Raw genomic sequence first — 55,414 nt, forward strand, 5'->3', positions numbered from 1 at the left:
CACCATGAGCTCGATTCCCGCCGTTACCGAAAATTCGGGAAGCGTGGGCAACCCAAGACTTACCGCTTCGTGAGTCATGCGATTCGCTTGCATAAGCAGCGGAGTCAAAAGCTCACGGTTTCTGCCACTTTCGTAGGTCTGGATCAGGCTCTTGAGCGACTCCAAATCCACGTCAAGCCGTCGGTGCGCCTCTTCTGCAAGCACCTGTCGAACAGTCCGTTCGACCGCCACAACGAATTGCTTGACAAGCTGCGCAAAGTCTGGATGCGATGAGTTGCCGAACAAAATGCCAACAGCAATCTCACCTGCGATCCCGCCGGCGACTCCTTCAGCGACATTCAGGGCGAGCCAAGACCACGTGTATGGCTCGACGACCACGGTTCGAAGACCTTTCTCGGTTTCGAATGTGAAGACGCGATCGGCGCTAAATGCAGAGGCCGCACTCTTATTCGCTTGGCTAGCAAGCTGTACTTCGCTGAATTTCACCGCGCTCACTCCTAGATAAAGACGTATTGGGCCAGTGTAAGCGACCTTTCAGCAACGGCGATGAATTTTGATTGGCAGCTCCGTGCCTGCACTTGTGTGGCGCAGGCCGGGCTTATCCTTGTACGCTGCTCGGTGGAAGCGATCTCCCGGAAACGCGGGCTAACCGATCTGCGTGACTGCGGCTCGTCTGGCGAGGTAACGCCTCGAACTGACAAGGACTTGAGGCGTCGCAATGGCGTGGGCGATCTCGCTCGCCGCGATCGAAATCCCGCGCTTTCCGCGGATCGTCTCCACAAAGACAGTCCTCCGCCTGGGGCGCGTCACAACACGCGGGCGGCGCGGGCCTCCTCCAGCGTGTACTCCTGCCCGACGGTGGTGAAGGGGCCTGTCTTCTGAATGAGCCACGCGCGGGAGCCCGGCGGCATGTAGAAGTCCTCCTCGAAGGGTGACAGCCCCAGGTGGCGCAGGTAGTCCTTAAGCATCTCAAAGGTAAACCGGTCCCTCACCCGGCGCGCTTGGTATCGCTCCACCTGCTCAAAGGGGAAGGGCTCACCTTCCTGGTCAAAGACCCAGCGGCCTCCATCATTGGAAGCGCCCAGGGCGCGCACATAGTTGTGGATCTTCCCCGGCTGCTCCGGGCCGAACACATCCAGCATCACCGCGCCATAGCGGACGCCTTGGTTCTTGCGCAGCGTGTGGGGCACGGCGACCACCCGCAGGCACCGGATGCTCAGCTTCCGGGCCATGACGCTCATGGGACTGGCGGCATCCGTCCCGGTCCACCCGCTCTCGACGTAGGCGGTCCAGGCGCTGCGCGTCGGGATGAAGAGGTACCGTCGCTGCCCCTCCCCACTGGTCAGGGGCAGCAGGCTGGAGAGGACTTGCTCCAGAGTGCCCGTAACGGGGAGCACCTCCACGGTGAGGCCACGAGATATCATCAGTCCTCTGTGCCACGTGGCAAAGGCTTGCGCCGCCTGCTCCGCCCCCAGCTCCAGAAAACCCATGGTCGAGGTGACAGGCGCCCAGCGGTCCTCCAGCAGCAGTCCCTTCATCTCTTGCGTCATTCTGGCTCGCCTCATTCCACAGGGATGATGATCAGGATGACGTCGGCTTCCGGATCGTTGGCGGTGAGGCGCGACTGATGGCCAGGGCCACGGCCCGAAGTAGGCGAGTCGTACTCCACATGGTAGCGGCGGTCATTGTAGTCGAATTGCAGGTCCGGTCGATTGATTCCCACGCGCGCCTTGTTCTCCAGGTTGAGCTGCTGCTGGTTCACCCGAATGTTCCTGGCGCCTAGCTCCTTCAGGTACTCAATGTCCCTCTGGAGTTGCGCATTCTGCTTGGCGCTGGGGCTGATGGGACGTGTCGTCGGGCGTAGGTCAGGCACGTCCGGCTTGACAGTGAGGTCCTGGCGCAGGCGTAGGCCTGCGGGCACCTGCGGCGGTGGGTTCTTGCCCGTGAGGGCTTGGACCAGTTCCGGAGAGGGCGCGAGGGTGCCCGGCGCTGGAGGGGGCGGTGCTGGCCTCGGAGCGGGTTCTGGAGCAGGTGCCGTGACTCTCGGCGCAGCAGTCGGAGCAGGTTCTGGAGCAGGCGCCGTCGCTCTCGGCGGAGTAGGCGGAGCCTCCACCCTGCCAGGGCGCACCGGCTCCACCGACTCCGGGACACCCCACCCGGGCACCGGCCGCGTGGCGGTCATCAACTTCCCAGTGGCCACTCCCACCGCCAGCGCCGTGAAGAACTCCTGGGCCGCGCCGAGCTGGGACACCTCCCGTTCGGTGAACATCTCCTGGCCACTGCCCATCTGCCACCCGCGCTCCAGCGCGAAGTGCAGCGGGTTGACATCCCTGACCAACCCATACAGCCCCAGCGAGAGCTGAAGGGTGGCTGGGTGCGTCCACACGTAGTGGTTGACGATGCGCCGTCGGTTCTCCCAGTGCGCATACCCCTCGGCGGCGGCGGCGCCTGTGCCCAGCCGCCGCTCCATGTCCTCAGTCTGCTCCGGGGTGAGGCGCTCCGGCGTCACCAGCGGCCACATGCGGAGGGGCTCGGGCACCGTCTCCGCGCTCATGTCCACGGCGTATTTGAGTTCCCACTCGGACAGCGGGTGGCTCCAGTGCTGTATGTCCTCCCCGGGGCCCGCCTCCCACCAGAGCGCGACGTCCCTGGGGAATCGCAAGAGCAGAATCTGCTGAATCACATCCCGCTCGCCGGAGGGCAGGTGTACCCCCTCAAAAGGAGCGGGCGAGAGCCTGGCCGTCCTCACCTCTGCTGCGGACGAGGAGCCCGGGCCCTGCGGCTGGAAGGCGCCTGCTGGACTCAGGGCGGACTGCTGCGCCCATGGGCGCTGAGGCGGGGCGAGGGCAGGCGCACGGGATGGGGGGCCGAAGCCGAAGAGGATACCCACCCCGAGGGAGACCACCCCTTCGCCTTGCGCGAGCCTGGAGGGCGGGAACGCATACACGCCAGCAAAGCCCACCTCCAGCCCAATGCTCCCCCGGATGGCGTGCACCCCGAGTTCGCCGCCCGCGCGCAGCCGGGGAGGCCCCCACCAAGGGCGGGGGGTGACGGCCACTCCACCGAGAACCTTGAAGTACAGCGGCCCCTCGCCCGTGAAGCGCGCTACCGCGTCCGTGGACAGCTCCCACGCTCCGGCGGAGGGGGACGGGGGCAGCAACGTCAACCGCGCCCCGAGCCCCTGGCCTGATTCACCCAGGCCCCACAGGCTCACGCTGTACGAGGTGCGCGGCGCCCAGGGGCTGCCCAGCGCGGTGCCCTGAGAGACTCCCGCCCCCATAACGGCCCGCATCTGGCTTGCCTCATCAGAGGCGTGCGCCCCGGGCGCGACGAGGACCGCCAGAAGCAAGAGGCTGACAGCCGCATGGAACCGAGAGGACTGGCTCGCTCCCAGGCTCCTCATAGGGCAAGCCCTTCGAGGGCCGCTCCTCCGGCGCTGGCGACGAGCAACCCGGGGAAGAGTGCTTCGGTCTTCCACAGAAGACGCCACAGGTTCATGTGCCACCCCTTTTGGCGAGGAGGGGATCAGGTTAGAGAGCTGCTACGGGGAAGGGGAGGAGCCGCCGGGTGGCGCCCGTGCTTCACCTCCGGTCCCCCTGCGGGGGCGGCCTCGCGCCCGACGCTGACGCCTGGACGATCGCCACGTCCCTGCTCCCCCCAGGTAGCGCCGCGCCGCTGCCACTGTCCTGCCTGCTGGGTCGCTCGCCTGGACGCTCACCACGAGCCCCAGCACGCACCGCGAGCCGACCGTCCGACGTGACCGGCCTGGAGGTGCTCCACGAGCCCAGCGCGCACCACGAGGCCCGCGTCGACGTGGCCCACGTCCCGGCCCGCAGCTTCTGGTGGGCCGCTAGACCTCCTCGAATCTCGTGCCCGTGGCGCCCATCTGCTCCAAAGCGGCCTTGATCTCGTCGGAGATGATCAGGGCGACCTCCCACCCGTCAGGACGGAACACCTTGGCGTCGCCCACCTTGGTCTTGTCTATGCGCAAGCGATCAACGCCCATGTATTGCCCGACCTTCCCTGATTCCCGCCTCGGTGAAGTCGAGCGGCCTGCCCGCAATCTCGACGGGGATCCTCAACCTTCCTTCCACGTGCACGGGTGATCCTCGCTTGAAGTCCCAGTCGTGCACCCTCTGGCCCGAGCCGTCGATAGGCGTATCTAGATGCCAGCGGTGGGGGATATAGACATCATCAGCAAGATCAAAAAAGCGCTGAGCCATGGGATGTTCTAATTAGGAACCCACGGGCTCTGCGGGCAGGTGGCTCCCCTGCTTCTCCCGACATGACCGCGCGCAGCACGGCCCAGGCCCGCGGCCCGAACCGTGCACACTGCTCGGCTGTCCCCAGGCAATGTCCACCCGGTTCTCCTCGAGCGCTGGTGAGAGGGCCTCGTAGGTTAGGGGCTGTACACCTCCGCGGAAGCCTGGTTGGTGTTGCTGATGCCTCCCACGACGAGCACCCTGCCGTCAGGTAGCGGCGTGGCTGTGTGGAAGTAGCGGTCGACGTTCATGCTGTACGTCTCGTGCCACGTGCCCGTGGTCGGCTCGTACACCTCCGAGGACGTGAGGATGCCGGTGAATTCGTGAAAGCCTCCCGTCACCAACACCTGACCTGAGCGCAAGCGCGTGGCGGTATGGTAGCGGCGCGGGTGTGACAGGCTGCCTGCCGCACTCCACGTGCCCAGGGCCGGATCAAATGCCTCCGCTGAGGCACTGCTGGCCTGGTCTGCACCTCCTCCTCCCACGACGAGCACCTTGCCGTCCGGCAGCAGGGTGGCCGAGTGGTAGGCCCGCGCGATGCTCATCCCCTCCACCGGGCTCCAGGCATCGGTCACCGGATCATAGAGTTCGGCCGTGCGCTGAAGCGCGCCGCCCGCGTCCGTGCCGCCCGTCACCAGCACCCGGCCATCCTGCAGCAGGGCCGCAGTGTGATTTCTGCGGGCCGCTCCCATGGCAGCGGTGAGGGTCCAGTTCCCCGTGGCGGGATCATAGACTTCGGCCGTTGCCAGCACGGTGCCGCCATACTCGGCGGTGGCTCCGCCCGTCACCAGCACGCGCCCGTCTTGCAGCAAGGTCGCGGTGTGGAAGAAGCGCGGTGTCAGGAGGCTGCCGGTCGCCGCCCAGGTGCCCGTGGCCGTGTCATACAACTCCGCGGAGATACCGCTGTCCCGCGGACCCTGTCAGTCGTGGGCCGCCAGGCTGAAGATCTGTTCCTCGGCCCCTCTGTACCCCTCCCCCTCCCTTTCAACAGGGCCCCCATCCCTTCGTTCCGGGCGTGGCGATTTCATGACTGACGCAGCCGCGCGGTCCTCGCTTTCGTCAATTTGGACGCGCGTTCGTCATTCTTGACGCGCTTCCTCCAGGCCTGGACTAGACCTCCTCGAACTTCGTGCCTGTGGCGTCCATGCTCTCTAAGGCGTCATGGATCTCCTCGGAGACAATCAGCGGGCCCGTCCACCCCTCAAGACGGAAGACCTTGGCGTTTCCCACCTTGGACTTGTCGATGCGTAGATCCCGCACGGAGAAATACTGACCGACCTTGTCGGGCACCCCGTCCTCGTGCGTCCAGAGTTCGATCCGGGACTCCTGTTCGTCGATGCAGCGGATGAGACGTGTGGCAACGAGAATGAGGTACTGATCCGGTTGGCCCTCTACGTCCACGGGGAGCAGTTGCACATCGTCCGGGGCCAGCTCCGCGAACATGGACGCGACCCGGACATGGACCACCGGGATGCGGATGCCCGCTTCCGTGAAGTCGAGCGGCTTGCCCGCGATCTCGACGGGGACCCTCAAGCGTTCCTGGATGTGGACGGGTGCCCCGATCCTGAACTGCCCGTCATACACTTTGAGGCCCTGACTATCCCTGGGCATCGCCAAGTGCCAGCGGTGCGGGAAGTTCACAGCGTCCACGAGCTTGAAGAAACGCTTGGGCATGAGCTCCATCTAGCGCGGTTGCTGTCGGGTGACGAGTTGGTTCAGCTCTGTTCCGGGGGTGGCGATCTGCTTGGTCAGTCTCTGGAGTGCGCCGGCCAACGCCTTCCTGCACGCGACAACGCTGCGACAGGTTGCCGTTGCGGTCTCCACTGCCTCGAAGACGATCTCGTGATACCGCTCGGGGTCACCCTCAGGGTGGCTCCGTCCACCCAATCCAAGACAAGGAACGGATGGGGCGGGCCTGCTGGCGGCTGCCAAGCCCCTCGGTCCCACACCAGCCGGCACACGTCAGGGAGAGTTCCTCACCTCCCGGGGCTCTCAGCGGGGAACAGGTTGGTGGGAGCAAAGCGCGCGTGAGAGAACGCGGTGTCCGCAGCCTGTAGGCGCCAGCGCTCCAGCGCCTTCAGCTGCATCTCCGTGCGAGCCACGAGCGCCTCGAAGTCGAAGCGGGCGAGGTGCGGCTCCGTCCGCGCCAGCCGCCGCAGCGCGCGCCACATGGAGCGCCGCCCCTGGGTCCCCAGGCACAGCCCCTCCAGCTCCACGAACCGGCTCAGCGGCGAGTAGTGCATGAGCCGGCCGTTGAGCTTCAGCCGTCCCAACTTCTCCAGCACCCAGGCGGCGCTCTGCTTGAGCGTGTCGCGCGGCACCCTCAGCGAGCGCAGCACCTGCAGAAGCATGGCCCGATCCTGCTCCAGCTCGGGGATGAGCGAGGCGAGGTAGTCCCCCAGGGGGTTGCCTCGGTTCTCCCGCTCGGCCCGCCGGGCCACATCCAGCCCCACCTGCGAGCCAGCGAGGTGATCATTCAGGTAGATGCCCAGCAGCTTGACGTCCATGGCATGCCTCCCTCGCGAGCGCTACCTCGCCAGAGTCAGCACGCCGGGCATTCCATGCAGCGCGGCGCGCTTGCGAGCCAGGGAACCAGGCAAGGAGGCACGGCGGCCCACGGTTCAGGTCCCACCGTTCAGACGCGCCGGTCCCCCATGTGGACCATGCGCCCGGACAGCAGCCGGGAGGTGCGCTGCATCCGCTCGGAGCCCAGGTGCTCCAGCTGCTGGCGCAGCGTCGGGTGCTGAACGAAGAGCTGCTCCAGCGAGCCCCGTGAGCAACGCATGTCCTGAAGGGAAGCCAGGAGCAGGCGCGCAGCCTGGCCTCAGCCCTCCCGAGGCTCGTCCGGGTAGGTGAACGTCACGGGCAGCTTCAGGTCCGGATGGAGGCTGCGGGCCACGGGGCACCCCTTCGCCACCTCCTCCAACCGGGCCCGGTGCGCGCCGGTCAGGCCCGAGGGCATCAGGATCTGCAGCACCAGCTCACCAATGCGGCGCGGAGGCGGAGTCATCCGCTTCTCCACCGAGGCTGTGGCTCCACCGAAGGGAATGCCCTCGCGCGAGGCGGCCAGCGCCATGGTGGTGAGCGCGCAGGAGGCGAGCGCCGCGCCCACCATATCCGTCGGCGAGAACGAGGCTCCCGTGCCACCGTTGTCCTTCGGCGCCTCGGTCGTGATGACCGAGCCCGAGGGCTGGTGCGCGATCTGCGTCTTGAAAGCTGGGGCGGTGGCGGCGGTCATCACCACGCCGGTGGGCTGCTGCGAAGGCTGGCTCATGGAGGTGCTCCTGTGTTCGGGGGTTTAACGGACGTAGGCCTCGTGCTCCTTGGCATCTTCTTCCTGGGAGGGCTCTGCCTCCTGGATGCTCCAGTCCAGCGTCTTCATCAACGCCTTGCTGCGCTTCTTCACGTCCGCGTCCAGGAAGCCAATGGCCTCCTGCATCTTGTCCATCAGCCGCATGGGCTTGCGCTTGTTCTTCGGCTCGGACAGCAGCGCGTGGGTGAGCCACGGGAACACGGCCGTCACGTCGCAGTGCACGTACATGGAGCCTGTCTCCACCGCCTCGACGGACACCTTGCCCCAGGTGTGGCCCTCGCCGGCCGGGCAGCTCGACAGCGCGCCGTTGTCCACCGGGTCCACGCAGAACTGCACGTCGATGTCGAAGCCCGTGGTGGGCACGTTGAGGATCTGATCCAGCAGCGGCTCGCCCTGGAGCGTGTAGTTCTTGGGCACGCCGCCGCCGAGGATCCAGATCGCCAGCTTGTTCGAGCCGTGGTGGCGGCAGTAGTGCTGCATCGCCGCCATCGAGTACACGTCGTCGTTGATGTCGAGCTCGAACTTGAACTCGGGGCCGAGCAGCCGCTTGAGCTTGACGACGTTGAGGAAGATGGAGCCGTCCTGCACCGCGCCCACCCAGATGGGCACCGCGTGCTTGTAGCAGGTGGACAGCAGCGAGGGCTGCTTCACGCCCAGCTGCTTCTCAATCCCGTGCACCGCCTTGCCCAGCAGGTAGTGGAACTCGGGCGTGGTCATCTTCCGCTGGAACTCGGGGCCGCGGATGATGGCCGAGAAGAGCCGGTCCGTGTCCAGCAGGGCCTCCTCCCAGAAGCCCAAGTCGTAGATGCGGATGATGCGCGCCAGCCGGTACTGGAGATCTCCCGCGTTGGGGTTCACCTCGCGGATGGCGTGGCCGATGATGCGGTGGGCGTCGTGGTAGAGGTTGGCGCCGGTGGTGGTGAGCGCGGAGATGACGCCCTTCTCGATCAGCGGGATGAGGCAGCTCTGGTGCAGGCCCGCCGGCGTCATGGCGCCCGAGAGCGTGAGGAAGATGGAGGCATCCTGCTCGAGGGACTTCGTCATCAGCTCGAAGGCGGTGCGCTCCTGGCGGCCCACGTAGGCGCTGAAGGCATGGGCGAGCAGCTCGGCCGGCTTCTCCTTGCCGGTGATGGGGCGGGGATCCGCCTTGCGGGCGCCGGCATACGCCGAGCGCAGGGACTTCTTGGGGTTCGAGGTCTTGGCCATGGCGCGCGGCTATAGCACCGGCGGCGCGTCGTGGGGAGCACGCTCAGCGGCGTCCGCCGCCCCGGGCCTTGGGAGCCGGCTCCGGCTCGGGCGCGCCCAGGACGCGCTCGCGGACCTGCTCGGGGGAGAGGTGCTGAGTGTCGGCGACGACACAGGAGACATAGGCCAGCTCCGCCAGCGCCCGCCGGGCCCGCTCGCGCCCGGCGGCGTCCTCGGAGCCCAGCAGCTCGGAGGCCGCCGCCACATAGCTGCTGGCGAGCGACTCGAAGAGGTAGACGCGGTTCTCGATGGTGTCGTCCGTCTTGGCCATAGGTGTCGAGCAATCTACGCGCAGGCGCCCGGCAGCGGCGAGGGGCCCGGAGTCCTCCGTTCAGTCATGGCCAGTCCGCACAGAGGCATGGGTCCCGGGCCGGGCATCGGCTATGAGAGGGAGCGGAGCCCTCCACCCGAGCCCCGGAGCCTGCCGTGATCGATCTCCACTCGCACACCACCGCCAGCGATGGCCAACACCCGCCGGAGGAGCTGCTGGCCCTGGCGTCCGCGGCGGGAGTGACGGTGCTGGCGGTGACGGACCATGACACGGTGGCGGGGCTGGGAGCGGCGACGGAGGCGGCGCGAGCCCGGGGCATGGAGCTGGTGCCGGGCATCGAGCTGTCGGCCTTCGTGCTGGGGCGGGAGTGCCACATCCTGGGCCACTTCCTGCGGCCGGACGATCCGGACATCAGCCAGTTCGCGGACAAGCTGCGCACCGAGCGCGAGCAGCGGATGGAGCAGATGGTGGAGAAGATGCGCAAGCTCGGCTTCCCGGTGCGCATGGAGGACGTGTACGCAATCGCGGAGAAGGGCCACCTGGGCCGGCCGCACCTGGCGCGGGCGCTGGTGGAGAAGGGCTGGTGCGTGGACACGAAGGAGGCGTTCGATCGATTCCTCGGGGACGGGCGCCCGGCGTGGGTGGACCGCTACCGGCTGGACGGAGCGGATGCCATCCAACTCATCCGCAACGCGGGAGGCACGGCCACCCTCGCCCACCCAGGCACCTCGAAGATGAACCGGATGGAGATCCAGACGTTGGCGAAGGCAGGGCTCAACGGGCTGGAGGTACACCACTCGGATCACAACCCAAGCGTGCGGGAGAAGTACCTGGCGCTGGCGAAGGAGTTCGATCTGGTGCCCACCTCCGGCAGCGACTTCCACGGAGAGAAGGTGGCACCCGGGCGGCACCTGGGCACGGCCTCCATGGCCCCGGAGCTGTTCGCGAAGCTGCGGGCGCGGGCTACAGCTCGAACTCTCTAGTTGCCCAGTGAACCAATAGCAAGGTCAGGAGTGTTCTTGAAAAACTACGACCTGATTATCCTCTTCAACTGGAATATGTTTTGGATCACCCCTATGGCTTAAATCTGCGAAATGAGGTCGCGCATGGGATCATTCCTCCAGGCGCAAGCGCCCAAAATGGAGCGTGGATTGCTCTTTTAGTATTGCTGAGCCTGGCGGCATTGCGGTTACCCCAGGCCAAGGGCGTACCGTCCCAGTCCGCAGAAGAACCGGCAAGCAACCCAGTTTCTAAATGAGCTTGATATTGGCCAGAAACCACGAGGATCAGCCCTCTGCCTGGGCGTAGCGGGAGGGCGTGGGAAGTGCTCGCGGGAGACTTCTTCGAGCAGGCTGCTCATGGGCCTGGGCATCGTCACTCGTCCGAGTAGGGCAGATCAGGCCCCACCGTATTCCACGGAGCGCCCCCCGCGTAACAGATCGGGTACTGCTCATTGAAGATGCTGTGAATCGAGGATGGCGCGGGCAGGATGTTGTTTGGGTCCAGCGGATCCCCTCCATGTTGGAGATCCCGGATGTGATGCCCCGGCCAGTTCTTGTCGCCCTCCGTAGGCCAGTTCCCGAACCTCTCGGACCATTTCTTTCGAAACGCCTCCCTCTGTAGGGACGATCTGCCCCTTCCAGTCCAGCTTCATGTCGGCCAGCCACATGCAGCCCTGGAGCACGTGCCCCGCCTCCGCGCACTCCGCCTGGCAGGAGTCCATCCACCGCTGGCTGCACCTCCACGGGCCGTAGAAGAAGGCCGCCTTCCACTGCCCGCCCGGCACGGCCACCCAAGGCCCTTCCCACTTCGCGGCAGCAGGCGGTGCCGCCGAGGGCGGTGTCGCATACGGCCCACCCGTTGCCCCGCATCCCGCCAGGACCACCAGGGACAGCGCCTTCCACCGTGGATTCATGGAGCCCTCCAGCACTCAGGAGCATACCCGCGCCCCTGCTCCTGAGCTTCGGAGGTCGCCTTTCGTACAGACGCCTGCCCTTTTGCCCACCAGCCAACAGCCGCGTGAGGGCACAGCAAGATTCGTGCATGTGGAAGCGCTCTCGGGGATTCCGCTTCCGCCCTACGGTTCGCACTGTTCCTGCGGCAAGAACTGTGAACGCTCCTGGACATACGGGTGAGCGGCCCGCTCCCAAGGCCACCATCCTCAACGTCAACGACCATCCCGCCACCCTCTACATGGTCTCCCACATGCTGCGCATGGCTGGGTACCAGGTGCTGGAGGCCTCCACCGGGCGGCAGGCCCTCACCATCGCGGCCGGGCGGCCGGATCTCATCCTGCTCGACGTCCACCTGCCCGACATCGACGGCTACGAGGTGTGCCGGCGCCTGCGCGCCAACGAAGAGACGCAGGATCTCCTCATCGCCCACCTCTCCGCCGTCTCCGTCCAGCGAGAGGATCGCATCCGCGGGCTCGCCCACGGCGCGGACGCCTACTGGACCACTCCCATGGAGGAGGAAGAGCTGCTGGCCAACATCGAAGCCCTCCTGCGGCTCCAGGGGCGCGCCCAGAACGCCGTCCGCGCCCGGGATGAGTTCCTCTCCGTCGCCGCCCACGAGCTGAAGACACCCCTCACCGCGCTCCGGCTCAACCTCGAGCGCGCCCTCTACCTCACCACCCGCGCCCCCTCGGACTCGGTCCCCAAGCCCGCCGTCGAGAAGAGCCTCTCGCCCGCAATGCGCCAGATCGAACGGCTGCAGCTGCTCCTGGATGCGTTGCTGGACGTCTCCCGCGTCACCAGCCACCGGCTCCGGCTGGACGTGAGCGCCATGGATCTCGTGGAGTTCGTCGGAGAGATGGCGCTGCGGCTCGAGGCCCAGGCCCGCTCCGTGGGCGTGACGCTGGAGTTCGAGCTGCCTCACGAGCCCATCATCCTCTTCGGAGATCGCCTGCGGCTGGAGCAGGTGCTCACCAACCTGGTCACCAACGCCATCAAGTATGGGGCCGGCCGCCCGGTGCGGATCCGCGTGGAGGAGCGCCCCGAGTGGGCCGCGATCCTGGTGCGCGATCAAGGCATCGGCATCGCCCCGGAGGATCAGGCCCGCATCTTCGGCCGCTTCGAGCGCGCCACCAACAGCCACCAGTCCCAGAGCCTGGGGCTGGGCCTCTACATCACCCGCGAGATCGTCACGGCGCACGGGGGAACCATCTCGGTCACGAGCACCCTCGGCCAGGGCTCCACCTTCCAGGTGCTCCTGCCCCTGCGCCGGACGGAGCGGTATTGAGCACAAGGAGAGCGTGTGTCGTCGAACGATTCAGCGGCAGGTCACGGCCAGAAGGACCGCAAGAGCAGCCAGGAGCGGTTGGTCACCGGAGTGCCGCGGCTCGACTTCATCACCAAGGGCGGCCTGCTGAAGGGGTCCTCCTATACGATCCTGGGCCCGCCCGGCTCGGGCAAGACGGTGCTGGCCAACCAGATGGCCTTCCACCACATCTCCCAGGGCGGCCGCGCCCTCTACGTGACGCTCCTGTCCGAGTCTCACGCGCGCATGATCGACAACCTCGAGGAGATGGCCTTCTTCGATCGGAGCGTCATCCCCGACAAGATCCACTACGTCAGCGGCTACTCCGAGCTGGAGAAGGAGGGGCTCAAGGGCCTGCTGGACATGGTGCGGCGCGCCGCGCAGCGCCACCAGGCCACCCTGCTCATCATCGACGGCATGGACACGGCCAAGGAGTTCGCCCGCTCGGATCTGAGCTTCAAGCGCTTCCTGCAGGATCTCCAGGCGTTCACGAGCATCCTGGGCTGCACCACCCTGCTGCTGTCTCCCCACCATGAGGGAGAGCTCCACCCGGAGAACACCGCGGTGGATGGTGTCTTCGAGCTGTCGCTGTGGCTGTCCGGGCCGCGCGCCGTGCGCGAGCTGGTGGCGCTGAAGTTCCGGGGCAGCGACTCGCTGCTGGGCCGCCACGAGGTGGAGATCTCCGAGAAGGGCATTGTCATCCACCCGCGGACCGAGGTGCAGTTCGCCAACCCGCCGGAGCACGGCCGCGAGGATCGCATCCGCATGCCCTTTGGCATTCCCCGCCTGGATGATTCGCTCCGGGGCGGGCTGCTGTCCGGCTCCACGACCATGCTCCTGGGCGCTCCCGGCACGGGGAAGACACTGCTGGGGCTCCACTTCCTGCTCGAGGGGGCCCGCGCGGGCCAGCCCGGCGTCTACTTCGGCTTCTACGAGACGCCTCCCCGACTCATGGAGAAGGCCGCGGGCGTGGGGATGAAGGACTTCAAGAAGTACGTGGACAAGGGCCTGATCGAGATCCAGTGGCAGCCCCCGCTGGAGCACAACATGGACTCGCTGGCCGAGCGGCTCCTGGAGCGCCTCCACGAGCGCAACGTGAAGCGGCTGCGGCTCTTCATCGACGGTGTGTCGGGCTTCCGCACGGCGGCGGTCTACCCGGACCGCATGGGGCGCTTCTTCTCGGCGCTCTCGCACCAGCTGCGCATGCTGGACGCCACCACGCTCTACTCCGAGGAGACGCCGCTGCTCAGCTCCGGGGTGGAGGCCCCGCTGCCGGATGCCGCGGCGTACGTGGAGAACATCATCCTGCTGCGCTACGTGGAGCTGCGCTCGCAGCTCTACCGGCTCATCTCCATCATGAAGATGCGCGAGAGCCAGTACGACAGCGGCATCCGCGAGTTCTCCATCACCGAGCAGGGCATCAACGTCGCGGATACGTTCGAGAGCGCGGAGTCCATCCTCACCGGCCACGCCCGCATCCGCGAGGACAAGAGGGCCGAGGATCTCTCCCCGCCCATGGGCGGTGCGGGGCTGAAGAAGAAGGCGAAGAACGCCAAGCGGGGCGGCTTCCTGCGGCGGAGGAAGTCATGAAGACGGTCCTCATCGTCGATGACGAGCTCGACATCGTGGAGGCGCTGAAGGCCATCCTCGAGGAGGAGCGCTACAAGGTCATCACCTGCGGCAACGGCCGCGACGCGCTCAAGTGCCTGGAGGAGAGCCGCCCGGATCTGGCCATCGTGGACATCATGATGCCGGTGATGAACGGCTACGAGACGATCAAGGCCATCCGCCAGCGGTCCGACTCCCAGGAGCTCCCCATCCTGCTCATGAGCGCCATCGTGCCCACGGTGAAGGCCAAGGAGTACACGTGGGCGGGCTTCCTCAAGAAGCCCTTCTCCCTGCGCGAGCTGCTCAAGCACGTGCACGAGCTGGCGCCCAAGGATCCGGATCAGGAGCTGAGCTCGTAGCGGCGCCCGCTCCGCCGCGAGCGGCGTGGCTCAGTCGCGAGCGACCTTGAACCGGCTGGTGACGGCGGTGAGCCCCTCGGCCACCGCCTGGAGATCCTGGGCGATGCGGGTGGTGCGGCCCGTGGCGTCCACGCCCTGCTTCACCAGCTCGGCCACGTTGCGCGCGCCCTGCACGGCCTGCTCGCTGGACTGGCGCTGCTGCCGCGTGGCGATGGTGATCTGCCGCGCCGCCTCGCTGGTGCCGCGCGCCAGCTCCACAATGCGCTCGAACACGGACGAGGCCTGCTCGGCCACCTCCACGCCGCGATCCGAGGTGGCCATGCCCACGCGCGCCTTGGTGGCCGCCTCCTCGCCCGAGTCCTGCACCTTCTCCACAATCCGGGCGATGTCCCGCGCCGAGCCCGACACGTTCTCGGCCAGCTTGCGCATCTCCGCGGCCACCAGCGAGAAGCCCCGGCCCACCTCGCCCGCCTTGGTGCCCTCCAGCGCCGCGTTGAGCGCCAGCAGGTCCGAGCGCTCCGCCACCTGGTTGATCACCTGGGCGATCTTCGACACCTGCTGCAGGTCCTGGTTCAACCCGACGATGGCGTCCGCCACGCCCTTGGACTCGATCCGGATGTCGTTGATGCCGGCCACCACCTGCGCCACCACGGCCATGGCCTCGGCCACCGCCTCGTGCGTGCGGCGGGCGGAGGACTCCACCACCTCGGTGGAGCTGGAGATCTGCTCGGCGGTGCGGCTCAGCTCCTCGAACGTGGCGGCGATCTGCTGCGCGTACGCGGCCTGCTGGCTGATGACGTGCTCCTGATCCGCCGAGGCGCCCGTCAGCCCGCGCGAGGCGCTGGAGAGCTGCTCGGTGCGCGACACCAGCTCCGCCACCGTGCCGCGCAGCGTGCCCAGCATCTCGCTGAAGGACTGCGCCATCAGCTTCACCTCGCCCGCCGCCTGCGTCACATCCAGCTGGCTGCGGGACACGTCCCCCTTGCTCACCTCCTGCGCCGCCTTCGTCATCCGCGCCACGGGCTCGATGATGGCCCGGCCGATGAAGAAGGCCAGCAGCAGGCCCACCAGGGTCGAGCCCACGAAGACGAGCGCCCCCGGCAGCCGGAAGGGCTTCAACTCCTCGCCCACCACGGGGGTCGCCATGCCCAGCAGGTAGCTGCGCCCCCCCTCCAGCGGGCAGCGCACCACCAGGGTCTCATCCCGGGACACGTCCTTACAGCCCTCCGAGAGGCGGACCGCGCTGAGCTCCTTGGGCAGCTTCCCGCGCGAGAGCAGCGCGTTGCCGTCAGGCTCGAGCACCGCCTGCACGGACACGTTGCCGCCCTTCTCCACCTGCTCGAAGAGGTGATTGAGCTGATCGGAGCGCTCCGCCTCGGGCCCGGCCAGGATGGAGGCCGTCTGATCCTGCGCCAGCAGCGCCACCGCCCGGGCCCGCTCCCTCAGCCGCGCCTGCCCCAGCTCCATCTGGAGCTTCGGGAAGGCCAGGCTGCTGAGGACGGAGATGACAATGGCGGGCACCAGCACCGCCAGCGCCACCTGCCACCGAAGACTGAGCCGACCCCACATGCTTCTTCTCCCGGACTTCGAAGCGAGACAGCCGGGACGCTAGGCCCCAGCGCCCAAGAGCGTCAAACGCGCAGTGCACGCCCGGCCGCCCCCTCTGCCGCCGGCTGGCTTTTCGCTGTCATCTCAAAGGGTTACACCCCGTGGAGGCCGGACTTTCTCTTTGACAGGGCGCGCCCGGTGTTCCTATGGTCCGCCGCCGATGAGCACTCCCCTCGCTCCCTATCTTCCGCTGGCCGTGGTGCTGCTGCTGTCCGGCATCCTCGCCATGGTGATTCCCCTGCTCGCCGGCATGCTGGGCCCCCGGCGGCCGAGCGCCATCAAGTCCACCACCTTCGAGGCGGGCTCCGAGTCCAGCGGCATGGCGCGCCAGCGCTTCGCGGTGAAGTTCTACGTGGTGGCGCTGCTGTTCATCGTGTTCGACGTGGAGGCCGTGTTCTTGTACCCCTGGGCGGTGAACTTCCAGGCGCTCGGCTGGTTCGGCTACACCGAGATGGTGGTTTTCGCTGCAACCCTGGTGGTCGGCCTTATCTACGTATGGAAGAAGGGCGCTCTCGAGTGGGAGCACTGAGGAAACATGGCATCTGAGATCGACAACGCTCCCGTCATCGCCACCCGCCGCGACGAGGCCATGGGCTTCCTGCAGCGCGTGGTGTCCAAGGGCCTGGGCTGGGCTCGCAAGTACTCGCTGTTCACCTACCCGTTCGCCACCGCGTGCTGCGGCATGGAGTTCATGTCCGTGGCGGCCAGCCGCTATGACATCGCCCGCTTCGGCGCCGAGTTCCCCCGGTTCTCGCCGCGCCAGGCGGACCTGCTCATGGTGGTGGGCACCATCAACCTGAAGCAGGCCCCCATCCTCAAGCGCGTCTACGAGCAGATGACGGAGCCCAAGTGGGTGGTGGCCTTCGGCGTGTGCGCCTCGTCGGGCGGCTTCTACGACAACTACGCGGTGCTGCAGGGCATTGATCGCATCATCCCCGTGGACGTCTACATCCCCGGCTGCCCGCCGCGCCCCGAGCAGGTGCTCGACGGCCTCATGCTGCTGCAGGAGAAGATCGGCCGGCAGGTGCACCGCATCGCCGACAAGGGCGAGCCCAACGCCACGGCGGCCCAGTTCAAGCTGCCCGTCCACACGGGCAAGTAGCCACCCCAGCGGTGTGCAGTTGCCAGGGCCCCGCGTGCCTCTCTTCCGAGGAGGCGCCGGGGCCCTCGCCTTTGCGGGCCTTCGTTCGTCCGCACGCCTGGGAGACATCCGTCCCAAGGGCTTGGAGTGTCGTCCTTTGTGCAACAATACAAAGGCCTCGCTCCCATGAAGCCCGCCCCGCCCCCACGTTTGTCGCTCGCCCGCGCCACGCTCTTCAAGATGGGCGCGCGCATCGCGGTGATCATCGCCCTGACCACCCTCTTCAGCTATCTCCACATGCTGCGCACCTTGCGCGCGCAGGCCGTCGAGCAGCTGGGGCAGCACGTCTCGGAGCGCAGCCAGCGGGAGCAGGCCATCTTCCTGTTGGCGGAGGACAACCACGCCGTCCTCAAGAAGGCCCTGGAGGAGCGCATCCAAGCCCTGCGCCTGGAGGACCCGAACGCCCGCTTCGACCGCCTGTTCGTGACGATGCCTGGCGGCGCGCTCTGCAACCGCCCCGAAGGTTTCGACGGGACCCGGCAGGTGGGCCTCTTCGTTCCACGAGGCGTGGCCCTCGATGACGAGGTTCGCCGCCGGATCCTGGCCGCGTATGACGTGCTCAGCCAATACGGGCCTGCCTTCCACACGCGCTTCACGGACACCTTCATCACGCTGCCCGAGGGGCCGCTGGTCATCTACTGGCCCGACAACCCCGCCTATTGCGAGAACGCGCCGCCGACGGAGCGGGTCACGGAGATGGAGTACTTCACCATCAGCCTGCCGGAGAAGGATCCGACTCGGCAGACAGTGTGGTCCGGCGTCTACGCGGGGCCGATCAGTAAGAACTGGATGGCCACGGCCTCCACGCCGCTGGACATGAACGGGCGTCATGTCGCGACGATCAGCCATGACGTCTTCCTCAAGGAGATGGTGACTCGCACCCTCGATGATCACTTGCCTGGCGCGTACAACATGCTCGTCCGCGACGATGGCCACGTGATCGTCCACCCGGAGCTGAAGATGGACGGGGCCGCCGGGCCCTACAACATCCTCACCGGTGCCGAGCAGACGGACGTGTGGGCCACCCAGGCCAACTTCCAGCGGCAACAGGACCACTTGAAGGCGCTCTTCACGCGGATGAAGAGCCGCGCCCCCAACGAGTTCGTGCAGGAGCTCTCAGAGCACGGCGAGTACATCGCAACGGCGCGCCTGCAGGGCCCCGGCTGGAACTTCGTCACCGTGTTGCCCGAGAGCGTGGTGTCCGCCCCGGCCGTCCGGGCCGCGCGCTATGTGTTGCTGCTCGGCCTGCTGTCGCTGCTGCTGGAGCTGGCCATCATGTCCTGGGTGCTCCGCCAGCAGATCACCCGCCCCCTGTGGGCCTTCGTCCAGGCCAGCGATCGGGTGGCCTCCGGCGACTTCAAGGTCGAGCTGGAGACCTCACGCACCGACGAGCTGGGGCAGGTGGCCAACGCCTTCCAGCACATGACCGAGGAAGTCCAGCGCCGCGAGGAGCAGCTGCGCCGCGCCAACGAGGGGCTGGAGCAGCGCGTGGAGGAGCGCACCCGCGAGCTCAAGGACGTCCACCAGCAGCTGGTGCAGACGGCTCGCCAGGCCGGCATGGCGGAGATCGCCACCAACGTGCTGCACAACGTGGGCAACGTGCTCAACAGCGTCTACACCTCCGCGCAAGTGGCCAAGGAGCGCACGGCCGAGCTGCGCCTGGAGAACCTCTCCCGCGTGGCCGCCATGCTCGAGGAGCACGAGCAGGATCTGCCCGTCTTCCTCACCCAGGATGAGCGCGGCCGCCACGTGCGTCCCTTCTTGAGCCACCTGGGGAAGAACCTGCTCGAGGAGCGCCAGCAGATCCTCAGCCTGCTGGAGGACGTGGGCCGCTACACCGAGCACATTGGCGACATCGTCAAGCTGCAGCAGAACTACGCCCGGCTGCCCCGGCTGCGGGAGCAGGTGCACGTGGCGGATCTGCTGGAGGACGCGCTGCGCATCAACGAGGCCGGGCTGGGCCGCCACGGGGTCCAGGTGGAGCGGGACATCGCCCCGCTGCCTCCCCTGCTGGCCGACAAGCACAAGGTGCTGATGATCCTCACCAACCTCATCAGCAACGCCAAGTACGCCGTGGACGGGGCCTCCACTCAGCAGCTCATCCGCCTGAAGCTGTACCTGGCCTCGCCCGAGCGCCTGCGCATCGAGGTGAGTGACACCGGGGTGGGCATCGCGCCGGAGCTGCTCACGCGCATCTTCCAGTACGGCTTCACCACCCGGAAGGAGGGCCATGGCTTCGGCCTGCACTCCTGCGCCCTGGCGGCCCAGGAGCTGGGCGGCACCCTCACCGCCCATAGCGATGGGCCCGGGCGCGGCGCCACCTTCACGCTGGAGCTTCCCTTCGTACGGGCCGAGGAGACGACATGAGCGCTCAGCAGGACAAGCAGCGAATCTTGGTCATTGATGACTCCGAGCCCATCCACAACGACTTCCGCCGGATCCTCTGCCCGGCGCGCCCCGAGAAGCGCGTGGATCTCGAGCTGTTGGAGGAGGCGCTCTTCGGCGAGCCCGTGAGCAAGAGCCCGCCTTCGGACAAGCCGGTGTTCGAGGTGGACTCGGCCTTCCAGGGGCAGGAGGGGCTGGCCAAGGTGCAAGAGGCCCTGGCCCAGGGCCGTCCCTACGCGCTGGCCTTCCTGGACTACCGCATGCCGCCGGGTTGGAACGGCGTCCAGACGCTGCGGCACCTGCGCAAGGTGGCGCCCTCGCTGCAGGTGGTGCTCTGCTCGGCCTACTCCGACTACTCGTGGGAGGAGGTCTTCCAGGAGTTCAGCGCTCCCCCAGCGCTGGTGGAGCTGAGAAAGCCCTTCAACAGCCAGGAGATCCGCCAGCTGGCGCAGCGCCTCACCGAGCCGCGGGCCGCCGCCCCTGGGCCCTGAGCTCCGGGCCCCAGGGCTACCAGCGGTGGTAGGCGGGGTGGCCCGGCTTCACCGCCACGAAGGTGCCGCGGCAGGTGGCCGTCACCTTGCCGCCCGCGGTGAGCGTGCCTTCAATCACGGCGCGGTCCTCCTTCAGCTCCACGGGCCGGGCCTCCAGCCGCACCGGGCCCATGGGCGTGGGGCGCTTGAGCTGGATGCTGTACTCGGCCGTCACCGTGCACGGCGGCGTCTCCTGGCCGCTCTGCTTCATCAGGTGGTAGGTCGCCGTCCAGTTGCAGTGGCAGTCCAGCAGCGAGCCGATGATCCCCCCGTTGAGCACCCCGGGGAAGGCCTGGTGGTGCTCGGAGGGCGTCCACTCGGCGACCACGAGCTCGCCCTCGGCCATGCTGCGGATGCGCAGGCCCTTGGGGTTGGCGGGGCCACAGCCGAAGCAGGCGTTGTTGGGGGCGTAGCGCTCCTGGAGGCTCGGTTCGTTCGGTGTCGACATGGGGCCGCACCCTACCCCAGCCCGCGTTAGGGGGCGCGGCTCAGCACCGTGTCCAGCCAGGAAGACAACACGGCACTGTCCGCGCAGTCCCCCGAGCACGAGCGCTGCATGCTGCCATCGGCTCGGGGGCGATCCACCAACCACCGCTGCCCGTCGAAGGCGCCGCGATCCTTCTCGCGCACCATGGCGTCATGCGCGGAGCCCTCCACCTCCACCACGCCGTCCTGGCGGATGCGGTAGGTGTCGAAGCTCCGAGGCGCGCCGGGCCAGTGCCCCGGATCGAAGATCTCCGGGCTCACGTGGGTGAAGCCCGTCTCCGCGTAGAGCGGCGAGGGCTCGAAGGGCTCTCCGCGCAGCAGCGGCGCCAGGGACACGCCATCCACGGCGCTCGGCAGCGCGGGCAGGTGGGACAGCTCCAGGAGCGTGGGCCCCACGTCCACGAGCCGCACCAGCGTCTCCACCCGAGCCGGCGCGCTCACGCCCCGAGGGAGCTTCACCGCGAGCAGCACGCGGTTCTCCTCCTCCGAGAGCCGAGCGCCGTGCACCGAGGTGGCTCCCGCCAGGTCCGGCCTGTCCGCGTAGAAGCTCTCGCCGTGGTCCGAGAGCACGAGGATGAGCGCATCGTCGTAGCGCCCGGCGCGCTTGAGCGCCTCGAAGAGCTGGCCCACCTGGGAGTCCGCCTGGGCGAGCAGCTCGTCATAGAGCCCCTCGGCGCCGGCGCGGTTCCAGCTCCCGGCGTCTCCGGCGGCGCCGGGAACCACCGGGGAGAAGTGCATGCGCAGCCGGCGATCGAGCGGCTCGGAGGCAGCGACGAAGCGCCGGTAGAAGGGATAGGAGGGATCGCCCGGGAAGTGCGCCGCGGTGGCGTGGAAGGCGAACAGCGTGGGGCCCTGGCTGGCCTCGGAGACGAGCCGCGCCGCGAGCCGGTCCGCGTAGCCCACCGGATCATAGATGCCGGCGAGGGCGCGGTTGTCGACGAACTCGGGGACCCACGCGGCTCCGAGCCGGTGATCGGCGAAGAGGCCCACGGCCCGGTAGCGCAGCTTCTCCAGCAGGAAGTTCACCGCGCCCCGAGGCGGCTGGAGGCGCGTGCCGAAGCCGGAGTCCGGCCCCTCGGAGTGGAAGCGCGAGCAGTCCGTGGCGAACACGGTGCGCCAGCCGGCCTCCGAGAAGCGCCCGGGGAAGGTGGGAGCCTGGATCCAACGGGACTCGGCAGTGAGCGAGTAGCGCACGCCGGTGCGGTGCGGCCAGCGCGCGGTGAGCAGGGAGCGCCAGGCGGGCTCGGTCTGCGCGATGGGCGTGTACGCGCGGGTGAAGAGCGTGGCGCCCTCCTCGATGAAGCGATCGATGTGAGGAGCCACCGCGCCCGTCCCGCCGAGCGCCCGGAGCCGATCCGGACGGAACGCGTCCACGCCGATGACGACGACGAGCGGATGCTTCCCACCTCCTCCGGAAGGCCGAGCCACCCAGGCACCGAGCAGCCCCACCGCGGCGGCGGCCCCCACGGCCACCCCCAGGGCGCGCCGATGTTCGCGCGAACGCCAGGCGAACAGCCCCAGATGCAGCGCGAGCCACGAGCCAGCGGCGGCGCGCGGGTGCCAGGGCTCTCCATGGTCCACGAGCCAGCCCAGCACGGGATGCAGCGTGGGCAGATCATCGAAGAGAGCAGGCCGGGCGATGGCGCGATCCCACGCCAGCAGCGCCAGGAGCACGAGCCAGTGCGGCACCACCCACCACAGAGCAGTGCGCCGCCACGCGCGAGCAAAGCCTCCGGCGACGAGCGCGAGCACAGCCCCCGCCACGGCGTACACGACCGCGACACGAGCCACCAACCCCGGAAGCAACGGACGGATGGCGTTCATCAGCGCGGCGTAGGGGCCCTCCACGTCGATGCCGACGCCGACGACGCCGGTGCTCAGCAACCGCTCCGTCTCGAGGGCGAACAACGCGAGCCCGAGCCCGGCGCCCACGAGGGCGACGAGGAGCAACCAACGGAGCACACCGGGAGCAGCACGGACGGACATGGCGTCGAGCGGGCCTCTACCTGAAAAACCCCCGCCCTACCATGCCCCCCACCACCAGTTCACGGCGCCCCCGAAGAGCCCCCATCCGGGTTCACCCCTCCGTCAAACACGGCAGAGGTTCCAAAGCCGGCTGGGACTGCGTGATGGCCGGCATCTGGAGTGTCCCGGCGCTCCGATTGCATCGGTTGGCCATCTACGACACGCCGAAGAATCCGGCCATCCGTACTGATCGCGTACTTTGCACCTGAGTCCGCTGCCGCGTAGGCAACACCACACGCGGAGAGATCCTCTTCGAGAGAGATGAAGATGATCTCCCCCTGGCGAAGGACTCGGTATTTCAGCGCCTGCCCGCTCCGACAGGGCGGCCGATGGTCGTCCTCAGGAAGGAAATCGTTGGTCGCAACCATCAGCGCCCGCAGCATCGCCCCATCGAGCTCATAAGGTCTCTCGTCCGCGCCAATCTGGACGGCCTCCTGCTCGAAGAACTGCGGAAACACGATGCTCCTGTCGTCTCCTCTTGGCACGGGAGACGGACAGGGGCTGCGCCAACAGGCGGATAGGACGGACGCCAGCAGCAGGCAGAGACCTCGCAACGCCCTGGAACACACACGCTCGAAAGAATCTTGGAAGGGGCTCATTGCGATTCCTGTTGGATCGAGAAGCTCGTGCTGCCGTGCCAGACAACGATGCCCATCTTCTCGCGGTTCCACACGCCTCCTGCCTTGATCCATCGCAGCAACTCGCGCGTGGCGGGGATGTACTGATACGCGCCGTGCTCGGGCGTCCCACCTGAGCCCACCCACCCGGTCACCTCCGCGGAGCTTCCCAACCTGGCAGGCAAGCCTGAACGGCCTACCCGTAACGTGCACCCGCTCCCAAGCCGTGCCAAAGTGTGCACCCGCGTTACACCGAAAGCGTGAGGGCAACCCGGCGCATGAGGGAAGTCGCGGCACAGAACACGCAAGAGAGTCTGACGCGAGCGCTCGATGCCGAGCGGGTGCGCAACGCCGTGCGCCTGTCCTGGGTGCGCTTCCTGGCCGTCTCCGCCATCTTCGCTGTCACCCTCTACCTGGGCTACCTGCGCGGGCTGGCGGACTGGGCCGTCTACGCCACACCCTTCGCTGCTTACTGGCTCGTCACCGCCCTGGCCCTCGGCAGCGTCTACCGCTCCACGACACTGGTTCAATGGGCGGGGCTCACCCTGGCCGTGGTGGATGTGCCGGCCATCTTCTGGCTCCAGACGCTGTCCATGCCCCTGTCCCCCTCCCCGGGCGGAGTGGCCGGCTTCACGCTCGGCATCTACGTCACCCTGGTGCTCCTGTCCGCGCTCACGCTGCGCCGGCTGGTCACCGTGGCAGTCACCGTGATGGCGGCGCTGGCGGAGGTGGGGCTGCAACGCCAGGCCGGCATCTCCCTCGGGGCACAGGTCACCGCGGCGGTGGTGCTGGCGGCGAGCGCGGCGGGGGCCTCGCACCTGCTCTTGCGCATCCGCGCCCTGCTGACGGCGGTGACGCGCGAGGAGCTCAAGCGCGCCCGGCTCGGCCGCTACTTCTCTCCGGCCGTGGCCGAGCGGCTGCAAGACTTGGCCATCTCGAAGACGGTGGGGGAGCTGCGCGAGGTGACGGTGCTCTTCGCGGACATCCGCGACTTCACCGCGCTGAGCGAGCGCCTCCCGCCTCAGCAGGTGGTGGCCATCCTCAACGAGTACTACGGCCGCATGGTGGAGGTGGTGTTCCGCCACGGCGGCACGCTGGACAAGTTCATCGGGGACGCGCTGATGGTGTACTTCGGCGCGCCCATCCCGGATGCGGACCATGCGCGCCAGGGCGTGCAGTGCGCCCTGGACATGGTGCGCGAGTTGGAGGCCGTCAACGCCGAGCGCGAGGCCCGCGGCGAGCCCGGCCTGCGCATGGGCGTGGGCGTGCACACCGGCCCGGTGGTGCTGGGCAACATCGGCTCCTACTCGCGGCGCCTGGAGTACACGGCCATTGGCGACACGGTGAACCTGGCCAGCCGCATTGAGCGTGTCACCAAGACGGCGGGCACGCCCGTGCTTGCCTCCCGTGTCACCCGCGAGCAGGCGGGAGACACCTTCCTCTGGCGCGAGGCCCCTGCCGCCATGGTGCCGGGCAAGAGCCAGCCCGTGGCGCTCTTCATCCCCGAGCCTCGCGACGCGGCCGTGCCCGGCGATACCTCCGCCGCCGCCTGAGCGGCAGCGGAGGTGGGAAGCGCGGTGCTTACACCAGGCTGGTGGCCGGCTTCGGGAGCTTCTCCAAGGGACCGGGGTTCTTGGCCTTGGTCTCGTTGGTGTTGTCCTTCTGGCTCCAGATCTTCTGCACGGCGTAGCCATCCATCCGGCCGAACATGGTGGACAGCGGGGTGCCCGGGGGCGCGTCGTTGACCTCGATGTCGCCGTTCTCGCCGTTCTGCATGTCCATCCAGCCCAGCTCGCCGTTGTTGTTGTGGTCGATGGCGTCCTGCACGTGAGGATCGGTGACGGCCTCGCTGATCTCGTGCGACTCGGTGATGGAGATGTTGTCCTGGGCGTTGCCGTTGGTGAAGTCGATGCCGTTGCGGCCCTTGGAGTAGGCAATGGCCGAGTAGAAGACCTCCTGGCCGTCCGGGGTGTGGATGCTGCTGTGGAAGCCGCCCAGGCCCTGCTTGGAGCTGGAGCCGTCATCCATCTTCAGCGTGGCGCCAGGGGGCAGCACGAAGTTGTAGATGGACTGGGCGCCCGGCTTCACGGTGCCGTCGGCGACGGCCTTCTGCAGCATCGTCTCGATCTGCTTCTGGGTGATGGTGGCGTTGGCGCTGAACTTGCCGCCCAGCACGTGCGAGTCCTGAGTGGTGCCGGCGTCCACGCCGTACTGGTGCCAGATGCCAACGGTGTCCTTGTTCTGGACGTAGTCCTTCATGAAGGCGTCATTGTGAGCCACGTCCTTCTGGCCCTGCGCCGTCTTGAAGTAGTCGCCCACGTACATGTTGCTGACCACCGGCTTGTCCAGCACGCCACCGCCGAAGTACTGCAGGTTGATGTTGGTGCTGGCGGGCACGCCCGCGCCGGCCACCTTGCCGTTCTTGCTCTTGATCACGAACCCGTCATTGTCGATGTGGCCGTGCTCCTGCTCGCGGCTCGGGGAGGCGCGCTTCGAGGAGGCCCGCTCAAAGCCGTCCTGGCGGAACAGGGGCGTGGCGCCCTTCACCTCGTTGCCAGCGCGGCTGCGCGTCGGCGCCGCCACGGGCTGGCCCTGCTTGGTGGTGGTGGGGACAACGAAAGAGTTGGTGATCTTGGTGGCCATGACTTCCTGCCTTTCGGACGCGGGTGCGGAGGAGCACTGCTTTGAAAGGATTGTCGTCAGGCGTGTGGAAGAGTTGCCTACATTAACCCCTATTAATCCACATTAGATCACTCTAACCTATACAGCCTTACTTTCTCCTCCCTTGAGACATTTTAGGCCCCTATGAGTGGAGCCTTTCCTTCCATCTCCTGGAATACTAGCCTTCCAAGGAACTCTGGAACCCGGAACCGCATGACGTTGCTCGAGTTGCTCCGCCTCTCCAGCCGGACCTTCGCCCTGGGCATCGAGCAACTCCCGAGCGCGCTGCGAGGCCCCGTGATGGTGGCCTACCTGCTGCTGCGGGTGTCGGACTACCTGGAAGACAACGAGGAGATGCCGCCCGAGCAGAAGGTGCCCCTGCTCCGGCTGTGGGACGAGGTGTTGGCGGGCCGCGCGGGAGCCCCGGAGCTGGTGGCCCGGCTGCCGGGAACCACCCAGGGCAGCGACAACCCGGATGCGCGGGTGATGATGCACACGGTGCAGGTCTTCGAGGCGCTCCAGGCCCTGCCGGCTCCGGCGCGCGAGGCCGTCACCCGCCACGTGCGAGACAGCACCCAGGGCATGGCGCGCTGGGTGGAGCGAGGCCCGCGCGTGTCCGAGGAGACGGATCTCGACGACTACATGCACGAGGTCGCCGGCCGGGTGGGCTACCTGCTGACGGACTTGTTCGCCTGGCACTCGGGCACCATCCGGCGGCGCAGGGACTACCTGATGCCGCTGGCGCGGGAGTTCGGGCTGGCGCTCCAGACGGTGAACATCATCCGAGGCATGCGGGAGGACCGGCTCCGGGGGTGGATCTTCATCCCCGAGACGTTCTGCCAGCAGGTGGGCGTCACGCGCGAGCAGGTCTTCCAGCCGGAGTACCGGGCCCAGGCCCTGCAGGTGCTGGACATGCTGGCGGAGAAGGCCCAGCGGCACCTGGAGGCGGCCAAGCGCTACATCTCGGCGCTGCCGGCCTGGCAGCACCGGGTGCGGCTGTTCTGCCTGTTCCCGCTGATGTTCGCCGAGCGCACCCTGGCCCTCAGCCGCCGCAACCACCAGGTCTTCGAGGACGAGGCGAAGATCAGCCGGGACGAGGTGCGCCGGATCATCCGGGACACCACGCTCTGGGGCTGGCGCAACGGGTGGATCCAGCGCTACGCCCAGCAGCTGGCCCGGAGCTGAGCCCCCACCCTCCGTGCGCTCCCCCTGCCTCGGAACGTGCGCTTCTAGCCCGCGTAAGTGCCCTACATGGTTGGGGGTTTTACGTTGACGCCCCGGGCCGCCCTCCCTATAAAGCCGCGGATTCTTCTGCCATTGGGGCCTCCTTGAGCACATTCGCGTTGGACAGGGTCTCCGCCCACCTCCCGGAGGCGGTCGCGGAGCGCTACGTCGACCGGGCCGGTGGCGCCTGGTCCGTCATCCATGCCCAGCACCTGCCGAAGGTGGTGGCGTACCTGAAGAGCGACCCGGAGCTGAACTTCAAGCTCTTCGTCTCCATCGACGCGGTGGACCGGCTGCACCTGGCCGAGAACGATCCCCGCTTCGAGGTCGTCTACTTCCTCTACTCGCTCACCCGCAACGAGCACGTGCGCCTCAAGGTGCGCGTCACCGAGGCCAACCCCGAGGTGCCCTCGCTGGTTCCCCTCTACAAGGGCGCCAACTGGTGGGAGCGCCTCACCTTCGACTTCTACGGCATCCGCTTCGTGGGCCACCCGGATCTGCGCCGGATCCTCATGTATGACGAGTTCCAGGGCCACCCGCTGCGCAAGGACTACGCCATGCGTGACAGGCAGCCGCTGATCCCCGAGCGCCCCATCAAGGACATCTTCCGCGGCCCCGGCACCAGCGGCCTCTCCTGACGCCCCGGCCCCCGCACGCCTTTCGAGGACTTCATGTCGGACCCCTCCAAGCACCCGCAGCCCGCAGCGCCCAACCCGGACACCGACGCCTACGCCCATGAGTCCGAGCTGGAGTCCCACCTCCAGACCAAGCGGATGTACATCAACATGGGCCCCTCCCACCCCGCCATGCACGGCACCGTGCGCATGAAGGTGGAGCTGGAGGGCGAGACGATCGTCAAGGCGGACCCGGAGATCGGCTTCCTCCACCGCGGCTTTCAGAAGAGCTGCGAGAACGTCACGTGGACGCAGTGCCTGCCGTACACGGACCGGCTCAACTACAACTCGGCGATGATGAACAACTTCGGGTTCATCAGCGCCGTGGAGAAGCTCATCGGCCTGGAGATCCCCGAGCGCGCCCAGTACATCCGCGTCATCGGCTCCGAGCTGCACCGCATGCACGATCACCTCACGTGCGTGGGCGCCACGGCGCTGGAGCTGGGCGGCTTCGCCCCGTTCCTCTACGCCATCGAGGGCCGTGAGCTGCTCATGGACCGCGTCACCGAGCTGACCGGCGCGCGGCTCACCACCAGCTACGGGCGCGTGGGCGGCCTCAACCGCGATCTGCCCGAGGGCTGGATCCCCAAGACGATCAAGTCGCTGGACAAGATCAAGGAGCTCCTCGTGGAGGTCGAGGGGCTCTTGATGAAGAACCGCATCTTCGTGGACCGCATGAAGGGCACCGGCATCCTCAGCGCCGAGGACGCGCTGGACTTCGGCTACACCGGCCCCTGCCTGCGCGCCGCCGGCGTGGACTACGACGTGCGCAAGGCCAGGCCGTACTGGGTCTACGACAAGCTGGACTTCGACGTGCCGGTGGGCGAGCACGGCGACAACTACGATCGCTACATCATGCGGCTGGAGGAGCTGAAGCAGTCCGACCGCATCATCCGCCAGGCGCTCCAGCAGCTGCCCGCCGGCCCCATCATCGTGGACGACTGGCGCATCGCCCTGCCGCCCAAGCCCGAGGTGTACGGCACCATCGAAGGTGTCATGTCGCACTTCAAGCTGGTGATGGAGGGCATCCCCGTGCCGCCGGGCGAGGTGTACGACTGCACCGAGGCCGCCAACGGCGAGCTGGGCTGGTACCTGGTGAGCGACGGGCGCGGCCGGCCGTACAAGGTCCACGTCCGCGCGCCGGGCTTCCCCATCCTCTCCGCCATCCCCCACATCATCGAGGGGAAGATGCTGGCGGACCTCATTCCCACCTTTGACATGATCAACATGATCGGCGGCGAGGTCGAGCAGTGAGCACGAACGACACCAAGAAGCCGACCGGTGACGCGCAGCCGCCCCCGAAGGGCGCGCCCACGGACACCCCCGCGGCGAAGATTGGCCCGGAGCCCTCCAACCCGCCCGCGGGCGCCAAGGCGGACAACCCGCCCGCGGCCCACAGCAGCACCACGCCCCCCAAGCCCCCGGCGCCCGCCGGCGGCCCGCCCAAGCCCCCTCCGCCGAAGAACCCGGGCTTCGTCACCTGCACCGTGGATGGGCGCGAGGTGGTGGTGAAGCCGGGGACGAACATGATCGACGCGGCCAAGAGCGTCGGCGTGGACATCCCCTTCTACTGCTACCACCCGCGGCTCTCGATCGCGGCCAACTGCCGCATCTGCCTCATCGAGGCCTCCAACGCTCCCAAGCTGGTGCCCGCCTGCCAGACGCCGCTCGCCGAGGGCCAGGCCATCAAGACCACCACGCCCAAGGTGAAGGAGCAGCAGCGCGCGGTGATGGAGTTCCTGCTGCTCAACCACCCGGTGGACTGCTCCATCTGTGACCAGGCCGGTGAGTGCAAGCTGCAGGACTACTATATGAAGTACGACTACCGCCCCTCGCGGCTCGAGGGCGGCAAGGTCCTGAAGAGCAAGCGCAAGGTGCTGGGGCCCCAGGTGGTGCTGGATCAGGAGCGCTGCATCCTGTGCACCCGCTGCGTGCGCTTCATGAACGAGATCCCCAAGGAGCCGCAGCTGGGCGTGTTCGGCCGCGGCAGCCACGAGCGGATCGACGTGTTCCCCGGCAGCGAGCTCAACAGCAACTACTCGCTCAACACCGTGGACGTGTGCCCGGTGGGCGCGCTGCTCAGCCGCGACTTCCGCTTCCGCGCCCGCGCGTGGTTCCTGTCCGCCACCCCGTCCGTGTGCACCGGCTGCTCGCGCGGCTGCAACATCTACACGGACTGGATGTCCCAGGACACCTACCGCTACCGCCCGCGCGAGAACGAGCAGATCAACAAGAGCTGGATGTGCGATCAGGGCCGGCTCTCGTACAAGCCCCTCAACCTCAACCGCGTGCTGAGCGCCGCCGTGGGCCGGCAGGCCACCCTGGCCAAGGGCACGGCCCGGCCGGAGCTCACCCGCGTGGAGGCCACCAAGGCCGCCGCCCAGCAGCTCCAGCCGCTGGCCAACTCGGCGCAGCTGGCGGTGCTGGCCTCGCCGGTGTGCTCCAACGAGGATCTGCTGGCGGGCCTGTCGTTCGCCAAGAACTCGCTGGGCGTCAAGCAGGTGTACGTGGGCGGCCGGCCGCAGGGCGCCGCGGACCACTACCTGATGACGGCGGACAAGAACCCCAACCGCAAGGGCCTGGAGCTCATCGCCAAGGGGCTGGGCCTGACGCTCAAGCCCTTCGAGGAGCTGGCGCCCGCGCTGCACTCCGGCAAGGTGAAGGCGCTGTACGCCATCGGCACCGAGGTGCCGGGCGACGCGGAGGCCTTCGCGCAGGCGGTGGCCCAGACCGAGGTCTTCGTGGCGCAGGCGATGAACGAGTCGCCCGTCACCGCGCAGGCCACGGTGCTGCTGCCGGCCTCGGCCCATGTCGAGGACGAGGGCTCCTTCGTGCAGTTCGAGGGTGTCGTTCAGCGCTTCCGCAAGGCGTACCCCTCCAAGGGAGACGCGGTGCCGCACTGGCGCTGGGCGGCGGAGCTCAGCAAGGCCCTGGGCAACACGGTGGCCTGGAGCTCCGCGCGTGAGGTGTTCCGCGAGCTGGCCGCGCAGGTGGCCGAGCTTGCTTCGTTCAACTGGGAGCAGGCCTCCCCGCCGGATCGCGAGAAGCCGGGCATCAACCCGCTGCCCACTGGCGCTGACGGCCGTCCCCCGGGTTACCGCGAGTTCGGTACGCCCCGCGTGCGAGGAATCTAAATGAAGCGCGTCCTCACCATCCTCTTCGCCATCGGCTTCATCGTCGCCCTGCTCGCGGCCGTGGTGCTCGGCGCCTACGCCGTGGGCGCGCTCGCGGAGCAGCATCTGTTCGTCGGCGCCAGCCGGCTGACGAACATCATCTTCCTGATGCTCATCTTCGTGATGATCATCGCCACGCTGCTCACGCTGGCCGAGCGCAAGTGGAGCGCGCTGATGCAGGACCGCATCGGCCCCAACCGCGCGCGCATCGCCCTGCCGGGCCTGAAGAACATGTCCCTGGCGGGCCTGCCCTTCGTGGCGGCGGACTCCTTGAAGATGCTGACCAAGGAGGCCTTCCACCCGGAGCACGCCAACCGGTTCCTCTTCAACCTGGGGCCCATGCTGGCCTTCGCGCCGGTGTTCGCCCTGTTCGCCATTGTCCCCGCGGGCCCTTCGGTGGACCTGTGGAACACGCGCGTGGACATGGTGGTGGCCACCCCGGACTTCGGCCTGCTCTACCTGTTCGCCATCGCCTCGCTGGCGGTGTACGGCACGGCGCTGGCGGGCTGGGCCTCCAACAACAAGTTCGCCCTGCTGGGCGGCGTGCGCGCCTCCTCGCAGATGATCTCCTATGAGGTGGCGCTCGGCCTGTCGCTGGTGGGCATCATGCTGGCGTTCTCCTCCGTGCAGCTGCCGGCCATCGTCGGCAACATGGCCGGGGAGTTCGGCGGCAACGCCACCGGCCAGGCGCACTACCTGTGGCAGTGGACGGGCAGCCCGGGCCACGGCTTCGACATCGGCCTGCCCACGTGGGGCATCTTCCTGCAGCCGCTGGGCTTCATCGGCTTCTTCGCGGCGGCCTTCGCCGAGACCAAGCGCGCTCCGTTCGACGTGCCCGAGGGCGAGTCCGAGATCATCGGCTACTTCGTGGAGTACTCGGGCATGCAGTTCGGCCTCTTCATGATCTCCGAGTTCGTGGAGGTGGTGGTGCTCTCGGGCGTCACCGCGGCGCTCTTCTTCGGCGGCTACCACCTGCCCATCGGCGGCGAGTGGGTGTCCCGGCACCTTCATGATCAGCCGCTGGTGTACGCCACGCTGCTGGGCACCTTCTTCTGGGTGAAGGTGCTGGCGCTGTGCTTCCTCCAGCTGCTCATCCGCTGGACGTTCCCGCGCTTCCGCTACGATCAGATCCAGACGCTCGGCTGGAAGATGCTGCTGCCCGCGGGCCTGATCAACGTCTTCGTCAGCGGCGCGCTGGTGCTGTGGGATCCGACGCTGCGCTCGCTGGCGCTCTTCGGGCTGCTGCAGCTTGGCGTCCTGCTGGCCCTCACGCTCTCTCGCAAGGAGAGCGGGGGAGAGGCGCATGGCCACGGGGATGGCCACGGTGCGCTGGGGCATGGACATGATCCCCATGGGCTGCCCGGGGCCGCGCATGGCCACGCGCTGCCGCACGGCCACGCCGCCTCCCACGTGGGCGGCCACGCTCCGGCGCACGCGGGTGCGCACGGCGGCTCCACGCATTAGGCTTTCGAGGAAGCGAGACAAGGACTGCCATGGGCTACAAGGCGACCCAAGATCCCCGCCACGACGTGCGTGAGCGGACGTACCTTCCCGAGCTGCTGCGCGGGCTGGGCATTACCGCGCGCCACTTCTTCCGGAACCTCTTCGGAACGCGGGACGCGAACACCTCGGTGGTGGACCGCAAGGGCACCAGCCTCATCACCACCGTCGAGTACCCCGAGGAGAAGATCCCCTACCCCGCCGGCTACCGAGGGCTCCACCGCCTGGTTCCCCGGGATGACGGCAAGCCGCGCTGCGTGGCCTGCTACATGTGCGCCACCATCTGCCCGGCGCAGTGCATCTACATCGAGGCGGGCGAGTACGAGACCGAGTCCAAGGACGGCGAGTCCCGGGTCATCGAGAAGTACCCCACGCAGTTCGTGATCGATCAGCTGCGCTGCATCGTGTGCGGCCTGTGCGTGGAGGCGTGCCCCAAGGACGCCATCCGCATGGACACCTACGAGCACACCAAGCCCGAGTACAACCGCCAGGGCTTCGTGTACGACATCCCCAAGCTGCTGAAGGGGCCCGCCGTCTCGCACCCGTCGGATCCGTGGAACAAGCGCGAGGGCTCCGAGGAGCCGCACCACGGGCACAAGGAGGCCCATACACGCATTGGCGAGGGCCTGGTGCAGCTCAAGACGCCGCACGCGGTGGGCCACGGCCACGAGGCCCAGAAGCTCGGCCCCGGCGAGGCCAAGGCTCCGCACGCCAAGTAGCCACGCTGGCCCACGGTCTCTCTCTCTGGCCCGCCCTCTCCGCTTCGGTGGAGCTGGCGGGCCGGTTCGTTTTCAGGGGCTGCTCGGGTGCTCTCTCACCAGTTGAGAAAGCCGGGTCGCAGGGCGACGCACCTTCCCGGCTTCGGCCAAGTCTCGTAGGTTGAGGCTCCGAATGAAGCGCTACCGCCTCTCGGTGTGCAAGGGCATGGACTGCAAGGGCAACGGGTCCGATGCCGTGTTCGCCGCCGCGAAGGAGGAGCTGGCCCAGCGCGGGCTGGTTCCCCGTTGCGAGGCGTACCGGGGTGGCTGCTACGGCTTCTGCCACATGGGGCCGAACGTGGTGATCCGCGAGGATACCGGCCGCAAGCGCGATCCGCTCTCTCCCGAGGACTACCAGCTCATGGGCTGGCCGGGAGAGGTCTACTACTCGCGCATGTCGCCCGAGAAGATGCGCCGCGTGGTGGCCGAGCACATCGGCCAGGACCAGCCCGTGCGCGAGTTCTTCGGGGATCCCGACGAGCAGGAGTAGTTCGGCCTCGGCTCACTTCTCTCCGACTTCGTAGACGCCGTCCCAGTCCTCCGCCGGGGCGGTGACCAGGAAGCGGCGGCACCGGCCCGCGTACACGCCGGCCACCGAGTCCTGGTACTCGGAAGCGCAGCGGTCGAACAACGCGAGCGCCTCGTCGAAGCGGCGCTGGTGGTAGGCCGTCTGGGCCTGCTCGTAGAGGGCGAGCTGCTCCTGCATGCGCGGGGAGATCTCCCCGTGGCGCCCGAGCAGCTCATGCAGGCGGATGGGCGCCGGCTTGTTCCTCACCAGCACCCGGTCCACCTCGCGGAACACGTAGGCGTCACTCGTGAGCTGGGCCGTGCTCTCTCCCACCAGCACCAAGGTGCCGTAGAACTTGTTGCAGCCCTCCAGCCACGAGGCCACGCCCACCGCGTCCCCGAACACCGTGTAGTTGGACTTGAGCTCGGTGCCCATGTCCCCCACCACCACCTCGCCGCTGTTGATGCCGGCGCGGAACTGGATGCGGTGGCCGTACTTCTTCTCCCACACCGGCTGGCGCTCCAGCAGCACCGCGCGCATCTTCAGCACCGCCTCGCAGGCCAGGTGCGCGTGGCGCTCGGTGCGTACCGGCGCGCCCCAGAACGCCATCACCGTGTCGCCGATGTACTTGTCCACCTGTCCCCCCGACGAGCGCACGGCCATGGTCATCTCCGTGAGGTACTCGTTGAGGAACTGGACCAGGCGCTCGGGCTCCATCTGCTCCGAGAGCCGGGTGAAGCCCGCGATGTCCGAGAAGAACATCGTCATCTGCCGGCGCTCGGGGCGCACCAGCAGCGTCAAATCTCGCGTCACGAGCCGCGCCACCTCGGGGCTCACGTAGCGCCCGAGCGCGTGGTTCACGAAGTCGCGGATCTCGTCCTCCGTCCGCACGGTGTAGAGCGTGGTGAACCCGAACGTGGCCACCATCGCCAGCAGCGGGCCGGCCACGGCGATCCACAGTTGCCGCTCGACGAAGAAGTAGCGGGCCACCAGGAAGAAGCCCACCCCCAGCAGCACCAGGCTGGAGAAGTAGATCACCGCGCCGAAGCCCGAGCGGAAGCTGCGGCTGAAGAAGAAGGCGATCATGGCCCCGAGGAAGGCCATCCCCATCGTCACCTGGAGATCCAGCTTGGACGGCGCGCGGGTGATGCCTCGGCCCTGGAGGATGTTCTCCAGCGACTGCGCGAGCACCGCGCCCCCAGGCGTCGCCTTGCCGATGGGCGTGGCCTGGTAGTCCGTGGAGTACGTGGAGGTGTTGGTGAGGATGACGGCGCGCTTGTCGAGATCGTTCACCGAGCGAGCCGGGCGCCCCTCCCCCACGTCGAAGAGGTTGAGCAGGATGTTCCACGCGCGGATGGAGCGGAACACCGCGGCGCCCGCCGTGCGGCCCGCATCGCCCGTGTCCCAGAGCGTGAGGCTGTAGCCCGTCTCGTCCATGGGGAAGGAGGAGTCCCCCACGTACAGGCGGCCATCGGCGTAGCGAAGCTTCCGGGTGCCGGCCAGCTTCATCGCCGCGGCCAGCGGCAGGGAGGGCAGCACGTGGTGCTCGCCCTCACGAGGCGAGTAACTGACGAGGTGGAGCATGCCGCGAGTCGTGCCATCCCCGTCCGGGAAGCCCGTCACCGCGCCATAGCGGCTCTGTGAGCCGAGCAGCTGCACCACCGGGTGCTGCAACGTGCGCACCTGCAACAGCTTGGAGGGATCCAGCCCCTCCACCTCCACCTCGGCCATCGAGACGAACAGATCCAGCGCCGTGACGCGCGAGGCATCGTCCGCGCTGCGGCGCTCGCGCACCAGGCTGGGGCCGGCGCCAAACCGCGCGGCGACGATCTGCCCCTCGCGCTCGTCCTCCACGCCGGCCCAGACCTCCACCTTGTCCCCCGAGGAGATCATGAAGGCGGGCCGCTGCGATGCGAGCACCGCCTGGGCCCGGGCCCGAGCCTCACCCGGGTTGGAGTGCCTGCCCACCAGCACGCGATAGGGCCAGAGCTGGAATGCAGGCGGGCTCGCGCGAGGCACGCTCCAGGAGAACGCGAGCGCCGAGCGGCCAGCATCCTCGGCCAGCAGGTTGCGGAAGGCGCCATCATCGGACGCCTCCTCGGCCCCGAGCGGGGTGGCGCACCCACGTGGGCTCAGCTCCGGGAAGAGCATGTTGATCAGGACGACGGAGGCGCCCTCCTGCATCAGCCGGTGCGTCATCCCTCCGATGATCTCGCGAGGCCACGGATAGGTAGCGAGGCCCGGGTGCTCGCTCTGGCGCGCGTTGCCGAGGGTGTCATCGTCCACCGTCACCAGGACCACGCGCTCCTGCGGCTTGGACTCCTTGGCGCGCTGGTGCTGGAGCGTCTCGCCGAGGGCGCGAACGCGTGCGTCGTAGGCGATGCGCTCCACGCCATCGAGCAGCTCGACCAGGTTGGCCAGCACCGTCTGGGGCGCGCCCTCCGTCTCGAGCTGCGTCCTCGGCACGCGCACGGAGGCGAGCCCGCCAATCAGCGTGCCGAAGAAGGCCGTCTGAAGGAGGGCAAACCCCACCCGCTTGAGGAAGCGGCGGCCGGAGGACTGGACGGACGGGTTCTGCACGGGGGCGCGAGGATAGCGCGCTCACGCCCGTCCTGCCTGGGGACTGATATGGTCCTCGCTGGGCCGGCTCCTTCCAAAGAATTCGATCCCCATGAAACGCCTTCTCCTGCTTACCCCCGTTGTCGTCTGCTTCCTCGTTCCCCTGGCGTGCGATCTCCAGAAGACCGCCGACCAGCTCTCCGCCGAGACGGTGATGGTGGGCACCATGCTCTCCACGCCGGATGTGCCCTTCTCTCCCGAAGCCGTCGCGGGGTTCGATGGGGGCACCAGCCCGGACGGAGGCCAGTCGACCATCACCATCCCCGGGCAGACGGCGGCCGTCGTCTTCCTGGGCACGCGCAAGGGCGCGGACTCCGCCCCCGAGGGGCTCACGGGCGCCACCGTGGCCCTGCAGATCAACAGCACCCAGAAGGTGGCGCTCTCGGCTGACGGCGCGGGGGCCTACAGCCGCAACAACAACACGGACACCACGCTGAAGTACCAGGATGGCGCCACCTACGAGTTCCTCGCCGATCACCAGGGCCAGCACTACGTGGGCCAGGTGAAGGACGCGCCGGCCCGGGAGAACATCCCGGCGCTGCACCCGGCCTCGGGGGTGGTGCGGATGGCGGCCAACACGGAGCTGGCGTTTGACCGGGCGGATCCGCCCTCGGGGCAGGATCGGACCCTGGGCTTCGTCACGGTGGTGCCGGTGAGCGACAGCGGCCAGCAGGGCGAGCCTACGTACACCAACGCTCCGAAGGTGCCGCTCGACTTCCTGAAGCTGGTCGCCGTGCCCACCGAGTGGCGAGCCAAGCACGTCTCCATCCCCAGCACGGCCTTCCCCACCTCGAAGCAGACCTACCTGGTGATCTTCCAGTCGGTCCGGCTGGGCAGCCCCGAGTCCGACAACCTGTTCCTGGGCAGCGCGCTGCTGGCGGGCACGGCGGACGTGGGCGTGGTGCGCACGCAGTAGCGGCTGCGCGACTCAGCCGGCTTCGATCTCGAGCTCGATCTTCCCTTCGAGCTTGAGCCGCAGGAGGTGGCCCGCGAAGCGCTCCGCCTCCTCGCGCGAGAGGATGTTGCGGAACGCGGCGCCGTCCACCACCTCCACCTCCATCACGGGCCCGCGCTGGAGCAGGCGGAAGAAGTCCTCACCGCCCGTGGGGCGAGGCATGAAGACGGGGAGGAAGCCCTTGAGGGGCAGCACCTGCCCGGGCGCCCCCAGCCGAGCCTCCAGGGCTGGGGCATCGGGGCGGAGGTCCCGCTCGGTCACGCCTTCGTCCGGGTAGAGCGGCGCGGGCGACAGCGAGACATCCTCGGTGGAGTCATCGAAGAGGAAGCCGTAGCGGGAGGGAATCCGGCCGGTGAAGAGGAAGCAGAGCAGCACGGCCTCGTCGCTGCCGACCCGAGCCAGGTGGAGGATGGAGCGCGTGGCGCCCACCTTGCGCAGCAGCAGCTTGAGGCTCGGGCGTGAGGCCTCGAGGTAGCGCCGGATGCGGTCCGTGAGGGTGGAGCGGATCTCCGCGAAGGCCTGTTGGTAGAAGGCCTCGGACTCCGCCTCCTTGCGAGCGAGCGCCTCGCGGGCCTGAGAGAGCCGGGCCTCGGCGTCGCGCAGGAAGCTGTCCGCTCCGGCGGGGACGATTCCGGGCTCGCTGCCGGGCTTGGGCTCGACGCCCGCGGCGCGGACGGCGCCCACGAGGAAGGCGCCCTGCTGATGCAGGCGCTCACGCTCCTCCTGGAACCGCAGCTTGGCGGCGCCATGCTCCAGCTTCAGCTCGAGCCACGCCTCGTAGGCGGTCTCCAGGTTCTCCAGGGTGCGAAGCCGGGCGAGGACTGAGTGCGTCCCGTCACTCCCCTGCCCCGAGTCCACGACGGCGGGAAGATCGCGGAGCGTGTCCCGGCGCACGTCCGCGGGCTCGCTCGGGGGTGGCGAAGCTTCCTGGCTCACCCGTGTCCGGGCAGGCCTCCGCCGCCCCGTGGTCACGATGGAGCTCGTTCCCTTCGACGAGGCTGGGTCGGACTTGCGCTTGCTGCCCGACCCCGAGCGGCGCTGCTTCGGGGTCTTGTCCTTGGCCATGGCGGGGAGTCTACCTCCAAGCCCTCCAAGCCCTTCAAAAACCAACGGGCCTCCACCGGGCGCGGCCAGCGCGCCCAGGGAGGCCCGAAGTGAGGCCACAGCCTCGAAGTCCCGCTACACCCCGCGCGTGACGTTCTCGGAGCGCTGGGCACCAGCACCCGTGAGCGTCTCCTGGCCGGTCTGGAAACGGTTGCGCAGATCATTGCGCAGCTCATTGCCCGGCTTGGGCGCCAGCATCAGGCCCACGCCCACGCCCAGCAGCACGCCCACGGTGAAGGCGCCCAGCGCGGGCAGCAGGTAGTCGGCGGTGTCCTTGCGGGTCTCCAGGCCGATCAGGTGGAGCAGATCGTCCTTGTCCATCTTCTTCAGGTCCTTCAAGTCATTGACTCCGAACATGCGGAAACTCCCTGATTGAGGTGAAGGTGAGGTGCTCGAACGACGGATCAGCTGATGTTGCCAGGACCGCCCGTCCGAGGCGATGACCCTCCGGTCACGCCTCCCACCTGGCCGCCAACACTGGACTGGCCCGCCTGGAAGCCCTGGAGCGCCGTCTCGGCCATGCCGAGCAGCTCATCCTTGACGAAGGGCAGCATCGCCAGGCGCACGCCCAGCTTCAGGATCCGGCCGGTGAGCGGGGTGAAGAGCCCGCCGCCCAGCACGTAGCCGATGCCCAGCGCCGCGGCCACCATGCCGTACGGGTTGCGGTCCACTCGGCCCTTGATGTCCAGCGTCTGCCCCAGGTCCGTCACCGCGCTACGCGCATGGGTCCACAAGTGCTGAGCCTCCGAGCCAATCTGGTCCACGCGCTGGCCAAACCCCTGGTTATCGCTGCTATTGGGAGCCGAGCCGTTGTTCTGGGTGTTCTGAAAAGTCGTCATGATGTTCTCTCGAAGCGACGTTGAAGACGGCGGGGCTAGCGACGCGAGGCGATCTTGCCGATGAGGAAGCCCACGGCCACCGCGCCCAGCAGGCAGGTGCCCGGGTTGGCGCGGATGAAGCTCACCATGCGGTTGTTCATGTCCACCAGGTTGCGACGCGCCTCATCAATCTGCGGAACGATGCGCTCCTGGATCTCACGCGCGCGGTCCTGGATCTGCTGTGGATTCATCTCCATCGAGGCCATCTCCTATCGGTTGGAAATACGGGTGTGAGGTGAAGAGAGTCAGCGGCGGCTGCCCAGCATGAAGCCGATCATGAAGGCCGCCCCCACGCACACGTAGGGGCGCTTGCCCACCCAGGCGCGCCAGTCGGTGGCGTGGGCCACCTCCTCGCGAAGCGCGGTGACGGAGGTGGCCAGCTCCGCGCGGGTGCGCTCGATCTCGGCCCGCAGGGCGGCGGGGCTCCGGGGCTCGGTCTTGGGCTGTCCGTTACTGGGCATTGGTGGGCTCCTTGAGCACGTTCCTGGGCTGCGAAGGCACCGCGGGCGCCCCCACCGTGGAGGTGAGCGCCGCCACGCTGCGAGAAAGCTCCTGGCTGCTGTCATTCATCATCTGGCCGCTCTGGAGGTTGGACACGGCTCGCCAGATGCCAAGCCCTCCTCCCACCACGTTGAGGCCACCGACCACCGCGAGGGCCCCGGCGTAGCCGATCCAGGCCGCGAGCACCACCGAGAGCGCCGCGCACAGGAAGACGTAGCCCACCAGCACGAAGGGCACGAACGCGACGATGCGCGCCACATTCAGGCCCATCGCCTTGGCGTCCTCGGCCAGCTCCAGCCGCGCCAGGGTGATGTGCTGCGACACCAGGCGGCTGAAGCTGTCCGCCATGCGCCCGACGAGCGCGGCGATCCCGCGATCCGTCTGTTCCGTCCCCAAGTTCATCCACGCTCCGGCCGGCACTGCTGGCGTCCCACAGCGGAGCCAACCTAGGCATCCGCCTCTGCCGCGACAACCCGTCGCATGCTTCTTGTGTCCAGCGGTCGCAAGCGTCGGCCAGTGAACTCCCGCTGGAGCCCCTACGCTAGCCGATGAGCTGCACGGGTGCCGAGGCCGCCAGGGACTCGGTGGTCACCGGGGCCTCGAAGCGCAGCACCAGCGGCAGGTGATCCGAGGCGACCGACGCCAGCGTGGACCGGTGTGGGCGGATGGTGAGCGGGCGGACACCCAGGTCCACGAAGATGCGATCCAGGCGCAGCAGGGGCAGCCGGGAGGGATAGGTGCGCGCCGGGGTGTGCAGCTCCAGCGCCGCGTCATGGATCGCCCGGCGCACCAGCGCGGGCACCGGCTTGTTCCCCCAGTAGTTGAAGTCCCCGCACACCACCACCGGATCCTTGCGCACCGCGTCTCGGAGGATGTCCGCCGACAGCAGCAGGCCCTCCTGCCGCCGGCGCTCCCCGAGCGACAGCCCCAGGTGGAGGCAGAAGAGGTGGAGCTGCCGGCCCCCGCCCAGATCCAGATCGCAGCGCAGGGCGCCTCGAGGCTCGCGGCTCTCCACGCTCAGGTCATAGTTCTTCGACTTGAGGATGGGCAGCCGGGTGAGCACGGCGTTGCCGTAGCGGCGGCCCTGGCGCACCACGTTCGGGCCGAAGGCCATGTGCAGCCCGAGCAGATCCGCCAGGTGCTCGGGCTGATCCTCGCGCGACGTCTGGCCTCGGAAGTCCCCCACCTCCTGCAGGGCGATGATGTCCGCGTTGATCTCTCGGAGCACCTCGCCCACCCGGTGGAGATCAAAGCGCCCGTCGGTGCCGATCCCGCTGTGGATGTTGTACGAGACGAGCGTCAGCTCCACGGCCCCGAAGCCCTCAGCCGTGCACGAGGCGCAGCCGGCGAGCGGCCAGGCGCACCACCTCGAGCGGGAGCGAAGCCAGCCGCACCGCGGCCTTGCCCACGTCGCCGATGCCGCTCTGGATCGCATCGAACTGGCGCGTGGCCTCGTCGAACAGATCCTGGAAGCGCCCACGGGGCGGCAGCTCCTCCATCGCCGGCAGCGCGCCAATGGGCGTCGTGTTGCGGTTGATCCGAAGCGTGGGGGTGGGCTTCTCCGCACGCGGCGGAGCAGCAGGCTCCCGGCGCGGCGGAGCCAGGGCGCGGGCCTTGAGGATCTCCTCGGTCTCCGCGTGGCTCTTGCCGTAGTGGAGCCCCTCTTCCGAGGCCGCCTGGGCGTGGCGCGAGTCCGCCAGGTGCTGCTTGTCCCGGCGCCGCAGGCTCCGGCTGCGAGGCTCGGCGGCAGGCACCTGGAAATGATCAAAGCTATAGGAACGAGGCATCCAACATCCCCCAAGTTGTGGAAGCGAGTCCGTCCGAGAAGCTATGGAGCCCCCCCACCGCTCGGAACACCACGCGAGCCCGCGAATCGCTCGGACGTTCGCTCCTCGACCAGTTGAGCCCAAAGAGCGAGAGACCTGTTCACCAACGGGCTTCTCCCAGGGGAAGTGATGCCTGGCCGCCAGGAAGAGCAGGCGCGCAAGCAAGCCTTTCATTCTGGAAGTCGGAGCGTCACGAATCCCGGTGTACAACTGCGGCCACATGCCGCTCGCGCCCTTCCTCCCCCGGCCTTCCTCCCTGCTCCCCTTCACCCTGCTTGCCCTCGGCCTGGTGGCCTTGGGAGCCGAGGCCCAGCCGAGCCTCTCCGTGCAGCCCGGGACGGCCAAGCCGGGCGATCCCATCCTCGTCACCGTGCGCGGCGTGGACGGCGCGCCCTCGGGCACGTTGGCGGGCCGGACCCTGCACTTCTTCGAGGCCTCAGGCGCCTGGCAGGCGCTGACGGGGCTTCCGGTGGAGCAGGCCGTGGGCCGGGTCGACGTGAAGGTGGAGGGCCCGCACCCGCGCGCCGGAGAGCCTGTGAAGCTCGCGGGCACGCTGGACGTGGTGGAGCCCGGCTTCCCCGACCGGCAGCTCCAGGTGGCGGGCAAGTACATCAAGCCGCCGGAGTCCGTGAAGGCGCAGATCGCCGAGGACAAGGCCGCGTTCGCCGCCGCCTTCGCTCAGCCCTTCGGCCCGCTGCGCTTCGAGCGCAACTTCGCCTGGCCGCGCCAGGATCGCATCACCGCACCCTTCGGAGATCGCCGCTCGTTCAACGGCAAGCTCCAGAGCCAGCACTTCGGCACGGACATTGACGGCAACACGGGCGATCCCATCTACGCCGCCAACGATGGCGAGGTGGTGATGACGCGCGAGTGCTACGCCTCAGGCAACACGGTGATCATCAGCCACGGCGGCGGCCTCTTCACCACGTACTTCCATATGTCGCACTTCGACGTGAAGCCGGGCGACAAGGTGAAGCAGGGCCAGAAGCTGGGCCTGGTGGGCAAGACGGGCCGCGTCACCGGCCCCCACCTCCACTGGGGTGTGAAGGTGGATGGGCTCTGGACGGACGGCCTCACGCTGCTCAAGCTGGACTTCTTCGGCAACCCCGAGCCTCGAGTGGCCACCGCCTCGGGCGGCTCCGGCCAGCCCGCCCCCGCTCCCGAGGCCGGGGCCGGCAAGGGCGCCGTCCCCGCTACCTCCAGCGTGACCCCGTAACCGGGCCGCGGCTGGGCTACCACACCTGGGGGAGGCTCAGCGCGGCGCGGGCCTCGTCCGGCGTCATGGGCTCGCGGCCCACGTCCCGCGCCAGCCGCACCGCCTTCTCCACCAACGGCGCGTTGCCCTTGGCCATCTGCGTGCCGGCCGTGTCCAGATAGAAGTTGTCCTCCAGGCCCACGCGGATGTTGCCTCCCAGCACCAGCGCCGCCATCACCAGCGGCCACTGCACCTTGGAGATGCCGATGATCTCCCAGGTGTCCTGCGGGCCCACCTGCCGAGCCATGTGCGCCAGGTTCTCCGCCGTGGGCGCCACGCCCCCGAGCACCCCGAGGATGAAGCTGTACTGGAGCGGCCCCTTGAGCGCGCCCATGGCCAGCAGCGGCTGCGCGTTGTGGATGTGGCCCAGATCGAAGCACTCCAGCTCCGGCTTCACGCCTCCGGCGCGCATGGCCTCGGCGGCCATGAGGATGTCCGAGAACGGGTTCGGGAACACGAAGTCGAAGACGAAGCCCTTCCGCTTCTCCGAATACTTCGCATAGTTCATCGAGCCCATGTTGAGCGCCGCCATCTCCGGGCGCGTCTCGGAGACATAGGCCAGCCGGCCGCGCTTGTCGCCCTCGGCCTCCACCCCCATGTTGAAGCCCCCGGTGGAGAAGTTGATGATGATCGGGCAGCGCTTGCGGATCTCCTCGCGGATCTGCCGGTAGATCTCCGTGCGCCAGGTCTGCTCGCCGGAGTCCGGCTCCCGGGCGTGGATGTGCACCACGGCGGCGCCCGCGTCGTAGACGCGCTTGGCCTCCTCGGCGATCTCCACCGGCGTGTACGGCAGATAGGGGCACTGCTCGCGCTTGGCCAGCACGCCAGTCAGCGCGCAGGTGACGATGACCTTGTCCTTCACCAGAGGCATACGGGGCTCTCCTGACGCGCTCGGGGCGCGCTCAACGATCGTTCCACTTCGGGGGACGCTTCTCCATGAAGGCGGTGACGCCCTCGGCGGCATCCTCGGCCATCACGTTCAGCGAGAGCTGGGACGCCAGGAACTCCAACGCCGCGGGCAGCGGCAGATCCTCGGCGGTGAAGAAGGCGCGCTTGCCCAGGGCCAGCACCGCCTGACTCTTCCCCGCCAGCTTCTCCACGAGCGCGCCCACGGCCGAGTTCAGCTCCGCCGCCGGCACCACGCGGCTGAGCAGCCCCAGCGCCAGCGCCTCGCGTGACGGCAGGCGATCGCCCGTCATCACCAGCTCCAGCGCGCGCTTGCGCCCCACGTGCCGCTGCAGCAGCGCCATCATCATCATGGGGAACAGCCCCACGTCGATCTCCGGCGTGCCCAGCTCGGCCTGCTCCGCGGCCACGGCCAGATCGCACGCCAGCACCAGCCCGAGCCCTCCGGCGAGCGCGTGCCCATTCACCCGCGCCACCGTGGGCTTGCGGCAGCCCTGCAGCCGCATGAGCAGCAGGGCGTAGGAGCGCCGGCCTTCGTGCGTGGCGAGGAAGCCCCCGTCTCCCAGCTGGCCGAGATCTCCTCCCGCGCAGAACACCTTCTCCCCGGCGCCGGTGAGCACCACCACCCGCGCCGCCGGATCCGCCTCCGCGCGTCCCACCGCCTCCATCAGCCCCTGCACCACCGCGGGCGACAGCGCGTTGCGGGCCCGAGGCCGATCAATGGTTACGAGCGCCTGAGCGCCTTGGACCGCGTACCGGACTTCTCCTGCTCCTTCTTCCATGGCACCTCCGGATCGGCCCCGCCGGCGAGGACCCCGTGAAGGAAGGATCCCGCGATCTGCTCCTTGGCCCGCTCCAGCTTCTCCGGGTCGCGGGGATCCACCAGCCCCAGCACCAGCGCGGTGAACGCCATCTCGATGTTGCCGAAGAACAGCGCCGCGGCCAGCTGCGGATCCAGCTCGGCCCGCAGCTCCCCCGCGGCCTGGGACTTGGACAGCATCTCCGAGCACAGCCGGATGGCATCCATGAAGGCGGTCTGCCGGTTCACCCGGCCCCCGGGGCTGCGGGCGACCTCGGCGATCAGCACCTTCACCCCTCGGGGATCCACCCGGTAGGCCTCGAAGGCCACCTCCGTAATGCCGCGCACCTTCTGCTCGAGCGAGCCCTCGCCCTCGATGACCGCGCGCACCCGGGTGACGAAGCCGCTCCAGCCCGTCTCGAAGACGGTCTCCAGCAGCTCATCCTTGTTCTTGAAGTAGTGGTAGACGAGCCCGTAGGCCACGCCCGCCTCGCGCGCCACGTCCGCGATGCGGCACCCGTGGTAGCCCTTGCTCGCGAAGACGTTGATGGCCGCTCGGAGGATGGTGCGGCGACGCTCGCCCTCTTTCGCTCCTCCGTCGGCCGCCTTGGGGGTCTGCTGGCTCACACCTTCCTCCGCGGCCGATTGACTCCAGAATCAGCCGCGGAGGACCCTACGGACGGCGGGGCCGCCGGTCAATGCCCTTGGCGCAACTACAGCACCGTGCCGCTCATGGGCGGTGCGTTGACGAGCACGACGTGCCCTGCCTCCTGGGAGGCCGTGTACCGGCACCCGGCGTTCACATCGAACTTGATCGCCGTGGGGTAGGCCGGGGCCGGCGGGACGGAGGCCGGATCGTGCTGGTCGCGGATGTTGTACGCCTCCACGGACAGCGACGGGTAGGTGAAGGCCACGCCCTTGGGCAGGTTCTCCACGATGACCGGGCCGGTGTTGCCGGTGCTGCAGCCGTCGCTGTCGCTGTTCTGGGCAATCCGGTTGAACCAGGGATCCGACAGCAGGAACACGACGTTCTGCGAGCCGAAGTGCGGCAGGTTGATCAGCGTGCCCGAGGGCGGCGAGAGCTGCCGGACAATGGGCGTGCGGTTGAGCGCCGTCTCGTCGCGATCCAGCGGGTGCGGCCAGCCCGTCCAGAGGATGCGCTCCTGCACCCAGATCAGCGTGGTGGCGTCATACTTGCCGTTCTTCCCGTCCCAGTGGCCATTGCCGTTGGTGTCCACGAAGCGCTCGCCGTCATCCCACGTGCCGTTGTCGTTGCTGTCGACGAAGGGCTCGGTCAGATCGTACTTCGGGTCGAACTCGCCCTCGTCGAACTGGCCGTTGTTGTTCTTGTCGTTGAAGCCCTCCTCGCCCGTGGTGACGGCGATCATGGCCACCAGGTTGTCACGCGGGTTGTTGATGCGGTTGGGGCGGATCGGATCATCGCGCCGAGGCTCGGGCTGATCCAACTGCGGGTTGACCACGGTGCCGTAGTCCCGGATGGGGTTCTGCAGCCAGTAGAAGGGGTGCATCCACAGGGGCGCCAGGTACTCGCCCGTGTGCGTGGCGTCGTTGGGCGGGTTCCAGCTGAACGTCCCCGGATCCGTCTCCACCGGCACCGGGTAGGACGTCTTGTAGAGGATCGCCGCGTTGCCCACCACGTCCGAGACGGAGGTGGAGCTCGGCCCCACGGTGCCCGCCTCGGTGAGGAAGGAGACCTGGGCGCCGGCGATCCCATCTCCGTTGCGGTCGCCCACGTGCGCGAAGCAGCGCGCCTTCACGCCCGCGATCAGGTAGCGCGTCTCGTCCCACGCGCCAATGGCGTGCAGACCGCCCGAGGCGGTGCCCGAGAACTGGCCGCACTGGAAGGTGAACTGCTTGCCGTTGGCGGCCGCGCCCGCGAAGGACACCGCCGGGCTGAGGGCCGTCTTGTCATCCGAGGTGGCGATCACCACCACCGAGGCCACACGGCCATTGGCCACCAGCTGGGTGGACGCGATGCCATCCCCCACGTTGGTGCTGGAGTCGGTGGGGTTGAGCGTCACCCCCGGCACGTCCGACTGCAGCGCGAAGTGCACAGGCGTTCCCGCCTGAGGATTGCCGCGCGTGTCGATCGCCCGGAACCGCAGGGTGGTGATCTCCCCCAGCCTGGGGTTGGCCGGAGACTGGTCGACAAATTCCAGCGTGGCGGGGGGCGGCGGCGAGCACGCCAGCAAGGCGCTCGCGAGCACCATGCATGAGGCCAGACCCAGACGCATCTGCGGTGACTCCTTGGAAGAGGAAGGGCCATGCGCCACAGGTGACGCCCAGCCGACAATTTCCCATCTTCCAGGGCTGCCCTGTGTCGAGTCAAGGACAGGGCACGGTGCCGCGGGCCTCGGGAAAGGCGCCGCGGCACCGGGGCTAGGCCGCCGAGCCGTTGAACATCACCCGCGCGACGCCCAGCAGGCGATCGACATCTCGGGCGGTGAGCCCTCGCGCCCGAGCAAAGTCCGACAGCGGACGCAGCAGATCCTCGGTCTGAGCGAGGGACTGCTCCGTTCCGGCAAACAGCTCCCCCAGGCTCACACCGAGGGCGCTGGCGAGCGCGGCGAGGGTCTCCACATGGGCGACCCGCTCTCCGCGCTCGATCATGGAGAGAAATGACACGCTGATCTGAGCCCGCTCGGCGAGCTCTTCCTGGGTCCAGCGCTCAGGCCGCTGCGTGCGAAGCTCGCGGATGCGTTGGCCGATACGTTTTCCGAGTTCCGACACGAAAATCCTGCCCTCCTGGGGGTCGTTGTAAGGTTATGACAACCACTGGCGGCATTCGGGGATTCCGCTGTCCGTCAACCTCCTGACCCGAAAGCCCCGACACCGGCCACACTCAGGTTGACACCAAAGTCTGGCCGCTTCTGCCCTCGACGCAGCGTGGCAACTCCCTCGATGCGCCAGCAGTCACACGCGGGACCGTACGACACCCCCAGCACCTGTTGAGCCAGGGGTGACTGAGTCTTCGCGAGTGGCTGTAGAATGGCCTCGTAGCGCAAACCGAGCCCGATTCCGAGCGCCAAACGCGAGCCCGCGACAAGCAGCTGGGCACGGGCATGGCTCTCAGCCGCGGGACCAACCAGGGCATCAATCCCCCGGCGGAGCGGGTCCGAGCCGACCGCCACCAGGTCGTCATACCGAGCATAGAGCCCCGCGCCCTTTCCATTGTCGATGGAGGCATCCGCACTGAATTGAGTGATGCGGGTGGTGTTTGGATCCCAGCGCAGCAGCGCCCCACCATTGAGCACCCCCGCGCTGGCATTCAGGCGCGCATAGGTGTCACGCAGCACCCGCCTGGATTGCTCGGACTCGCTCAGCGGGCCGAAGATCAGCCCACGACGCGTCAGGTCAAACCCCTGCCCGAGGCGGAGGCGGAGCACCTCGCGCCGCTGATCGCCCTTTTTGATCTGGAGGGACTGGGCCACCTCCACCACGGCTTGCAGGAAGCCCTGGCTCCGGCCATCCGTCCCGACAGGGAGCGCCGCGTCAATCTCGTCATAGAGCTGGGGTGGGCGATCAGGCGAGGCGCCGGGCGCTGGGACGCCTCCCCACACGCCAGGCACGTAGCGCAGCTCCACGGAGGGCACCAGGGTGTGGCGCCAGGCGTCCCCCTTCCCTTCATAGGTGCGCGCCAGCTCCGAGTCCGCCACCAGCCCCAGCAGCGGATAGCCCCGCTGGGCCGTGTGCCCGGACACCTCGCCCACATAGAAGTCCTGGCGGAGCGCGAGGGAGGGTGTCAGCCGCGCGTAGGGCCCCAGCCCGAAGGAGGTGGACAGGCGCGGGAAGAAGTCCAGCCGATCGCGCGCCTCGCGGTCCGAGCCGTTGAAGAGGCCATCCGATTGGGTGGGATCGGGCAACGGCGTCTTCCCATCCGGTCCAAGGACGTCCCGCAGCTGCCCCTCCGGGCTGATGAGCTGCTGGGTGCGAGCGGGGTTGAAGAGGCCGTCCTCGCCCTCGTCTCCGAAGCTCTTGGAGAAGGGCGCCAGGCGGGTGAACTCCATGCGCAGCCCGGCGGCCCATCGGCCGGCGATGAGCTGCTCGGGCAAGGCCACCGTGAGGGCCGGCAGCTTCTGGAAGGTGATGGGGCCTGGGAGGACGGGCTGGGACGGATCCGTGACGGCGGGGACGCGATCCTCGCGCAGGAATGAGTAGGCCCAGCGGATGTCCTGCCGCAGGGAGACCTCGAGGCCCGCGTAGTGCTCCTCGCCGCGGTGGTAGATGACGCCGCTGCTGCGCAGGTACTGGTTCTCTCGGGCGACGATGTCCGCGGTGAGATCTCGCGTGTAGAAGCCATCCGAGACGAACCCCGCGTCGATCCGATCCCGGAACCCCCCGCCGAGATCCTGGATGTGCTGCCAGGAGGCCTCGCCCCGCAGCCCCCGCGCTTCGGGGACGTACCCCGCATTGGGATCATTGCCCACGCGGAAGAACTGTCCGGTCCTCGGGTCGCGGAGAGGCTGGAGATCGTACACGCCGCCCAGGGTGAGCCGCCCGTGGGTCTGCTCGCTGGGCACATAGCGGAACTCGCCGAGCAGGCGTGGGCCCCGCATGCCCACGAAGCGTGGCTCGATGCGGTTGACGGTGCCCCCCGCTTCCAGAGTGAAGGGGTGGTTCTCGTTCGCGGCGCCGGTGTAGTAGCCCGGAGTGAGCGTGAGATCATAGCTGCGCCCGAGCGTGAAGAAGATGGGCTGGTCGATGCCAAAGCCGTTGAGGCCGGAGGTGGTGGGGCGCGGCACCAGCAGGCCCGAGCGCCGCTCGGCCAGAGGCAGGTACAGCCAGGGCAGCGCCAACACCGGCACCGAGTGCACGTACACCACGGGCCAGGTGAGGATGGCGCGCTCGCCCACCTCCACGGAGGCGTTGCTGGCCTCCACGCGCCAGCTGGGCTCTCCCGGGCTGCACGCGCACGGGGAGAAGGACAGATCATCCACCTGGAAGGCGTTGGGGCCGGTGCGCTTGATGTGCGTGCCTTTGAGGAGCACGGGCGTGTCGCCCAGCTGCCGCAGCTGCTGGGGCGTCTCCGCGGCCCGGAGCGCCTCCGCGGTGACGTTGCGCTTCTGCATGAAGAGGCCGCCCTTGACGCTGGCCTCGTTGGAGCGCAGGTCCACCACCACCTCGTCCGCCACGGCGGCGAACTGCCCGCTCACGAACATCACATTGCCGGTGGCCTTCGCCGTCTGCGCCGCCTGATCGTAGGTGACCTCGTCCGCGCGCAGCACCGTCTCGGCCGTGCGCAGCTCGGTGTGGCCGCGAGCGGTGAGCAGCTGCCGGTCCGGCTCGTAGACGACGAAGTCCGCGTTCACCTCGACCGTCTGCCCGGTGGGGAGCTGGATCTGGGTGGACAGCGGGATCTGCGCCGAGACGAGCAGCGCGACGGTCGCCGGAAGCAGGAGGCTCATGGCCCCCTCTGCCTACCGAGGCGGGCGCGGGAACTCCAGGGAGATGGTGTTGCCCTCCTGGCGAGTCTGCACGGGCACCTGCGCCTTGAGCTTGATGGAGACGCGCACGGAGCGGTCCGGCCCCGCGGTGGGATCCACCTGGGCCACGGCGGTATCGAAGAAGGACGTGTCGAGCGCACGGGTGTTGTTACCCTTGCCGATCTGCGTGTTCTCCAGCATGAGGACGATCTCGTTGCGGCCCTCGGAGACCTTGTAGCTCACCGGCTCGTTGGTGCGCACGAAGACACGCGCGCCGCCGGACTGCTGTTGGAAACCGACGAGTTCCAGGATCTTGTGCCGCCCGGAGACGGCCGCTGAGGAGGGACCCTCCGGCTCGGGCCGGTGCGGGGGCTCGGCGCTGGCCACCCGGGTGGCACGGGCCGCCTCCTCTTGGCGCTTCTTCTCTTCCAGCGCGGCCAGACGCTTCTGCTCGGCCTCCTCCGCCTTGCGCTTCTTCTCGTCGGCCTCCTGCTGCCGCCGGGCCTCGACCGCCGCTCGCGCCTCGTCCTCCTTGTGCTTCCTCTCTTCCAGCGCGGCCAGACGCTTCTGCTCGGCCTCCTCGGCCCGGCGCTTCTTCTCGTCGGCCTCCTGCTGCCGCTTGGCCTCGACCGCCGCTCGCGCCTCGTCCTCCTTGCGCTTCTTCTCCTCCAGCGCGGCCAGACGCTTCTGCTCGACTTCCTCCGCCTTGCGCTTCTTCTCGTCGGCCTCCTGCTGTCGCCGGGCCTCGGCCGCCGCTCGCGCCTCGTCCTCCTTGCGCTTCTTCTCCTGAGCCTCCGCCAGCTTCTTGGCCTCCGCCTCGGCGCGGGCCGCCTCCTGCTGGCGCTTCTTCTCCTCGGCCACCGCCAGCTCCTGGGCGCGACGCTCGTCCTCGGCCTTCTTCGCCGCCTCCGCGCGGGCGGCCTCCTCGGCCTTCTTCGCCGCAGCCACCGTGGCCGCTGCATCCGCCTGGGCCTTCGCCTGGGCTTCACGGTCCGCCTGGGCCTTCGCGGCGGCATCCGCCTGGGCCGTCTGGGCCGTCTGAGCCGTCTGGGCCGTCTGAGCGGTACCCGCCTGCGCGCCGGTCCCTGTCGTCTGCGAGGTGCCAGCCTGGGCCGTAGTCCCTGCCGTCTGCGAGGTGCCAGCCTGGGGCTCGGCCGCCGTCGTGCCCGAGGATCCCTGCACGGGTTGCCCAGGCCCCGGCATCGCCTGGGCCACGAGCGGCCCTCCCTCCAGCACCTTCACCATCAGCACGTTGCCGCTCACCTGGATGTCGGTCTCGATATCCCGGTCGTAGCCGATGAGCACTCGGGCAATAGAGGACGACTCCGAGCCGTAGTTGGCCGAGCGCAGCCCCGTGATGAAGCCGTTATTCACCCGCGTCTCTTCCGGCACGCCCTTGAGGATGGCCTCGGAGATGTCGATCACGAGCCGCGGCGGATCCGTCATGGTGAAGGTGGTGAAGTTCGGCTTCTTCGTGCCGGTGATCTCCACCGTGCTGCCGTTCACCTTCACGCTCGTGATGGTGTTGAGCTCCACCTTCTCCTGCGCGAGCGCAAGGAGGGGAACCAGCACCCCGACGAGCACTGACACGGCCAGCCACTTCATCGAACGAGATCCCTTCTTCAGTGAGCGCGACTGTAGAGCATGCGCCCCCGGGCTCCAATTTCCTGGCTCGGGTCTTGCTTGGGGAGCTAGCGGAGGCGCGGCAGCACCGGCGAGCGCACTCGGTGGGTCCGGGCGTACTCGATCAGATTCTTGATGTCGTAGCAGATCTGCCGGATGTCGTGCCCCATCGTCAGCTCGATGTGGCTGTTGCCCTTCACCGGCCGCCACAGCAGGTACTCGCTCTTGGCGGCGCGGTAGACGCTCCGAGTGGACTCCACCGAGGCCAGCGGATCCAGATCCCCGAAGATGATGGCCATGGGGATCGTGATCTTGGAGAAGCCGCGCTTGAAGTCGTAGTCGGTGCGGTAGCAGACCATCTCCCCGCGGCGGATCCACCGGGCGAACTGCTCCAGCACCTTGCGAGGCTCTCGCTCGCCTCCCTCGCGCAGCAGCCAGCGGATGTCCTGGCCGCTCACCCGGGCGGGGTTGCTCAGCCTGTTGATGCGCGCGGCCAGCCGCTCGTAGAGCGGGTGCCCCTCGGCGCGGGCCATCTGCTTCTCGGCGAACTTCAGCCACGTATCCACGGGCACGTAGTTGAAGCGCGAGGCCTTGGGGTCCGCCTGGGGCTCCAGCTTCTTGCCCAGCTCGCGGTTGAGCACCTTCGCCCCGCGCGCCAGCAGCGAGCGGCCCAGGTGGCCCAGCTTCTCCTGAGCGTTGAGCCCCGCCAGCGTCATGTCCACCATGCCGCCCAGGGCTGGCGCGCTCATGGCCAGCGCCTTGAGCATGAAGAAGCCCCGGCCCAGGTCCGCCGGCGAGCCGATGGTGATCAGCCCCTCGAAGTCGTCGTGGATGCCGGCGTAGCCGTAGCCCAACATCCCGCCCATCGAGTGGCCGCAGTAGAAGATCTTGTCCCGCCGGGTGATGCGCTTCACCCCGGAGACGGCCGCCGGCAAGTCGTAGAGGAAGTAGCTGTCGATGTCCCAGCCGTAGTCCAGGTCCGGCGGCAGCGGCCTGCGGAAGCGCGTGGCCCGCTCGCGCTGCAGCTCCAGCGAGCTCTTGCCGTGCCCGCGCAGCTCCAGGATGTGGATGTCCACGCCGAAGAAGAGCAGGTTCTTCACGAACTGGCCGCTCGTCCACGCGTGCCGGTTCTGCGAGAAGCCGTGCACCAGCAGCAGCACCTCGCCGAACAACGGCTGCGCGAAGGGCTGCTTCACCGGCCGGTAGCGGGTCATCATCAACGACCAGCCGTCCGCCGTCTCCACCACGTACTTCGTCTTCTGATAGAGCGCCCGGAAATCGACCTCGTCAACGGTCGGTAACCGCGGACCTGGAGCTGCGGTTCTCCAATCATCCGGCAGGCGCATGTCTGAAATTTACTTCCCCTGATGCAATGCGCCAAGGCTTTGGCCCAGGCGAGCCCGGGCTGCTCCCACCAGAAACAAGGAGCCCGTACATAAGACGACGTCCTCCTCCCTCGCGAGGGCTCTCGCGCCCGCCAGGGCCTCGTCCAGGCTGGCATAGGCACGTACATCCGAGCACAGAGCACGCGCCTCTTCGACGTAGCGCTCGGGCGCCAGGGAGCGCGGAGTGTCCAGGGGCGTGAGGTGGATGGAAGCGCAGCGCGGAAAGAGGGCCCGCATCATCGGCGCGCGATCCTTGTCGGCCACCACTCCGAACACCGCGTGGATCCGCCGCCCGGGGTACAGGCTCTCGAGCGAGGCCAGCAACACGGCCACGCCGCCAGGATTGTGAGCCCCATCCAACACGACGGCCGGTCGCTTGCTCAGCTCCTCTAGGCGCCCGGGCCAGTACGCGGAGGCCAGGCCCGTGCGTGCGGCCTCCGAGGAGACGAGCACGCCCCGCACATCGAGCTGCTCCAGCGCGGCGAGCGCCATGGAGGCGTTCTGCCGCTGGTGAGGACCTCGCAGGGAGATCGACAGGCCGTCCAAGCTCCACTTCTGTCCCCGATAGGTGAGCCCTGCTCCGGGAGCTTCCTCCAGGGTGAAGTCCCTGCCCTCGAGCAGCATGGGAGCGCCCACCTCCCCTGCCCTCCGGGAGATGGCCTCGAGCGCCTCGGGCTCCTGGCGGCTGACCACCACGGGCACGCCCGGTTTGAGGATGCCCGCCTTCTCCCCGGCGATGGCTCCGAGCGTGTTCCCCAGATACTCCATGTGATCGAAGGAGATGGGGGTGATGGCGGTGACGAGCGGCGTCACGGTGTTGGTGGCGTCCAGCCGCCCGCCGAGCCCCGTCTCCAGCACGGCCACCTCCACGCCCTCCTGGGCGAAGTGCCAGAAGCCCAGCACGGTGCCGAACTCGAAGTACGAGAGAGGTGCGGGCGAACTCGCGGCCTGCGGGTAGCGCTCCAGCACCTCGAGGATGCGGCGGCCTAGCATGTCGCGGGGGATCTCCGCGCCATCCACCTGGATGCGCTCGGTGACGCGCTCGAGGTGCGGTGAGGTGTAGAGCCCCACCCGGTGTCCGGCGGCACGCAGCGCAGCCGCCGAAAAGGCACAGGTACTGCCCTTGCCATTGGTGCCCGCCACGTGGAGCGAGCGGTAGCGGCGCTCCGGGTGGCCCAGGGCCTCGAGCGCCACGTGCATGCGCTCCAGGCCCGGCTTGATGACGGACGGGTTGAGCCGGGCGAAGAAGTCCAGCGCCTCGTCGGTTGTCCGGGGCGGCATCATGCGGCGGCACGATACTCCAGTTCATCCCCCAGCAGTCGCCACCTGCGTTGGCACTCCACAGCCGAGCCCACTTCCCTCATGCAGACTCCAGAATCCCTGTTCATCCACGAAGTGGGCCATGGCCCGGCGGTTGTCCTCTTGCACGGCTCGCCAAGCTCGGTGGCCTTCTTCGAGCCGCTCGTGACAGCCCTTCAGAGCCATCGGCGCGTGCTGATCCCCGAGCTGCCTGGCTACGGCCAGAGTCCGCCGCTGGCTGGCCCTCGCCTCTTCGAACGAACCCAGGAGCTGCTCGAGGAGGCGCTGCGCGCCCGGGGAGTCACCCAGGCCGCGGTCGTTGGCTTCTCGCTGGGCTCCTGGCGAGCCCTCCGCCTGGCGCTCACGGGCCGTCTGGAGGTGACTCAGGTTGTAACGCTCGGAGGTTTTGCCGCGTTGGCGCCCGAGCATCGTGACGCCCTGCGCGCGACGGCCGACATGCTCCAGAGGATGCCGGACTTCACGGACCCTGCCTTCCGACGGCCGGTCGCGCTCAACTTCATGGCCCCGGCCTTCGCCTCCGCTCACCCGGAGGCCGTGAGCGAAGTGGAGGCCTGGCTCGACAGCACCACACCCGCGTGGCTCTCCATCGAAGCCCTCTCCACCGCGAACGTGGAGGACCTGCACCCACGCCTTGGCTCCCTGCGCGCTCCCCTCACCGCGCGAGTCGGAGAGCTCGATCGCTCCACCCCTCCGGCCTACAGCGAGCGGATGGTGGCGGCGGCTCCTCACGCGGTGCTCCAGCGTGTGCCCGGCTGCGCCCACGCGCTCCTGCTCGAGGACAGGGAGGGCACTGTCGCCGCGTTGAGGGCCGCGCTCGACGCGTGAGTGCTCAGGGCTCTCCCCCCTTGTCGACGAGCGCCGAGTACACGAGCTGCCGCAGCTGTGAGCGCAGCGGATAGGTGCTCGACGGGAGTAGCTGGGTCATGAACACGACGGTCATCTGCTCGATCGGGTCGACCCAGAACGAGGTGCTCGCCATGCCGCCCCAGTGGTACTCGCCCGTGCTCGACAGCGTGCGGTAGGCGACCGGATTGACGACCACGCCGAACCCGAGCCCGAACCCCACCCCGTCGTACCGCGTCTCGGCGAACAGGGGCCGGCCATAGGTGGCGAGATCCACGCCTCCCGGCAGATGGTTCCGGGTCATGTAACGGACGGTCCGCGGAGACAGCAGCCGCACGCCCTCGAGCTCG

General features: G+C 68.3%; 54 protein-coding genes and 2 pseudogenes (1 of these 56 cut by a window edge). 20 read left to right on the forward strand and 36 right to left on the reverse strand.

The genetic code is table 11. The features are described 5' to 3' along the window. The 11 genes and pseudogenes from ACJ8AT_RS34470 to ACJ8AT_RS34520 all read right to left on the reverse strand — a co-directional run. A partial coding sequence (locus ACJ8AT_RS34470) for a hypothetical protein (RefSeq protein ID WP_407742205.1) occupies positions 1-486 on the reverse strand: 486 nt, incomplete at its 3' end. Positions 487-806: 320 nt separating this feature from the next. Continuing rightward, positions 807-1,550, reverse strand: a complete 744-nt coding sequence (locus tag ACJ8AT_RS34475) for a hypothetical protein (RefSeq protein WP_407742206.1) — start codon at positions 1,548-1,550, stop codon at positions 807-809. An 11-nt stretch (positions 1,551-1,561) separates the two neighbouring features. Continuing rightward, positions 1,562-3,292: a hypothetical protein gene (locus ACJ8AT_RS34480; protein ID WP_407742207.1), complete on the reverse strand. Its 1,731-nt coding sequence runs from the start codon at positions 3,290-3,292 to the stop codon at positions 1,562-1,564. A 558-nt stretch (positions 3,293-3,850) separates the two neighbouring features. Then, positions 3,851-4,223, reverse strand: a pseudogene (locus tag ACJ8AT_RS34485) (imm11 family protein). 176 nt (positions 4,224-4,399) lie between these two features. Then, positions 4,400-5,149, reverse strand: coding sequence for a Kelch repeat-containing protein (locus ACJ8AT_RS34490; RefSeq protein ID WP_407742208.1), 750 nt, complete (start codon positions 5,147-5,149; stop codon positions 4,400-4,402). Between the two features lie 223 nt (positions 5,150-5,372). Beyond that, on the reverse strand, positions 5,373-5,936 hold the full coding sequence (locus ACJ8AT_RS34495) for an imm11 family protein (protein WP_407742209.1): 564 nt from the start codon (positions 5,934-5,936) through the stop codon (positions 5,373-5,375). 302 nt (positions 5,937-6,238) lie between these two features. Continuing rightward, entirely contained in the window at positions 6,239-6,769 is a 531-nt protein-coding gene (locus tag ACJ8AT_RS34500) for a hypothetical protein (RefSeq protein WP_407742210.1), read from the reverse strand. Between the two features lie 128 nt (positions 6,770-6,897). Then, entirely contained in the window at positions 6,898-7,047 is a 150-nt protein-coding gene (locus tag ACJ8AT_RS34505) for a hypothetical protein (protein ID WP_407742211.1), read from the reverse strand. A gap of 39 nt (positions 7,048-7,086) precedes the next feature. Beyond that, the gene (locus tag ACJ8AT_RS34510; RefSeq protein WP_407742212.1) at positions 7,087-7,536 is read right to left on the reverse strand and encodes an OsmC family protein; all 450 of its coding nucleotides are present in this window, start codon (positions 7,534-7,536) and stop codon (positions 7,087-7,089) included. A gap of 24 nt (positions 7,537-7,560) precedes the next feature. Continuing rightward, entirely contained in the window at positions 7,561-8,781 is a 1,221-nt protein-coding gene (locus tag ACJ8AT_RS34515) for a deoxyhypusine synthase family protein (protein WP_407742213.1), read from the reverse strand. Between the two features lie 43 nt (positions 8,782-8,824). After that, entirely contained in the window at positions 8,825-9,091 is a 267-nt protein-coding gene (locus tag ACJ8AT_RS34520; protein ID WP_407742214.1) for a hypothetical protein, read from the reverse strand. 155 nt (positions 9,092-9,246) lie between these two features. On the opposite strand from ACJ8AT_RS34520, the gene ACJ8AT_RS34525 reads away from it, so the two are divergent. The 5 genes and pseudogenes from ACJ8AT_RS34525 to ACJ8AT_RS34545 all read left to right on the forward strand — a co-directional run bounded on the left by ACJ8AT_RS34525 (position 9,247) and on the right by ACJ8AT_RS34545 (position 14,316). Next, positions 9,247-10,074 (forward strand): PHP domain-containing protein, encoded by an 828-nt coding sequence (locus ACJ8AT_RS34525; protein WP_407742215.1) that lies wholly within the window; start codon positions 9,247-9,249, stop codon positions 10,072-10,074. A gap of 50 nt (positions 10,075-10,124) precedes the next feature. Beyond that, positions 10,125-10,349, forward strand: a pseudogene (locus ACJ8AT_RS34530) (DUF4209 domain-containing protein); the annotation flags it as partial. Positions 10,350-11,200: 851 nt separating this feature from the next. Beyond that, positions 11,201-12,331: an ATP-binding protein gene (locus ACJ8AT_RS34535; protein ID WP_407742216.1), complete on the forward strand. Its 1,131-nt coding sequence runs from the start codon at positions 11,201-11,203 to the stop codon at positions 12,329-12,331. Positions 12,332-12,346: 15 nt separating this feature from the next. After that, positions 12,347-13,939, forward strand: a complete 1,593-nt coding sequence (locus ACJ8AT_RS34540; protein WP_407742217.1) for an RAD55 family ATPase — start codon at positions 12,347-12,349, stop codon at positions 13,937-13,939. Beyond that, positions 13,936-14,316: a response regulator gene (locus tag ACJ8AT_RS34545; protein WP_407742218.1), complete on the forward strand. Its 381-nt coding sequence runs from the start codon at positions 13,936-13,938 to the stop codon at positions 14,314-14,316. The genes ACJ8AT_RS34540 and ACJ8AT_RS34545 overlap by 4 nt, the downstream gene beginning before the upstream one ends. Positions 14,317-14,346: 30 nt before the next feature. Here the strand turns inward: ACJ8AT_RS34545 and ACJ8AT_RS34550 are convergent, their stop codons facing one another. Next, positions 14,347-15,885, reverse strand: a complete 1,539-nt coding sequence (locus ACJ8AT_RS34550; RefSeq protein ID WP_407742219.1) for a methyl-accepting chemotaxis protein — start codon at positions 15,883-15,885, stop codon at positions 14,347-14,349. A gap of 199 nt (positions 15,886-16,084) precedes the next feature. Here ACJ8AT_RS34550 and ACJ8AT_RS34555 point away from each other — a divergent pair, with 199 nt between their 5' ends. The 4 genes from ACJ8AT_RS34555 (at position 16,085) to ACJ8AT_RS34570 (ending at position 19,941) form a co-directional block, all read left to right on the forward strand. Beyond that, a complete protein-coding gene (locus ACJ8AT_RS34555) occupies positions 16,085-16,453 on the forward strand; it encodes an NADH-quinone oxidoreductase subunit A (protein ID WP_407742220.1) in 369 nt (122 codons plus the stop codon). A gap of 6 nt (positions 16,454-16,459) precedes the next feature. Next, positions 16,460-17,026 carry an NADH-quinone oxidoreductase subunit B gene (locus tag ACJ8AT_RS34560; protein WP_407742221.1) on the forward strand — a complete coding sequence of 189 codons (567 nt, stop codon included), beginning with the start codon at positions 16,460-16,462 and terminating at the stop codon, positions 17,024-17,026. Positions 17,027-17,191: 165 nt separating this feature from the next. Beyond that, a complete protein-coding gene (locus ACJ8AT_RS34565; RefSeq protein WP_407742222.1) occupies positions 17,192-19,432 on the forward strand; it encodes an ATP-binding protein in 2,241 nt (746 codons plus the stop codon). Beyond that, positions 19,429-19,941, forward strand: coding sequence for a response regulator (locus ACJ8AT_RS34570; protein ID WP_407742223.1), 513 nt, complete (start codon positions 19,429-19,431; stop codon positions 19,939-19,941). The genes ACJ8AT_RS34565 and ACJ8AT_RS34570 overlap by 4 nt, the downstream gene beginning before the upstream one ends. A gap of 16 nt (positions 19,942-19,957) precedes the next feature. On the opposite strand, the gene ACJ8AT_RS34575 is transcribed toward ACJ8AT_RS34570, so the two are convergent. The 4 genes from ACJ8AT_RS34575 to ACJ8AT_RS34590 all read right to left on the reverse strand — a co-directional run bounded on the left by ACJ8AT_RS34575 (position 19,958) and on the right by ACJ8AT_RS34590 (position 23,251). Continuing rightward, on the reverse strand, positions 19,958-20,428 hold the full coding sequence (locus ACJ8AT_RS34575; RefSeq protein WP_407742224.1) for a PaaI family thioesterase: 471 nt from the start codon (positions 20,426-20,428) through the stop codon (positions 19,958-19,960). 26 nt (positions 20,429-20,454) lie between these two features. Continuing rightward, positions 20,455-22,452, reverse strand: a complete 1,998-nt coding sequence (locus tag ACJ8AT_RS34580; protein WP_407742225.1) for a sulfatase-like hydrolase/transferase — start codon at positions 22,450-22,452, stop codon at positions 20,455-20,457. A 59-nt stretch (positions 22,453-22,511) separates the two neighbouring features. Further along, positions 22,512-22,949 carry a hypothetical protein gene (locus ACJ8AT_RS34585; RefSeq protein ID WP_407742226.1) on the reverse strand — a complete coding sequence of 146 codons (438 nt, stop codon included), beginning with the start codon at positions 22,947-22,949 and terminating at the stop codon, positions 22,512-22,514. Positions 22,950-23,086: 137 nt separating this feature from the next. After that, positions 23,087-23,251: a hypothetical protein gene (locus tag ACJ8AT_RS34590; RefSeq protein WP_407742227.1), complete on the reverse strand. Its 165-nt coding sequence runs from the start codon at positions 23,249-23,251 to the stop codon at positions 23,087-23,089. A 135-nt stretch (positions 23,252-23,386) separates the two neighbouring features. Between ACJ8AT_RS34590 and ACJ8AT_RS34595 the strand changes: the two genes are divergently transcribed. Continuing rightward, the gene (locus ACJ8AT_RS34595; protein ID WP_407742228.1) at positions 23,387-24,661 is read left to right on the forward strand and encodes an adenylate/guanylate cyclase domain-containing protein; all 1,275 of its coding nucleotides are present in this window, start codon (positions 23,387-23,389) and stop codon (positions 24,659-24,661) included. Positions 24,662-24,689: 28 nt separating this feature from the next. On the opposite strand, the gene ACJ8AT_RS34600 is transcribed toward ACJ8AT_RS34595, so the two are convergent. Next, on the reverse strand, positions 24,690-25,751 hold the full coding sequence (locus ACJ8AT_RS34600) for a hypothetical protein (protein WP_407742229.1): 1,062 nt from the start codon (positions 25,749-25,751) through the stop codon (positions 24,690-24,692). A 231-nt stretch (positions 25,752-25,982) separates the two neighbouring features. On the opposite strand from ACJ8AT_RS34600, the gene ACJ8AT_RS34605 reads away from it, so the two are divergent. The 7 genes from ACJ8AT_RS34605 (at position 25,983) to ACJ8AT_RS34635 (ending at position 33,588) form a co-directional block, all read left to right on the forward strand. Further along, positions 25,983-26,954, forward strand: coding sequence for a phytoene/squalene synthase family protein (locus ACJ8AT_RS34605; RefSeq protein ID WP_407742230.1), 972 nt, complete (start codon positions 25,983-25,985; stop codon positions 26,952-26,954). 158 nt (positions 26,955-27,112) lie between these two features. Next, positions 27,113-27,631: an NADH-quinone oxidoreductase subunit C gene (locus ACJ8AT_RS34610; RefSeq protein WP_407742266.1), complete on the forward strand. Its 519-nt coding sequence runs from the start codon at positions 27,113-27,115 to the stop codon at positions 27,629-27,631. A gap of 33 nt (positions 27,632-27,664) precedes the next feature. Then, positions 27,665-28,921: an NADH dehydrogenase (quinone) subunit D gene (gene nuoD / locus ACJ8AT_RS34615; RefSeq protein WP_407742231.1), complete on the forward strand. Its 1,257-nt coding sequence runs from the start codon at positions 27,665-27,667 to the stop codon at positions 28,919-28,921. After that, positions 28,918-30,801, forward strand: coding sequence for a 2Fe-2S iron-sulfur cluster-binding protein (locus ACJ8AT_RS34620; protein ID WP_407742232.1), 1,884 nt, complete (start codon positions 28,918-28,920; stop codon positions 30,799-30,801). Before nuoD ends, ACJ8AT_RS34620 begins: the two co-directional genes overlap by 4 nt. Next, the gene (locus tag ACJ8AT_RS34625) at positions 30,802-32,304 is read left to right on the forward strand and encodes an NADH-quinone oxidoreductase subunit H (protein ID WP_407742233.1); all 1,503 of its coding nucleotides are present in this window, start codon (positions 30,802-30,804) and stop codon (positions 32,302-32,304) included. Between the two features lie 29 nt (positions 32,305-32,333). Then, entirely contained in the window at positions 32,334-33,059 is a 726-nt protein-coding gene (locus ACJ8AT_RS34630) for a NuoI/complex I 23 kDa subunit family protein (protein ID WP_407742234.1), read from the forward strand. A 172-nt stretch (positions 33,060-33,231) separates the two neighbouring features. After that, a complete protein-coding gene (locus tag ACJ8AT_RS34635) occupies positions 33,232-33,588 on the forward strand; it encodes a (2Fe-2S) ferredoxin domain-containing protein (RefSeq protein WP_407742235.1) in 357 nt (118 codons plus the stop codon). A gap of 12 nt (positions 33,589-33,600) precedes the next feature. On the opposite strand, the gene ACJ8AT_RS34640 is transcribed toward ACJ8AT_RS34635, so the two are convergent. Next, positions 33,601-36,186, reverse strand: a complete 2,586-nt coding sequence (locus ACJ8AT_RS34640; protein WP_407742236.1) for a CHASE2 domain-containing protein — start codon at positions 36,184-36,186, stop codon at positions 33,601-33,603. Between the two features lie 91 nt (positions 36,187-36,277). Here ACJ8AT_RS34640 and ACJ8AT_RS34645 point away from each other — a divergent pair, with 91 nt between their 5' ends. Next, on the forward strand, positions 36,278-37,141 hold the full coding sequence (locus tag ACJ8AT_RS34645) for a hypothetical protein (protein ID WP_407742237.1): 864 nt from the start codon (positions 36,278-36,280) through the stop codon (positions 37,139-37,141). Between the two features lie 12 nt (positions 37,142-37,153). Here the strand turns inward: ACJ8AT_RS34645 and ACJ8AT_RS34650 are convergent, their stop codons facing one another. The 8 genes from ACJ8AT_RS34650 to ACJ8AT_RS34685 all read right to left on the reverse strand — a co-directional run bounded on the left by ACJ8AT_RS34650 (position 37,154) and on the right by ACJ8AT_RS34685 (position 41,450). Further along, positions 37,154-38,245: a hypothetical protein gene (locus tag ACJ8AT_RS34650; protein WP_407742238.1), complete on the reverse strand. Its 1,092-nt coding sequence runs from the start codon at positions 38,243-38,245 to the stop codon at positions 37,154-37,156. Positions 38,246-38,359: 114 nt separating this feature from the next. After that, complete coding sequence (locus tag ACJ8AT_RS34655; protein WP_407742239.1) at positions 38,360-38,641, reverse strand: hypothetical protein; 282 nt, start codon at positions 38,639-38,641, stop codon at positions 38,360-38,362. Between the two features lie 47 nt (positions 38,642-38,688). Next, entirely contained in the window at positions 38,689-39,123 is a 435-nt protein-coding gene (locus tag ACJ8AT_RS34660) for a hypothetical protein (RefSeq protein WP_407742240.1), read from the reverse strand. A gap of 35 nt (positions 39,124-39,158) precedes the next feature. After that, complete coding sequence (locus tag ACJ8AT_RS34665) at positions 39,159-39,359, reverse strand: hypothetical protein (protein WP_407742241.1); 201 nt, start codon at positions 39,357-39,359, stop codon at positions 39,159-39,161. A 48-nt stretch (positions 39,360-39,407) separates the two neighbouring features. After that, complete coding sequence (locus ACJ8AT_RS34670; RefSeq protein WP_407742242.1) at positions 39,408-39,623, reverse strand: DUF3618 domain-containing protein; 216 nt, start codon at positions 39,621-39,623, stop codon at positions 39,408-39,410. Further along, entirely contained in the window at positions 39,613-40,065 is a 453-nt protein-coding gene (locus ACJ8AT_RS34675; protein ID WP_407742243.1) for a phage holin family protein, read from the reverse strand. The genes ACJ8AT_RS34670 and ACJ8AT_RS34675 overlap by 11 nt, the downstream gene beginning before the upstream one ends. A 139-nt stretch (positions 40,066-40,204) precedes the next feature. Next, the gene (locus ACJ8AT_RS34680; protein WP_407742244.1) at positions 40,205-40,972 is read right to left on the reverse strand and encodes an endonuclease/exonuclease/phosphatase family protein; all 768 of its coding nucleotides are present in this window, start codon (positions 40,970-40,972) and stop codon (positions 40,205-40,207) included. A gap of 13 nt (positions 40,973-40,985) precedes the next feature. Then, a complete protein-coding gene (locus ACJ8AT_RS34685; protein WP_407742268.1) occupies positions 40,986-41,450 on the reverse strand; it encodes a hypothetical protein in 465 nt (154 codons plus the stop codon). A 259-nt stretch (positions 41,451-41,709) separates the two neighbouring features. Here ACJ8AT_RS34685 and ACJ8AT_RS34690 point away from each other — a divergent pair, with 259 nt between their 5' ends. After that, positions 41,710-42,705 (forward strand): M23 family metallopeptidase, encoded by a 996-nt coding sequence (locus ACJ8AT_RS34690; RefSeq protein WP_407742245.1) that lies wholly within the window; start codon positions 41,710-41,712, stop codon positions 42,703-42,705. Positions 42,706-42,721: 16 nt separating this feature from the next. Here the strand turns inward: ACJ8AT_RS34690 and ACJ8AT_RS34695 are convergent, their stop codons facing one another. The 9 genes from ACJ8AT_RS34695 to ACJ8AT_RS34735 form a co-directional block, all read right to left on the reverse strand. Next, entirely contained in the window at positions 42,722-43,615 is an 894-nt protein-coding gene (locus ACJ8AT_RS34695; RefSeq protein WP_407742246.1) for a 3-keto-5-aminohexanoate cleavage protein, read from the reverse strand. A gap of 31 nt (positions 43,616-43,646) precedes the next feature. Next, complete coding sequence (locus ACJ8AT_RS34700) at positions 43,647-44,432, reverse strand: enoyl-CoA hydratase/isomerase family protein (protein WP_407742247.1); 786 nt, start codon at positions 44,430-44,432, stop codon at positions 43,647-43,649. Further along, positions 44,375-45,076, reverse strand: a complete 702-nt coding sequence (locus ACJ8AT_RS34705) for a TetR/AcrR family transcriptional regulator (protein WP_407742248.1) — start codon at positions 45,074-45,076, stop codon at positions 44,375-44,377. Before ACJ8AT_RS34705 ends, ACJ8AT_RS34700 begins: the two co-directional genes overlap by 58 nt. Before the next feature lie 86 nt (positions 45,077-45,162). Continuing rightward, positions 45,163-46,704, reverse strand: coding sequence for a hypothetical protein (locus ACJ8AT_RS34710; RefSeq protein ID WP_407742249.1), 1,542 nt, complete (start codon positions 46,702-46,704; stop codon positions 45,163-45,165). 145 nt (positions 46,705-46,849) lie between these two features. Further along, complete coding sequence (locus ACJ8AT_RS34715; protein ID WP_407742250.1) at positions 46,850-47,200, reverse strand: helix-turn-helix domain-containing protein; 351 nt, start codon at positions 47,198-47,200, stop codon at positions 46,850-46,852. A gap of 74 nt (positions 47,201-47,274) precedes the next feature. Continuing rightward, positions 47,275-49,875 carry an LPS-assembly protein LptD gene (locus ACJ8AT_RS34720; RefSeq protein WP_407742251.1) on the reverse strand — a complete coding sequence of 867 codons (2,601 nt, stop codon included), beginning with the start codon at positions 49,873-49,875 and terminating at the stop codon, positions 47,275-47,277. Between the two features lie 12 nt (positions 49,876-49,887). Then, positions 49,888-51,498: an AMIN domain-containing protein gene (locus ACJ8AT_RS34725; protein ID WP_407742252.1), complete on the reverse strand. Its 1,611-nt coding sequence runs from the start codon at positions 51,496-51,498 to the stop codon at positions 49,888-49,890. Between the two features lie 86 nt (positions 51,499-51,584). Further along, complete coding sequence (locus ACJ8AT_RS34730; protein ID WP_407742253.1) at positions 51,585-52,862, reverse strand: alpha/beta fold hydrolase; 1,278 nt, start codon at positions 52,860-52,862, stop codon at positions 51,585-51,587. 9 nt (positions 52,863-52,871) lie between these two features. Then, positions 52,872-54,185: a bifunctional folylpolyglutamate synthase/dihydrofolate synthase gene (locus tag ACJ8AT_RS34735; protein WP_407742254.1), complete on the reverse strand. Its 1,314-nt coding sequence runs from the start codon at positions 54,183-54,185 to the stop codon at positions 52,872-52,874. A gap of 78 nt (positions 54,186-54,263) precedes the next feature. Between ACJ8AT_RS34735 and ACJ8AT_RS34740 the strand changes: the two genes are divergently transcribed. Then, on the forward strand, positions 54,264-55,046 hold the full coding sequence (locus ACJ8AT_RS34740; RefSeq protein WP_407742255.1) for an alpha/beta fold hydrolase: 783 nt from the start codon (positions 54,264-54,266) through the stop codon (positions 55,044-55,046). 4 nt (positions 55,047-55,050) lie between these two features. On the opposite strand, the gene ACJ8AT_RS34745 is transcribed toward ACJ8AT_RS34740, so the two are convergent. Then, positions 55,051-55,414, reverse strand: the end of a protein-coding gene (locus ACJ8AT_RS34745; RefSeq protein ID WP_407742256.1) for a serine hydrolase domain-containing protein. 884 nt of this gene lie beyond the right edge of the window; only the last 364 of its 1,248 coding nucleotides appear in the window; its start codon lies beyond the right edge, outside the window; the stop codon is at positions 55,051-55,053.

Source organism: Hyalangium sp. (assembly GCF_045802625.1).
GTDB lineage: Bacteria > Myxococcota > Myxococcia > Myxococcales > Myxococcaceae > Hyalangium.

Coding starts and splice junctions, on each gene's coding strand:
- ACJ8AT_RS34475 (WP_407742206.1), bottom strand. CDS start 1,550: ATGACGCAAGAGATGAAGGGACTGCTGCTGGAGGACCGCTGGGCGCCT.
- ACJ8AT_RS34480 (WP_407742207.1), bottom strand. CDS start 3,292: ATGCGGGCCGTTATGGGGGCGGGAGTCTCTCAGGGCACCGCGCTGGGC.
- ACJ8AT_RS34495 (WP_407742209.1), bottom strand. CDS start 5,936: ATGCCCAAGCGTTTCTTCAAGCTCGTGGACGCTGTGAACTTCCCGCAC.
- ACJ8AT_RS34500 (WP_407742210.1), bottom strand. CDS start 6,769: ATGGACGTCAAGCTGCTGGGCATCTACCTGAATGATCACCTCGCTGGC.
- ACJ8AT_RS34505 (WP_407742211.1), bottom strand. CDS start 7,047: ATGCGTTGCTCACGGGGCTCGCTGGAGCAGCTCTTCGTTCAGCACCCG.
- ACJ8AT_RS34510 (WP_407742212.1), bottom strand. CDS start 7,536: ATGAGCCAGCCTTCGCAGCAGCCCACCGGCGTGGTGATGACCGCCGCC.
- ACJ8AT_RS34515 (WP_407742213.1), bottom strand. CDS start 8,781: ATGGCCAAGACCTCGAACCCCAAGAAGTCCCTGCGCTCGGCGTATGCC.
- ACJ8AT_RS34520 (WP_407742214.1), bottom strand. CDS start 9,091: ATGGCCAAGACGGACGACACCATCGAGAACCGCGTCTACCTCTTCGAG.
- ACJ8AT_RS34545 (WP_407742218.1), top strand. CDS start 13,936: ATGAAGACGGTCCTCATCGTCGATGACGAGCTCGACATCGTGGAGGCG.
- ACJ8AT_RS34550 (WP_407742219.1), bottom strand. CDS start 15,885: ATGTGGGGTCGGCTCAGTCTTCGGTGGCAGGTGGCGCTGGCGGTGCTG.
- ACJ8AT_RS34555 (WP_407742220.1), top strand. CDS start 16,085: ATGAGCACTCCCCTCGCTCCCTATCTTCCGCTGGCCGTGGTGCTGCTG.
- ACJ8AT_RS34560 (WP_407742221.1), top strand. CDS start 16,460: ATGGCATCTGAGATCGACAACGCTCCCGTCATCGCCACCCGCCGCGAC.
- ACJ8AT_RS34565 (WP_407742222.1), top strand. CDS start 17,192: ATGAAGCCCGCCCCGCCCCCACGTTTGTCGCTCGCCCGCGCCACGCTC.
- ACJ8AT_RS34570 (WP_407742223.1), top strand. CDS start 19,429: ATGAGCGCTCAGCAGGACAAGCAGCGAATCTTGGTCATTGATGACTCC.
- ACJ8AT_RS34575 (WP_407742224.1), bottom strand. CDS start 20,428: ATGTCGACACCGAACGAACCGAGCCTCCAGGAGCGCTACGCCCCCAAC.
- ACJ8AT_RS34580 (WP_407742225.1), bottom strand. CDS start 22,452: ATGTCCGTCCGTGCTGCTCCCGGTGTGCTCCGTTGGTTGCTCCTCGTC.
- ACJ8AT_RS34595 (WP_407742228.1), top strand. CDS start 23,387: ATGAGGGAAGTCGCGGCACAGAACACGCAAGAGAGTCTGACGCGAGCG.
- ACJ8AT_RS34600 (WP_407742229.1), bottom strand. CDS start 25,751: ATGGCCACCAAGATCACCAACTCTTTCGTTGTCCCCACCACCACCAAG.
- ACJ8AT_RS34605 (WP_407742230.1), top strand. CDS start 25,983: ATGACGTTGCTCGAGTTGCTCCGCCTCTCCAGCCGGACCTTCGCCCTG.
- nuoD (WP_407742231.1), top strand. CDS start 27,665: ATGTCGGACCCCTCCAAGCACCCGCAGCCCGCAGCGCCCAACCCGGAC.
- ACJ8AT_RS34625 (WP_407742233.1), top strand. CDS start 30,802: ATGAAGCGCGTCCTCACCATCCTCTTCGCCATCGGCTTCATCGTCGCC.
- ACJ8AT_RS34630 (WP_407742234.1), top strand. CDS start 32,334: ATGGGCTACAAGGCGACCCAAGATCCCCGCCACGACGTGCGTGAGCGG.
- ACJ8AT_RS34635 (WP_407742235.1), top strand. CDS start 33,232: ATGAAGCGCTACCGCCTCTCGGTGTGCAAGGGCATGGACTGCAAGGGC.
- ACJ8AT_RS34645 (WP_407742237.1), top strand. CDS start 36,278: ATGAAACGCCTTCTCCTGCTTACCCCCGTTGTCGTCTGCTTCCTCGTT.
- ACJ8AT_RS34650 (WP_407742238.1), bottom strand. CDS start 38,245: ATGGCCAAGGACAAGACCCCGAAGCAGCGCCGCTCGGGGTCGGGCAGC.
- ACJ8AT_RS34655 (WP_407742239.1), bottom strand. CDS start 38,641: ATGTTCGGAGTCAATGACTTGAAGGACCTGAAGAAGATGGACAAGGAC.
- ACJ8AT_RS34660 (WP_407742240.1), bottom strand. CDS start 39,123: ATGACGACTTTTCAGAACACCCAGAACAACGGCTCGGCTCCCAATAGC.
- ACJ8AT_RS34665 (WP_407742241.1), bottom strand. CDS start 39,359: ATGGAGATGAATCCACAGCAGATCCAGGACCGCGCGCGTGAGATCCAG.
- ACJ8AT_RS34670 (WP_407742242.1), bottom strand. CDS start 39,623: ATGCCCAGTAACGGACAGCCCAAGACCGAGCCCCGGAGCCCCGCCGCC.
- ACJ8AT_RS34675 (WP_407742243.1), bottom strand. CDS start 40,065: ATGAACTTGGGGACGGAACAGACGGATCGCGGGATCGCCGCGCTCGTC.
- ACJ8AT_RS34685 (WP_407742268.1), bottom strand. CDS start 41,450: ATGCCTCGTTCCTATAGCTTTGATCATTTCCAGGTGCCTGCCGCCGAG.
- ACJ8AT_RS34690 (WP_407742245.1), top strand. CDS start 41,710: ATGCCGCTCGCGCCCTTCCTCCCCCGGCCTTCCTCCCTGCTCCCCTTC.
- ACJ8AT_RS34695 (WP_407742246.1), bottom strand. CDS start 43,615: ATGCCTCTGGTGAAGGACAAGGTCATCGTCACCTGCGCGCTGACTGGC.
- ACJ8AT_RS34700 (WP_407742247.1), bottom strand. CDS start 44,432: ATGGAAGAAGGAGCAGGAGAAGTCCGGTACGCGGTCCAAGGCGCTCAG.
- ACJ8AT_RS34710 (WP_407742249.1), bottom strand. CDS start 46,704: ATGCGTCTGGGTCTGGCCTCATGCATGGTGCTCGCGAGCGCCTTGCTG.
- ACJ8AT_RS34720 (WP_407742251.1), bottom strand. CDS start 49,875: ATGAGCCTCCTGCTTCCGGCGACCGTCGCGCTGCTCGTCTCGGCGCAG.
- ACJ8AT_RS34725 (WP_407742252.1), bottom strand. CDS start 51,498: ATGAAGTGGCTGGCCGTGTCAGTGCTCGTCGGGGTGCTGGTTCCCCTC.
- ACJ8AT_RS34730 (WP_407742253.1), bottom strand. CDS start 52,862: ATGCGCCTGCCGGATGATTGGAGAACCGCAGCTCCAGGTCCGCGGTTA.
- ACJ8AT_RS34735 (WP_407742254.1), bottom strand. CDS start 54,185: ATGATGCCGCCCCGGACAACCGACGAGGCGCTGGACTTCTTCGCCCGG.
- ACJ8AT_RS34740 (WP_407742255.1), top strand. CDS start 54,264: ATGCAGACTCCAGAATCCCTGTTCATCCACGAAGTGGGCCATGGCCCG.